Annotated in this window: 54 protein-coding genes, 2 tRNA genes, 1 other RNA gene and 1 pseudogene (1 of these 58 cut by a window edge); 30 read left to right on the top strand and 28 right to left on the bottom strand. The window is 51.4% G+C overall.

Going from position 1 to position 57,671, the window contains the following annotated elements; genetic code table 11:
• Positions 1-877, top strand: partial view of a bifunctional folylpolyglutamate synthase/dihydrofolate synthase gene (locus SIB80_RS05300; RefSeq protein WP_063419606.1) — the 3' portion only. The gene continues 365 nt to the left of window position 1, outside the view; the window shows 877 of its 1,242 coding nt (coding positions 366-1,242); its start codon lies beyond the left edge, outside the window; it ends in the stop codon at positions 875-877.
• Between the two features lie 21 nt (positions 878-898).
• Positions 899-1,438, top strand: coding sequence for a pentapeptide repeat-containing protein (locus tag SIB80_RS05295; protein WP_063419607.1), 540 nt, complete (start codon positions 899-901; stop codon positions 1,436-1,438).
• Positions 1,439-1,449: 11 nt separating this feature from the next.
• Here the strand turns inward: SIB80_RS05295 and SIB80_RS05290 are convergent, their stop codons facing one another.
• From SIB80_RS05290 to SIB80_RS05280, 3 genes are all read right to left on the bottom strand, one after another.
• Positions 1,450-2,829, bottom strand: a complete 1,380-nt coding sequence (locus SIB80_RS05290; RefSeq protein ID WP_169189824.1) for an FAD-binding oxidoreductase — start codon at positions 2,827-2,829, stop codon at positions 1,450-1,452.
• Between the two features lie 458 nt (positions 2,830-3,287).
• Positions 3,288-4,541, bottom strand: a complete 1,254-nt coding sequence (locus tag SIB80_RS05285; RefSeq protein ID WP_063419608.1) for an amidohydrolase family protein — start codon at positions 4,539-4,541, stop codon at positions 3,288-3,290.
• Positions 4,538-4,972, bottom strand: coding sequence for a DUF4359 domain-containing protein (locus tag SIB80_RS05280; RefSeq protein ID WP_063419609.1), 435 nt, complete (start codon positions 4,970-4,972; stop codon positions 4,538-4,540). The genes SIB80_RS05285 and SIB80_RS05280 overlap by 4 nt, the downstream gene beginning before the upstream one ends.
• Before the next feature lie 39 nt (positions 4,973-5,011).
• Here SIB80_RS05280 and SIB80_RS05275 point away from each other — a divergent pair.
• The 6 genes from SIB80_RS05275 to ftsZ all read left to right on the top strand — a co-directional run bounded on the left by SIB80_RS05275 (position 5,012) and on the right by ftsZ (position 10,495).
• Positions 5,012-5,084: transfer RNA gene (locus tag SIB80_RS05275), tRNA-His, on the top strand.
• A 303-nt stretch (positions 5,085-5,387) separates the two neighbouring features.
• Complete coding sequence (gene miaB, locus SIB80_RS05270) at positions 5,388-6,830, top strand: tRNA (N6-isopentenyl adenosine(37)-C2)-methylthiotransferase MiaB (protein ID WP_063419695.1); 1,443 nt, start codon at positions 5,388-5,390, stop codon at positions 6,828-6,830.
• 40 nt (positions 6,831-6,870) lie between these two features.
• Positions 6,871-7,932 carry a D-alanine--D-alanine ligase family protein gene (locus SIB80_RS05265; protein WP_063419610.1) on the top strand — a complete coding sequence of 354 codons (1,062 nt, stop codon included), beginning with the start codon at positions 6,871-6,873 and terminating at the stop codon, positions 7,930-7,932.
• 48 nt (positions 7,933-7,980) lie between these two features.
• On the top strand, positions 7,981-8,391 hold the full coding sequence (locus SIB80_RS05260; protein ID WP_063419611.1) for a hypothetical protein: 411 nt from the start codon (positions 7,981-7,983) through the stop codon (positions 8,389-8,391).
• Positions 8,388-9,197 (top strand): cell division protein FtsQ/DivIB, encoded by an 810-nt coding sequence (locus tag SIB80_RS05255; RefSeq protein WP_063419612.1) that lies wholly within the window; start codon positions 8,388-8,390, stop codon positions 9,195-9,197. Before SIB80_RS05260 ends, SIB80_RS05255 begins: the two co-directional genes overlap by 4 nt.
• 188 nt (positions 9,198-9,385) lie before the next feature.
• On the top strand, positions 9,386-10,495 hold the full coding sequence (gene ftsZ / locus SIB80_RS05250; protein WP_196757088.1) for a cell division protein FtsZ: 1,110 nt from the start codon (positions 9,386-9,388) through the stop codon (positions 10,493-10,495).
• A 14-nt stretch (positions 10,496-10,509) separates the two neighbouring features.
• Here ftsZ and ffs read toward each other — a convergent pair.
• Positions 10,510-10,606, bottom strand: an RNA gene (ffs, locus tag SIB80_RS05245) — signal recognition particle sRNA small type.
• 43 nt (positions 10,607-10,649) lie between these two features.
• Between ffs and panB the strand changes: the two genes are divergently transcribed.
• Positions 10,650-11,468, top strand: a complete 819-nt coding sequence (gene panB, locus SIB80_RS05240) for a 3-methyl-2-oxobutanoate hydroxymethyltransferase (protein ID WP_074160142.1) — start codon at positions 10,650-10,652, stop codon at positions 11,466-11,468.
• Between the two features lie 73 nt (positions 11,469-11,541).
• On the opposite strand, the pseudogene hemW reads toward panB, so the two are convergent.
• Positions 11,542-12,654, bottom strand: a pseudogene (gene hemW, locus SIB80_RS05235) (radical SAM family heme chaperone HemW); the annotation flags it as partial.
• A 49-nt stretch (positions 12,655-12,703) separates the two neighbouring features.
• Here hemW and SIB80_RS05230 point away from each other — a divergent pair.
• The 7 genes from SIB80_RS05230 to SIB80_RS05200 all read left to right on the top strand — a co-directional run bounded on the left by SIB80_RS05230 (position 12,704) and on the right by SIB80_RS05200 (position 19,006).
• Entirely contained in the window at positions 12,704-13,873 is a 1,170-nt protein-coding gene (locus SIB80_RS05230) for a PIN/TRAM domain-containing protein (protein WP_063419615.1), read from the top strand.
• Positions 13,874-13,903: 30 nt separating this feature from the next.
• A complete protein-coding gene (locus SIB80_RS05225) occupies positions 13,904-14,575 on the top strand; it encodes an ATP-dependent Clp protease proteolytic subunit (RefSeq protein WP_011129694.1) in 672 nt (223 codons plus the stop codon).
• A 92-nt stretch (positions 14,576-14,667) separates the two neighbouring features.
• Positions 14,668-15,270 carry an ATP-dependent Clp protease proteolytic subunit gene (locus tag SIB80_RS05220; protein WP_011826624.1) on the top strand — a complete coding sequence of 201 codons (603 nt, stop codon included), beginning with the start codon at positions 14,668-14,670 and terminating at the stop codon, positions 15,268-15,270.
• A 96-nt stretch (positions 15,271-15,366) separates the two neighbouring features.
• Positions 15,367-16,362, top strand: coding sequence for a ketol-acid reductoisomerase (gene ilvC, locus SIB80_RS05215; protein WP_063419616.1), 996 nt, complete (start codon positions 15,367-15,369; stop codon positions 16,360-16,362).
• A 345-nt stretch (positions 16,363-16,707) separates the two neighbouring features.
• Positions 16,708-17,796: a hypothetical protein gene (locus SIB80_RS05210; RefSeq protein ID WP_169189823.1), complete on the top strand. Its 1,089-nt coding sequence runs from the start codon at positions 16,708-16,710 to the stop codon at positions 17,794-17,796.
• On the top strand, positions 17,793-18,800 hold the full coding sequence (gene cbiB, locus SIB80_RS05205) for an adenosylcobinamide-phosphate synthase CbiB (RefSeq protein WP_063419618.1): 1,008 nt from the start codon (positions 17,793-17,795) through the stop codon (positions 18,798-18,800). Before SIB80_RS05210 ends, cbiB begins: the two co-directional genes overlap by 4 nt.
• An 8-nt stretch (positions 18,801-18,808) precedes the next feature.
• Entirely contained in the window at positions 18,809-19,006 is a 198-nt protein-coding gene (locus SIB80_RS05200) for a hypothetical protein (protein ID WP_063419619.1), read from the top strand.
• Positions 19,007-19,016: 10 nt separating this feature from the next.
• Here SIB80_RS05200 and SIB80_RS05195 read toward each other — a convergent pair whose 3' ends face one another.
• Both SIB80_RS05195 and SIB80_RS05190 read right to left on the bottom strand, forming a co-directional pair.
• Positions 19,017-19,775 carry a sugar transferase gene (locus tag SIB80_RS05195; protein ID WP_063419620.1) on the bottom strand — a complete coding sequence of 253 codons (759 nt, stop codon included), beginning with the start codon at positions 19,773-19,775 and terminating at the stop codon, positions 19,017-19,019.
• A 30-nt stretch (positions 19,776-19,805) separates the two neighbouring features.
• Positions 19,806-21,038, bottom strand: a complete 1,233-nt coding sequence (locus SIB80_RS05190) for a glycosyltransferase (RefSeq protein WP_063419621.1) — start codon at positions 21,036-21,038, stop codon at positions 19,806-19,808.
• Positions 21,039-21,128: 90 nt separating this feature from the next.
• Between SIB80_RS05190 and SIB80_RS05185 the strand changes: the two genes are divergently transcribed.
• Together SIB80_RS05185 and SIB80_RS05180 are read left to right on the top strand one after the other, a co-directional pair.
• Positions 21,129-21,371, top strand: coding sequence for a hypothetical protein (locus tag SIB80_RS05185; protein ID WP_011129688.1), 243 nt, complete (start codon positions 21,129-21,131; stop codon positions 21,369-21,371).
• A gap of 78 nt (positions 21,372-21,449) precedes the next feature.
• Positions 21,450-25,124, top strand: coding sequence for a hydantoinase B/oxoprolinase family protein (locus tag SIB80_RS05180; RefSeq protein WP_063419622.1), 3,675 nt, complete (start codon positions 21,450-21,452; stop codon positions 25,122-25,124).
• A gap of 108 nt (positions 25,125-25,232) precedes the next feature.
• Here the strand turns inward: SIB80_RS05180 and SIB80_RS05175 are convergent, their stop codons facing one another.
• The 5 genes from SIB80_RS05175 to SIB80_RS05155 all read right to left on the bottom strand — a co-directional run bounded on the left by SIB80_RS05175 (position 25,233) and on the right by SIB80_RS05155 (position 30,530).
• Complete coding sequence (locus SIB80_RS05175; protein ID WP_063419623.1) at positions 25,233-26,075, bottom strand: DUF4912 domain-containing protein; 843 nt, start codon at positions 26,073-26,075, stop codon at positions 25,233-25,235.
• Between the two features lie 330 nt (positions 26,076-26,405).
• Complete coding sequence (locus tag SIB80_RS05170) at positions 26,406-27,050, bottom strand: TVP38/TMEM64 family protein (RefSeq protein ID WP_063419625.1); 645 nt, start codon at positions 27,048-27,050, stop codon at positions 26,406-26,408.
• A 56-nt stretch (positions 27,051-27,106) separates the two neighbouring features.
• Positions 27,107-27,191 (bottom strand) — tRNA-Ser (locus tag SIB80_RS05165).
• A gap of 27 nt (positions 27,192-27,218) precedes the next feature.
• Entirely contained in the window at positions 27,219-29,354 is a 2,136-nt protein-coding gene (locus tag SIB80_RS05160) for a ComEC/Rec2 family competence protein (RefSeq protein WP_063419696.1), read from the bottom strand.
• Positions 29,355-29,501: 147 nt separating this feature from the next.
• Positions 29,502-30,530, bottom strand: a complete 1,029-nt coding sequence (locus tag SIB80_RS05155; RefSeq protein WP_063419626.1) for a Fe(3+) ABC transporter substrate-binding protein — start codon at positions 30,528-30,530, stop codon at positions 29,502-29,504.
• A gap of 1,285 nt (positions 30,531-31,815) precedes the next feature.
• Between SIB80_RS05155 and SIB80_RS05150 the strand changes: the two genes are divergently transcribed.
• The 6 genes from SIB80_RS05150 (at position 31,816) to SIB80_RS05125 (ending at position 35,117) form a co-directional block, all read left to right on the top strand.
• Complete coding sequence (locus SIB80_RS05150) at positions 31,816-32,028, top strand: hypothetical protein (RefSeq protein WP_063434948.1); 213 nt, start codon at positions 31,816-31,818, stop codon at positions 32,026-32,028.
• Between the two features lie 174 nt (positions 32,029-32,202).
• Positions 32,203-32,643 (top strand): hypothetical protein, encoded by a 441-nt coding sequence (locus SIB80_RS05145; RefSeq protein ID WP_063419697.1) that lies wholly within the window; start codon positions 32,203-32,205, stop codon positions 32,641-32,643.
• Complete coding sequence (locus SIB80_RS05140) at positions 32,643-32,915, top strand: hypothetical protein (RefSeq protein WP_063419629.1); 273 nt, start codon at positions 32,643-32,645, stop codon at positions 32,913-32,915. The genes SIB80_RS05145 and SIB80_RS05140 overlap by 1 nt, the downstream gene beginning before the upstream one ends.
• A gap of 220 nt (positions 32,916-33,135) precedes the next feature.
• Positions 33,136-33,357: a hypothetical protein gene (locus SIB80_RS05135; RefSeq protein ID WP_063419631.1), complete on the top strand. Its 222-nt coding sequence runs from the start codon at positions 33,136-33,138 to the stop codon at positions 33,355-33,357.
• Between the two features lie 749 nt (positions 33,358-34,106).
• A complete protein-coding gene (locus tag SIB80_RS05130; RefSeq protein ID WP_063419633.1) occupies positions 34,107-34,772 on the top strand; it encodes a Fe2+-dependent dioxygenase in 666 nt (221 codons plus the stop codon).
• Positions 34,773-34,868: 96 nt separating this feature from the next.
• Positions 34,869-35,117 carry a hypothetical protein gene (locus tag SIB80_RS05125; protein ID WP_063419634.1) on the top strand — a complete coding sequence of 83 codons (249 nt, stop codon included), beginning with the start codon at positions 34,869-34,871 and terminating at the stop codon, positions 35,115-35,117.
• Positions 35,118-35,467: 350 nt separating this feature from the next.
• Here the strand turns inward: SIB80_RS05125 and SIB80_RS05120 are convergent, their stop codons facing one another.
• Both SIB80_RS05120 and glyQ read right to left on the bottom strand, forming a co-directional pair.
• Positions 35,468-37,081 (bottom strand): iron uptake porin, encoded by a 1,614-nt coding sequence (locus SIB80_RS05120; RefSeq protein WP_063419635.1) that lies wholly within the window; start codon positions 37,079-37,081, stop codon positions 35,468-35,470.
• A 153-nt stretch (positions 37,082-37,234) separates the two neighbouring features.
• Positions 37,235-38,137: a glycine--tRNA ligase subunit alpha gene (gene glyQ / locus SIB80_RS05115; protein WP_063419636.1), complete on the bottom strand. Its 903-nt coding sequence runs from the start codon at positions 38,135-38,137 to the stop codon at positions 37,235-37,237.
• Between the two features lie 205 nt (positions 38,138-38,342).
• On the opposite strand from glyQ, the gene SIB80_RS05110 reads away from it, so the two are divergent.
• Entirely contained in the window at positions 38,343-39,020 is a 678-nt protein-coding gene (locus tag SIB80_RS05110; RefSeq protein ID WP_063419637.1) for a TVP38/TMEM64 family protein, read from the top strand.
• Between the two features lie 379 nt (positions 39,021-39,399).
• On the opposite strand, the gene SIB80_RS05105 is transcribed toward SIB80_RS05110, so the two are convergent.
• A complete protein-coding gene (locus SIB80_RS05105) occupies positions 39,400-39,660 on the bottom strand; it encodes a hypothetical protein (RefSeq protein WP_155724614.1) in 261 nt (86 codons plus the stop codon).
• Between the two features lie 144 nt (positions 39,661-39,804).
• Entirely contained in the window at positions 39,805-42,129 is a 2,325-nt protein-coding gene (locus tag SIB80_RS05100) for a tetratricopeptide repeat protein (protein ID WP_063419638.1), read from the bottom strand.
• 853 nt (positions 42,130-42,982) lie between these two features.
• Between SIB80_RS05100 and SIB80_RS05095 the strand changes: the two genes are divergently transcribed.
• Positions 42,983-43,423 carry a hypothetical protein gene (locus SIB80_RS05095; protein WP_063419639.1) on the top strand — a complete coding sequence of 147 codons (441 nt, stop codon included), beginning with the start codon at positions 42,983-42,985 and terminating at the stop codon, positions 43,421-43,423.
• A 970-nt stretch (positions 43,424-44,393) separates the two neighbouring features.
• Here SIB80_RS05095 and SIB80_RS05090 read toward each other — a convergent pair.
• From SIB80_RS05090 to hisF, 3 genes are all read right to left on the bottom strand, one after another.
• A complete protein-coding gene (locus SIB80_RS05090) occupies positions 44,394-44,744 on the bottom strand; it encodes a hypothetical protein (RefSeq protein WP_063403513.1) in 351 nt (116 codons plus the stop codon).
• A 78-nt stretch (positions 44,745-44,822) separates the two neighbouring features.
• Positions 44,823-45,524 (bottom strand): bifunctional demethylmenaquinone methyltransferase/2-methoxy-6-polyprenyl-1,4-benzoquinol methylase UbiE, encoded by a 702-nt coding sequence (ubiE, locus tag SIB80_RS05085; RefSeq protein ID WP_063419699.1) that lies wholly within the window; start codon positions 45,522-45,524, stop codon positions 44,823-44,825.
• 146 nt (positions 45,525-45,670) lie between these two features.
• A complete protein-coding gene (gene hisF, locus SIB80_RS05080; protein WP_063403422.1) occupies positions 45,671-46,441 on the bottom strand; it encodes an imidazole glycerol phosphate synthase subunit HisF in 771 nt (256 codons plus the stop codon).
• A gap of 56 nt (positions 46,442-46,497) precedes the next feature.
• On the opposite strand from hisF, the gene SIB80_RS05075 reads away from it, so the two are divergent.
• Genes SIB80_RS05075 through SIB80_RS05065 form a run of 3 tightly spaced genes read left to right on the top strand, consistent with a single transcriptional unit; the run spans position 46,498 to position 49,653 of the window.
• Positions 46,498-46,716: a DUF2862 domain-containing protein gene (locus tag SIB80_RS05075; protein ID WP_041374878.1), complete on the top strand. Its 219-nt coding sequence runs from the start codon at positions 46,498-46,500 to the stop codon at positions 46,714-46,716.
• 10 nt (positions 46,717-46,726) lie between these two features.
• Entirely contained in the window at positions 46,727-47,680 is a 954-nt protein-coding gene (gene chlG, locus SIB80_RS05070; RefSeq protein ID WP_063403423.1) for a chlorophyll synthase ChlG, read from the top strand.
• Positions 47,677-49,653: a transglycosylase domain-containing protein gene (locus SIB80_RS05065; protein WP_063419640.1), complete on the top strand. Its 1,977-nt coding sequence runs from the start codon at positions 47,677-47,679 to the stop codon at positions 49,651-49,653. The genes chlG and SIB80_RS05065 overlap by 4 nt, the downstream gene beginning before the upstream one ends.
• Before the next feature lie 6 nt (positions 49,654-49,659).
• On the opposite strand, the gene SIB80_RS05060 is transcribed toward SIB80_RS05065, so the two are convergent.
• Positions 49,660-51,015: a 16S rRNA (cytosine(967)-C(5))-methyltransferase gene (locus SIB80_RS05060; protein ID WP_063419641.1), complete on the bottom strand. Its 1,356-nt coding sequence runs from the start codon at positions 51,013-51,015 to the stop codon at positions 49,660-49,662.
• Positions 51,015-51,416 (bottom strand): MGMT family protein, encoded by a 402-nt coding sequence (locus SIB80_RS05055; protein WP_063419642.1) that lies wholly within the window; start codon positions 51,414-51,416, stop codon positions 51,015-51,017. The genes SIB80_RS05060 and SIB80_RS05055 overlap by 1 nt, the downstream gene beginning before the upstream one ends.
• Between SIB80_RS05055 and trmH the strand changes: the two genes are divergently transcribed.
• A complete protein-coding gene (trmH, locus tag SIB80_RS05050; RefSeq protein ID WP_063419643.1) occupies positions 51,415-52,104 on the top strand; it encodes a tRNA (guanosine(18)-2'-O)-methyltransferase TrmH in 690 nt (229 codons plus the stop codon). The genes SIB80_RS05055 and trmH overlap by 2 nt on opposite strands.
• A gap of 51 nt (positions 52,105-52,155) precedes the next feature.
• Here trmH and SIB80_RS05045 read toward each other — a convergent pair whose 3' ends face one another.
• From SIB80_RS05045 to SIB80_RS05015, 7 genes are all read right to left on the bottom strand, one after another.
• Complete coding sequence (locus SIB80_RS05045; protein ID WP_063419700.1) at positions 52,156-52,380, bottom strand: hypothetical protein; 225 nt, start codon at positions 52,378-52,380, stop codon at positions 52,156-52,158.
• 63 nt (positions 52,381-52,443) lie between these two features.
• A complete protein-coding gene (locus SIB80_RS05040; RefSeq protein ID WP_063434945.1) occupies positions 52,444-53,259 on the bottom strand; it encodes an ABC transporter permease in 816 nt (271 codons plus the stop codon).
• 43 nt (positions 53,260-53,302) lie between these two features.
• On the bottom strand, positions 53,303-54,745 hold the full coding sequence (locus SIB80_RS05035; RefSeq protein WP_236066026.1) for a sensor histidine kinase: 1,443 nt from the start codon (positions 54,743-54,745) through the stop codon (positions 53,303-53,305).
• Positions 54,746-55,318: 573 nt separating this feature from the next.
• A complete protein-coding gene (locus SIB80_RS05030; RefSeq protein WP_063419645.1) occupies positions 55,319-55,924 on the bottom strand; it encodes a type II secretion system protein J in 606 nt (201 codons plus the stop codon).
• Complete coding sequence (locus SIB80_RS05025; protein ID WP_063419646.1) at positions 55,911-56,453, bottom strand: GspH/FimT family protein; 543 nt, start codon at positions 56,451-56,453, stop codon at positions 55,911-55,913. The genes SIB80_RS05030 and SIB80_RS05025 overlap by 14 nt, the downstream gene beginning before the upstream one ends.
• Positions 56,450-56,878, bottom strand: coding sequence for a hypothetical protein (locus tag SIB80_RS05020; protein ID WP_063419647.1), 429 nt, complete (start codon positions 56,876-56,878; stop codon positions 56,450-56,452). Before SIB80_RS05020 ends, SIB80_RS05025 begins: the two co-directional genes overlap by 4 nt.
• Entirely contained in the window at positions 56,875-57,486 is a 612-nt protein-coding gene (locus tag SIB80_RS05015) for a hypothetical protein (protein WP_169246892.1), read from the bottom strand. Before SIB80_RS05015 ends, SIB80_RS05020 begins: the two co-directional genes overlap by 4 nt.
• Positions 57,487-57,671 lie beyond the last annotated feature (185 nt).

Genomic DNA, 57,671 nt, shown 5'->3' with positions numbered 1-57,671 from the left:
GTTGATGGCCACGGCTTTTGATCACTTCAGATCCCGCGAGGTAGAGCTGCTTGTGCTTGAGGTGGGCCTCGGAGGACGCCTCGATGCCACCACAGCTCATCCATACAGACCAATCATTGCCATGGCCAACATCGGCCTCGACCACTGCGAAAACCTTGGTTACAGCCTGGAAGAGATAACAGCAGAAAAAAGCGCCGTCATCAGTCCTGGGGCTGCTGTCATCAGTGCTCGCCAACAAGCTGAAGTGGCGAGCATTCTTGAAGACAAGGCAAAACATCAACAGGCCCGCTTGCAATGGGTTTCACCCCTCCCAGAAAACTGGGACTTGGGACTACCAGGAGTCTTGCAACGACAGAACGCGGCGGTAGCCAAGGGTGCTCTTGAAGCCCTGTCCCCACTTGGCTGGCGACTCAATCAAGACGTCATTCGCACAGGGCTGGCCCACGCCTACTGGCCTGCACGGCTGCAGACCGTTCACTGGCAAAGCCAACCAGTGCTCATTGATGGTGCCCATAACCCACCAGCAGCCGAACGGTTGGCCCACGAGCGGCAGCAGTGGAGCAATCAAGAGTTTGGGGTTTGCTGGGTGCTTGGTCTACAGGCCCACAAACAAGCACCAGCCATGCTTCGCCATTTACTCAAGCCAAGCGATCTGGCTTGGATCGTGCCGGTGCCGGAACACACCAGCTGGACGCAGCACCAACTCGCAGCACACTGCCCGGACCTATCAAGCCAACTCCAATCTGCTGACAATGTTGAACAGGTCTTCTCCATCCTGCTCAAACAGAATCGATGGCCAAATCCACCTCCAGTTGTAGCTGGTTCCCTCTATTTACTAGGTGATCTTCTCGCAAAGCAAACCATCAAGGCAGAGTGAAAGGAAGCTGCCGTAAAGCCGATGCCGAGTTTGTTGTCACAACGTCAAAGCCTGATGACGTTTCTGGGCTGGATGCTTTGCCTGCTGATCGCGATCCCTGCGCAGGCTCTCGACACCAGTTCAGGGGTTGGGCTACAGGATCGGGCTCTATTCCAAGAACGACTGGACTACACCCTCACCAACCAAAACGGGAAAGACTTCCACGCACAAGACCTCTCCAACTCATCCTTCGCTGGTGCCGTTGCGCGAGCTGCCGACTTCAGCAACAGCAATCTGCGTGGCGCGATCCTCACCCAAGGAACCTTTACCCAATCAAACTTCAGCGGCGCTGACCTCTCTGATGCACTAATGGACCGTGTCGACTTCGTCGATACGGATCTGCGCAATAGTGTCCTCAAAGGGGTGATTGCCTCAGGCAGCAGCTTCGCAGGAGCACAGATTGATGGTGCCGACTTCAGCAATGCGCTACTCGATCTTGATGACCAGCGCCGCCTTTGCCTTGATGCCGACGGCATCAACGAGATCACAGGCATCGCAACCTTCGAGAGCTTGAATTGCTGAACGAATGGCTGTTACAAGCAGCCCCTCAGCTTGCCTGGATTGAGCACGCCCTTGGGGTCATAACGACGCTTGGCCGCCACCTGATCGGCATCAACAACCCCAAGACCCCCATCCTCAACAGTGATCACATGCGGGTTGAACACAACAGCCCCAAGCTGCCGGCAATCATTCATCAGCTGCTCCAACAACTGCCGGCCGCGCCAGCGGACGATGGGTAACGCCGCCAGGCGTTGAACACCCTGCTGGCGCACCGCCTCCAGATGCCAAAGAAGATCATCTCCCCATTGCTGCTTGAGAACCTGCATCGCAGCCAACTCAGGCTGTGGCAAAAGCATCTGCAAGTAGGTCCAGTCGGGATCGACAGCACGCATGTGCATCGTGGTGTGGTTCCAGGTGAGCTCACGCAACCCTGTGCCACCCCGATCAGCTTCTGGCCCCCATACCTTGCAATGCGCTCCTGCCGCTGCTGCAAGACGCTTCAGGGTGCTAACACCATCGGGAGCGACGAGTAGCAGCAGGCGATGCTGACCATTAGAAGCACCACACCAGTGAGGCAGATGATCGACGATTGGGCGCTCATGCAAGCTACAGACATGCAGATCAACCGCTGCACGAGCACAGCGGAGAGCAAGGGCCACGGCCTCTGACCAATCCTCACAATCAATCATCACTTCCTGCCAGGGCACAGCCGGAGCGGTTGCCAAGCTCAAGGCCGTGATGATGCCATTGCTGCCGTAAGCATGATTGAGGGCCTCCGATCCAGTCGCATCCAACTGCAACTGTTGGGGCGAATCCTCAGCGGTCACGACCTCCAAAGCCAACAGATGGCCTGGATCCCGCAAGAAACCCCAGCGCACAGAACCAATCCCGCCCGAGCCGCCAGCCACGAATCCACCCACCGAAGCACTTCGCCAGCTAGATGGCAGCAAACGCAGCTGCCGACCATGGCGAGAAAGATGTTGATCTAGATCCCGCAGCAAACAGCCCGACTCCACCGTCACTACTCCCGTGTCGGGATCGAGATGCCGAACCTTAGAAAGTGCACCCATCAGCATGACCACCCCCGCCTGGAGAGGAACGCACTGGCCGTAGTTCCCTGTTCCTGAACCTCGCAGGGTTAAAGGGATGCCATGCCTCGTGCAAGCACCAGCCACAACAGCCACCGCCGCCACGGTATGGGGGCGGACAACAACATCGGCGCAACAGCCCTCCAGCTGCTCACGCAATACAGGAGAGAAGTCATAGGCATCCCTTGAAAAGCGCTTCAACTCAACCGGCGCATCAATGAGCTCCAAATCAGCAACGGCTGTCAGCTCGGCATAACAATCGGCAAGGAGTCTGGTGCTGGTCATCGGCCAAACCGCTAAGACAAATTGATAGCGGTAATCCATCGACAGAGCAAACGTTAATCAACCAAGCAAGCCTCCTAAGGGGCTAAATCTCTAGATCTAGCAGCTCATTCAACTTTAAAAGTATAAGCAAACTAGCCCCTGCCTAGATCTCCAAAACCACTATTAGTGGCTAGATCTAAATAATATCTCTACCCGTAGAATTATAGTCACATGCGCAAGTTCCACAATCAATACAAGTTTCTCTAACAAAGCCCATCAGCCTTAATAGGCTCACAACTTTTAGGGCAAAACCTTCTCTTTCAAAAAGGCTTAATGCTTTAAATTCCGTCATCACCACGAAGCCATGCTCCCTTCAGTGTTACAAATAAATATCTCTTAATTAACTCTTCAATCGCTCAAGCCAAGGATCAAGAAAACACTAATGTTGAATAGCAATCCAAAAGACTTCAACATTCAAAAAATAAAATACCTGCCCTTTCTTGATTGAGGAAAGACGCTTATTGGTCTAGGTCTTGCAGCCAGTTTCCATCAACAATCACCTGACGGCGGGGTGGAGCAGCTAGGGCCTCAGCCCAGCTGCCAGCCTCCAAAAGCAGCAGGTTGGCTGGCCTGCCTGGCTGTAATGTTCCGTCCCACGACAGGTCCATCACCCTGGCCGCAGCTGTGGTGAAAGGAGCAAGCCCCAAGCGATGCCAAGGTGCCAGATGAGCCAACGGCAACGAAAAAGCCATCAATGCCAAAGGGTCAAAGTTGCCAGCCGGGAACCAGGGATCTTGAACGTTGTCACCTCCCACAGCCACCGTTACACCTGCCAGCTGGAGTTGATGGATTGGTGCCAGAGGTCGCTCCACAGGAGTGCGACGAGGTTGCTTCGACAACAACCAGCCATTGGTCAGCGGCAGAGACACCACATTGAGTCGATGATGCGCCATCCGATCAGCCAAACGACGCACTGCTCCCGGTGGCAGCAACCCCATGCTGCTGGCATGACTACAAGTGATCGGCACTGTGATTGACATGCGATCAAGTACCAGCAGCAGTTGCTTTAAGCCAGCCGCAGGATCGCTTTGCGACTCATCAATGTGAAGGTCAATGCCACAGCCCAAGCGATCGGCAAGTTGCAGCATCTGCCGCAATGAATCTCGCGTCTTCCCTGGATCAAAAGGGGGCACAACCACACCACCCAGCAGACCTCCTACCGCTGCGACCCGACCCGCTAGCTGATCGCCTTCGCGGGTGCTCCAGTACTCAATCGGCACCAGAGCGACCCATTGCAACTCCATCCACTCTTGCCACTGACGCTGTAGATCCAGCAAAGCCTCCCAGCTGCTATCGGTCGCTGGACCAAGGCTGTCGACATGACTGCGCATGGCTCTCAAGCCATAGTTCAACGCAAGCTTGAGAGATCTCTCAGCACGCTGCCTCACCCCAATCAAAGTGCGGTTTTGACGCTCCTTAAAGTTCGCAACCATGGCACCGCCATAGGTGCCCTGCAGGTTGGGAAACTCAAGCCAGGTGAATGCCTTGTCGAGGTGAGCATGGGGCTCTGCCAACCTCGGCAAAAGCAGCCGCTTCGGCGTTAAAGCATCAGCATCAATCAGCTCAAAAGAGCAAAGGCGCCCGTCCTGCCAACAAATGCGCAGAGGACATAGACCCTCAGCGGTGACACGTGTTGATAAGACATCCACATCCCTTGTCAACAAACCACGCGGCACCCAAGCCTCGAGGCATCCCTTGCGCTCCTGGCTCACTCCACATTGCCCGGATCCGTCCGAGTCTGAATGGTCAGGAAACGCCCAGCGCCCGCAATGGTTGTCACGGTATAGGAGGGCAGACGCAGCTTCGGGAGCAAATTCCGACCATCCAACTTGGTCGTGTAAAGACTGCCCAAACCAAAATTGAGTCTTGTGGTGAACTCTCCTGCAACGGATGCCAGCACCGGCTGTTGCGCTGCGATCAGCTCTGGACAATTTCTAATCCAAAGCCTCAACACCATCGGCAGCCCCTTCTGCTCACATAACTCCTCAGTCGCAAGTTCCACCAACTGATCACCTGCATAATCGCTGTAATCCTCTATAGAAGGGTTGGTCCAAACCAACACCGCACCACAACCTGCAAGGACTAAAACACCAGCCAGCCATGGTCCGGATGGCCAGCAACGTTGATCAAATGGGTTCTGCAGGATGGCTTCAAGGCGAATTGGTAAATTCTTACCGACGCGGCGGGCGTCGCCAAGTGGTTAAGGCAGCGGCTTGTGGCGCCGCTATTCGGGGGTTCGAATCCCCTCGCTCGCCCTCAACTTTTCCATGGCTTCAAAGGAGTCAAAGCCTCCACAACGAGCAAGCCCCAACCGCAACGCCTAGAAGCTCTTCGAAGCCTGCTAAGCGGTGTGATCGCCGCCTTCACTGCTAGAAGAAGGCCAGCTGATCATCAAGGCCAGCCAAATTAAGTTGAATACGAGTGGCAAAAAGCATCTACCAGCAATGCTGAAGACACTCCAACGGCTGAGCAACTCAACTAAATAAATAGCGCTCACGACCTCATCTCCAAATCAACACAATCCATCAGGGCTCGACACACTGAAGGAGTTGATGAGATTGTTTCGATCGTTCGCTTCGCCTCTTGCCTTGGTCGCCACCTCCGCCCTCGCTAGTAATCCGGCAACAACCGCACAGCATCAAGGCAGTTTCTGGATTCAAACCTTCGGTTGCCAGATGAACAAGGCCGATTCAGAGCGCATGGCCGGAATTCTTGAGGCGATGGGATACCACGAGGCGCCAGCAGAACTAGAAGCAGATCTCGTGCTCTACAACACCTGCACAATTCGCGATAACGCCGAGCAGAAGGTTTACAGCTACTTAGGACGCCAGGCCCGCCGCAAACGAACACACCCCCATCTGAAGCTGGTCGTTGCCGGCTGCGTAGCACAACAGGAAGGAGAAGCGCTACTGCGACGAATCCCTGAACTGGACCTTGTGATGGGGCCCCAACACGCCAACCGCCTTGAAGCCCTACTCACCCAGGTGGACAATGGTCAGCAGGTTGTCGCCACAGATGACAACCACATTCTCGAGGACCTCACCACAGCTCGACGGGACAGCACAATCTGCGCCTGGGTCAATGTGATTTACGGCTGTAACGAGCGTTGTACCTATTGCGTGGTGCCCTCCGTTCGGGGGAAGGAGCAATCAAGATCGCCAGAGGCGATCCGACTGGAGATCGAGGGCCTAGCCGCCCGTGGATTTCGGGAGATCACATTGCTTGGCCAGAACATTGATGCTTATGGACGCGATCTGCCCGGGATCACCCCTGAAGGCCGCCGCCAAAACACACTCACCGATCTTCTCCATCACATTCATGACGTGGAAGGAATCGAGCGCATACGCTTTGCGACAAGCCATCCGCGCTACTTCACGGAACGATTGATCGAAGCTTGCTTTGATCTACCCAAAGTATGCGAACACTTCCACATCCCTTTCCAAAGCGGTGATAACGATGTCCTTAAGGCCATGGCTAGGGGTTACACAGTGGAGCGTTATCGACGCATCGTGAACCGAATCCGGGAGCTTATGCCCGATGCCGCTATCAGTACTGATGTGATCGTGGCCTTCCCAGGCGAAACCGACGCCCAGTTCCAAAACACCTTGAACCTCGTCGAGGAAGTGGGTTTCGACCAGGTAAACACCGCGGCTTACTCCCCCCGTCCAAATACGCCTGCAGCCACCTGGAGCAACCAACTCCCCGAAGCGGTGAAAGTTGAGCGACTCAAGCAACTCAATGCGCTGGTTGAACGCGTAGCCCTGCAGCGCAATAGCCGCTACTCCGGCAAGGTAGAGCAGGTGCTAGCCGAAGGGATCAATCCCAAAAAACCACAACAGCTGATGGGACGCACCCGCACCAACCGGCTCACATTCTTTGCGGCCGAAGGACCCCAAGGTTGCCGCTATAGCCCAGGCGATCTCGTCGACATTCAGATCAATAGTGTGCGTGCTTTCTCCCTGAGCGGAACCCCTTGTGAGCAAACTAGAAGTCGGCACTGATACCTTTGGTCGCTAACAACCAAGGCCTTGCAGGATCTCCATGCCTTCCTCCCGCACCTGTGTAGGCGTGGTGTTCGGCGGCGCGTCCGAGGAACATGCCGTTTCAATCCGATCAGCCATCACAGTGGTCGGTGCCCTTCGCAGCGAAGTGAACAACAATCGCTTCGAGGTCATTGCGATTTACATCGACCAACGAGGCCGCTGGTGGCCAGCATGCGTGGCTGAAGCAGTGCTGAAGCAAGGTCATCCCGCCAAACCGGAACAACTGTCGACGCCCCTTGCCCCGCAGGGCTTTACCAAACTGCCTGAGGGGAGCGAAAGCGTACATGTCTGGTATCCAGTTCTGCATGGTCCCAATGGCGAAGACGGCACCGTGCAAGGCCTGTTCACCCTGATGGGAAAACCTTTTGTGGGTTCAGGCGTACTCGGCTCTGCCCTCAGCATGGACAAGTTGGCCATGAAAGCCGCCTTCGCTGCAGCAGGGTTACCCCAGGTGCCTTACGTCGCCGTTGATGCCGCAGATCTCATCGAAACTGAATCGCGTCAAGGCGTCGCCAAACACTTGGAGGCCAAACTCAAATACCCATGTTTTGTCAAACCCGCCAACCTGGGTTCTTCAGTCGGTATCAGCAAAGCTCAAAACCGCAACGAGCTGCTTATCGGTCTCGACAAAGCTGCCAGCCTTGATCGGCGCATTGTGGTGGAGCAGGGAGTGAGCGCTAGAGAGCTTGAATGCGCTGTGCTAGGCAAACGTGAGCTGCAAACCTCTGTCGTAGGGGAGATTTGCTTTGATGCGGACTGGTACGACTACGACACCAAATACAGCGAAAATTGCAGCCATACGCTCATTCCAGCGCCTCTACCAGAGGGAGTTGAAGCACAAATCCGCTCACTGGCGTTACAAGCCTGTCGCTGCGTAGCCGCCCATGGCATGGCCAGGGTCGACTTTTTTTACAACGCTGCACGCAATGAAATTTGGCTCAATGAGATCAACACCCTGCCAGGCTTCACATCTCAGAGCATGTATCCAATGCTCTGGGAGGCTTCTGGTGTAACGCTCGAAGAGCTCGTGAGCCAACTTGTGATCACAGCGGGAGAATAAACAAGTTCCAACTTGATGGCATTCCGGAATTCCATCTTTGACCTGCCAATGATTCACGGTCTGCTCTGGTTCCCCCTGCTCCTGGTATTTGTGCTTCTCACTGCTCTCGGGTGGCTAGAGAGGCGGCGGCAAAACCTCTTCCGCGTCTGGGCTGAGGACTCTGAGCTATCCAAACTTGACGGCTCAGGAGCTGCTCGACTGAAACAAGGCATGCTCAGCTGGAGCAGCTTTGAAGCAGGCCGTTTTCAAGAGCAGGGCAACTTTGAAGTCACCAAATTGGAGATGCTGGAACTGATGGCCCTTACCTCAGGGGAAGCCCCTCTCACCCAAGAATCTCAGGGCCGTTGTCGACTTCGGCTAATCGGCAATGGCCAAGAAATGGATGTGCCCTTTGCCGATGCAGAACAGGCTCGCCGTTGGCTGGATCAGCTGATGGCCCGGGCACGCTGTGACCTGTGAGATCATCCACCCCTGATCGACGGCCTGCAAACGGCCCAGGGGTAGAGAGGCGGCGCCGGTTGCGCCAACAACGCCGCCGAGAGCAACTGATCTACCTCTGGCGAATGTTGACATTCATCTCTATTGCAGCAGGCCTGGGATGGGTACTACTCAGCCAAGGATGGAGCCTCAACAACGCGAAGCAAATCCATGTACAAGGCAGCCGCAACATCCAAACAAACACCGTGATCAAGGCCGGTGAGCTCCACTTCCCCCAGCCACTTCTTGGTTTCAATCCCAAAGAACTAGAGCAGACCCTGCTGCGCAAACTGCCGCTCAACTCGGTCGTTGTGCAAAGGCGCCTACTCCCTCCAGGAATAGATGTGGCTGTTCAAGAACGAAAACCCGTTGCTTATGCACTAAGAAAACGCGCCTATGGCCAAGAGCAGGGCATGGTCGACAGCACTGCGATGTGGATACCACTCAACGTGGCAAAACAAGGCGAGCGTCCCTCTACAAACTTGACTGTGGAAGGCTGGACGGCCAGCAAACGGCAAGCCATTTCCCAGGTACTGGAGCAACGAAATCAGCTTGGCAGCCCCCTAGAACGAATCCTCGTGGCTCCTAATGGAGAGCTCAGCCTGCAAACCAAGACCCTTGGCCTGATCCAGCTAGGCAGCAATAGCACCATGCTGAAGGAGCAACTAGAAACTGTGGCCCAATTGAGCAAAACCCTCCCGTCAAGTTTTCGCCATAAACCAGGCACAACCATCGACATGAGCGATCCCTCCAAACCGGAACTGCAAATGCCCCAACCTTCTAAGTGAGGTCAATCGTCCTGCAAGGCATGCCAAGCAAAAGAAATGCCAGATGAGCTGAAATCGCCAAATGTCCGTTGCAGAGATGGCGCAAAAAATCAACTGTGTTGAAACTTTCAGCGAAAAGCTCCAACACGGACATAATGCATCAACACCTCAATGATTCGACATCGACAATGGAGATGGCGATCAAAAACATGTCCATGTCCACCTCCATGGAGACCGCAGGGATCCTTCCCAGCCAATCAGCTCGCATTGAAGTAATTGGCGTCGGCGGAGGCGGCAGCAATGCCGTCAACCGCATGATTCTCAGTGACCTCGATGGTGTGAACTATCGGGTCATGAATACGGACGCTCAGGCCCTGCTTCAGTCTGCAGCCAGTAACCGCGTGCAGCTGGGTCAGACCCTTACGAGAGGGTTAGGCGCTGGAGGTAATCCCAGCATCGGTCAGAAGGCGGCGGAGGAATCTCGAGCAGAACTGCAACAAGCTCTGCAAGGAGTCGATCTCGTCTTCATCGCCGTTGGCATGGGTGGCGGGACCGGCACTGGGGCCGCTCCAGTGGTTGCCGAAGTTGCCAAGGAAAGCGGCGCGCTCACTGTGGGCATCGTCACCAAACCCTTTAGCTTTGAGGGACGTCGTCGCATGCGACAGGCCGCTGAAGGCATTAGCCGCCTGGCCGATCATGTGGACACCTTGATTGTGATCCCCAACGACCGCATTAAAGACGTCATCTCCGAAGCTCCGCTTCAAGAAGCCTTCCGAAGTGCAGATGACATCCTGCGTATGGGTGTTAAAGGCATCAGTGACATCATCACCTGCCCTGGCCTTGTCAATGTGGACTTCGCCGACGTGCGTTCGGTGATGACCGAAGCCGGCACGGCCCTGCTGGGGATTGGTGAAGGTTCAGGACGTTCCAGGGCGATAGAAGCAGCCCAGGCTGCCATCAGTAGTCCGCTACTGGAAGCGGCCCGCATCGACGGAGCCAAAGGTTGCGTCATCAACATCAGCGGCGGTCGCGACATGACCCTTGAGGACATGACCTCCGCATCGGAAGTGATCTACGACGTGGTCGATCCAGAAGCCAACATCATTGTTGGGGCTGTGGTGGACGAAAAACTCGAAGGTGAAGTTCACGTCACCGTTATCGCCACAGGCTTTGAAGGCAACCAGCCTTACCGGAGCGAACGCTCAATCAACAAGATTGCCTCTCAATCGATCTATAGCCAGCCTGAAGCCAACGAATCAGGCGCACGAATTCCCGAATTCCTGCGTAAGCGTCAACCTCGAAACGATAACGAGATCTAACCTTCGTCTATGAGGGTGACCCGGAGTCCACGCCTGTCACGAGCATCCCGTGTGGCTGCTCCCTTCCGGTCCTGACCAGATTTAGGCGTCGCGGCCGCATGGGTCCGAGTCAACACGATGCTAGCAATGGACCCTCGAGGGCCTGGAGAAGCAGATGCGCCCCAGCGAATTAACTCAACTCAAGCAGGATGGGCGAGCAATCAGCATCCTCACAGCCTGGGATGGCATAAGCGCGGCCTTGGTTGAGGCCGCTGGAGCCGATGTGGTTCTCGTAGGAGACTCGCTAGCGATGGTGGCACTGTGCCATGCAACCACCCTGCCTGTGACAGTGGAGCAGATGCTCCACCACACCCAAGCTGTGGGTAGAGGTTTCACTCGCCCTCTGCAACAACAGCCCCTCGTCGTCTGCGACCTCCCATTCCTGAGCTACCAATGCGGAGAAGACAAGGCTGTAGCGGCCGCTGGAAGCCTGCTCAAGCACTCCTGTGCAGCCGCAGTGAAGCTAGAAGGAGCAGAGCCAGAGGTCCTCGCAGTCATTGAGCGTCTGGTGCGGATGGGGATCCCAGTCATGGGGCATTTGGGCCTTACTCCACAAGCAGTACATCAGCTCGGCTACCGCCGTCAGGCGGAGGACCCTCGCAGCCAAGCGCAAATGCTGCAACAAGCAAAACAACTTGAGCAAGCGGGCTGTTTCGCCCTGGTGGTCGAACATGTGCCGAGTTCCATCGCTCGATGCCTGAGTCAACAACTCACCATCCCCGTAATCGGTATCGGCGCTGGCGAAGATTGCGATGGACAGGTAAGGGTCACCGCTGACCTGCTGGGACTGACTCCCAGCCAACCCCCCTTCAGTCCGCCATTGATCCAAGGTCGCCAGCTTTGCGTAGAAGCCCTTCAAGGTTGGGTGAAGCAACTGCATCAGCAGGCAGAGACTGCCACCACAACAACATCTCCACCAGAACCTGATTGCTGAGGGCCATCCCCTCGGGGTCACTGAGCTGCCAACGTCGTCCATGCAGCTCTAACCAGCCCCGATCCAACGCCGCCTGCCAGCGCAGCTGCAACGAAGGCAATAGAGCGTTGCACTGCTCATGAGTCCAGCCCCAAGCCCTACTGAGGGCCTCAAGATCAACTCCCTCACGGCAACGCAAACCCACCAACAACTGTTCATCCAGAGGTAATGGTCTTGCCTGAGCCGCAACTAGAGAGGAATCCAGCCCTTCTGCCTCCTGAACCTCAATCCAGTTGTAGTAACCATCCCTTGTACGCGGACGAGCCAACCTCTCGCCCCAGGGCGCACTGGTCGCACCCTGACCAAACCCCCACCACCCTGCCCCACTCCAATACACGCGGTTGTGGCGTGAGGCGTGACCTGGTAAGGCGTAATTGGAGATTTCATAGCGGCCAAATCCTGCTTGACGAAGCAAGATACTGGTGGTCTGCATCTGCTCAGCTGCTAAATCATCATCGGGCAAATCCAACTCCCCCCGCCGCTGACGCCAAGCAAATACCGTGCCTGGTTCAACAGATAACTCGTAGATCGAAAGATGAGGTGAACCAGTATCAATGGCCTCAACAAGCTGTTGCTTCCATGCCACCAACTCCTGTCCTGGCAGGTTCTGGATGAGATCCAAACTCCAACTTCTCAGCTCTCCGAACTGATGAGCCTGATGCAACCATCCGCAAGCCTCCAGTAAATGGTGGCGACGATGACGGCGTCCAAGCGTCTCGAGCAAGGCATCATCGAAACTCTGCCCCCCCAAGCTCACCCTGTTGACACCAGCCGCTAGCACGGCCTCTAGGTAAGCCTGATCGAAACTAGCTGGATCCATTTCCAGTGTGATTTCTGCACCAAGCTGAACGCCAAATCGTTGCCGTAGCTGATCCAACAGGGCACCAATCTGTGCTGAGCTGAGCAGAGATGGTGTTCCGCCGCCGATGTAAACCGTGGCCAGCGTTGGTCCAGGCTTAACAAGCGCAATCTCCCGTTGCAATAGCTGCAGATAAGACTGAATCGAGGCGCTGCCAGAGCCCTTAGCCCCATTGGCATGATCGCCAAGAGGCACGACAGCGAAATCGCAATAAAAGCAACGCCGATGGCAGAAAGGAATGTGCAGATAGGCACTACGAGGTGGCAACACAGCAAGACCGTCTCTCATCAATCAATCCGCAAAGGTGCGGACATCTGCCCGGGCCAAGCTCCAGAGGATGGTGCATGCTGCCTTCATCTGGAGCGAGCAGACACGATCTGACCCCATGGTTGACCTGCTCATCCTGGTGCTGTTTCTGATCTCTGGCGCGGCCACTGGCTGGCTAGGAGTTGAGCTGTTGCCCGAACGGCTGCTGGAGCAAACGATCAACATCGATCGACTGAGGTTGGTCCTGAGTGGGTTGAGCGCCGGCTTTGGACTTTTGGCTGGATTCTTCTTCCAGCGACTGCGGCAAAGGCTGATGCAGCAGGTGCGCACCATGCCCACCGACCTCTTGGTCAGTCGAGCTGTAGGCCTCATTCTTGGCCTACTGGTTGCCAATTTGCTGCTGGCACCAATCCTGCTTTTGCCCCTCCCATTTGAGGTGGTGTTGGTGAAGCCTCTGGCCGCAGTACTGAGCAATGTCTTCTTTGGCGTCCTTGGATACAACCTGGCGGAGGTCCACGGCCGCACCCTGCTACGCCTGTTCAATCCCAACAGCACCGAGGCGTTACTGGTCGCCGATGGGGTTCTAACACCTGCCACTGCAAAGATTCTCGACACCAGCGTGATCATCGATGGCCGCATTCGTGGACTAATGGCATGCGGACTAGTGGAAGGTCAGGCAATCGTGGCCCAAACCGTGATTGATGAACTGCAACAGCTGGCCGATTCAAGCAATGCCGAAAAACGAGCCAAAGGTCGACGCGGTTTGAAGTTGCTCACTGAATTACGCGAAAGCTATGGCAGACGGCTGGTTTTAAACAGCACCCGATACGAGGGATCTGGCACTGACGAGCGACTTCTCAAACTCACCGCCGATACAGGCGGAATCTTGATCACTGCCGATTACAACCTCGCCCAAGTCGCCAAGGTCAAAGACCTCAAAGCAATCAACCTCAGCGAAATCGTGATCGCCCTGCGACCTGAAGTACAACCCGGCGACGAACTGAAGCTCAAGATCGTCAAACAGGGCAAGGAAGACAACCAGGGGGTGGGCTATCTAGAAGACGGGACGATGGTAGTGGTGGAGGGCGGCAGAGAGGCGATTGGACAGCGGCTACCCGTTGTGATCACTGGAGCGCTGCAAACCCCTACCGGCAGGATGGTCTTTGGTCGGTTCGAGAAAAATCAGCCAACCCGCAAATCAAGTAAGACCAGCGAGCGCCCACCGGCTAACCCTCGCTAGTCTCCAAACTCCGCCAAAGATGTGCTGCAGATGACGGTGTCCGCTCCCTACTACGGCGAATCAACCGTGATGCGTACACCGCCTCCGGATTTGCCATCGCTACTTCTCAAGGAACGCATTGTCTACCTAGGACTGCCCCTGTTCTCCGACGACGATGCCAAGCGGCAGCTAGGCATGGATGTGACCGAACTGATCATTGCCCAACTTCTCTATCTGGAGTTCGACAACCCAGAAAAGCCCATCTACTTCTATATCAACTCCACTGGTACCAGCTGGTATACGGGTGATGCCGTCGGCTTTGAAACCGAAGCTTTTGCGATCTGTGACACCCTGCGTTACGTCAAACCCCCTGTCCACACCATCTGCATCGGCCAAGCAATGGGCACGGCAGCGGTGATTCTCTCGGCAGGCACCAAAGGCCACAGGGCGGCCCTTCCCCACGCCTCAATCGTGCTGCATCAACCTCGCAGTGGTGCCCAAGGTCAAGCCACCGACATTCAGATCCGTGCCAAGGAAGTGCTGCATAACAAACAAGCCATGCTCAAAATTCTTGCCAGCAATACAGGCCGCAGCATTGAGCAGTTATCAAAGGATTCTGATCGGATGAGTTATCTCACCCCTGGAGACGCTGTCGAATACGGCATCATCGATCGGATTCTCAGCAGCCGTAAAGAGCTACCCAGTTCAGAGTCACTGAACTGAACGATCCCACTGCAACCCTGGACTCAACCCTTCCAGGCTCTATCTCAGATCATTCCTAATCCAGTTCTGATTTCCTCCTTTCTTTTTTCACCATGCCGATCGGTACCCCAAGCGTTCCCTACCGTCTTCCCGGCAGCCAGATGGAGCGCTGGGTCGACATCTATACCCGCCTTGGGGTGGAAAGGATCCTGTTCCTTGGCCAGGAAGTCAGTGATGGTGTTGCCAACAGCTTGGTAGCCCAGATGCTCTACCTCGATTCTGAAGACAGCACAAAACCGATCTATCTGTACATCAACTCCCCAGGTGGATCAGTCACTGCTGGCCTGGCGATCTACGACACGATGAAATACGTCAAAAGTGATGTCGTAACAATCTGCGTTGGCTTGGCAGCTTCGATGGGCGCCTTCCTTCTCACTGCAGGAACCAAAGGGAAAAGACTCGCCCTGCCCCACAGCCGAATCATGATCCACCAACCGCTGGGTGGAACCAACCAACGACAAGCCAGCGATATCGAAATCGAAGCGCGTGAAATCCTGCGCATCAAAGACATGCTCAACCACTCCATGGCAGAGCTGACAGGTCAGACCTTTGAAAAAATCGAAAAAGACACGGACCGCGACTACTTCTTAAGTGCAGCCGAGGCCAAAGACTATGGCCTCATCGATCGTGTGATTGCCCATCCGAACGAAGCCTGAAAGTCCTGCCAACCGAGAAGGACTATTGGACCTTCAGCCAAAACCATGGGGCCCTTGCGTAAGCTCTGACCTTGCCCTGAACGCAATCCAGCCAGGATGGCCCAGCTCTTCTACGACTCCGATGCCGATCTCGGCCTACTCAATGGCAAGACCGTCGCCATCATTGGCTATGGCTCCCAGGGCCATGCCCATGCCCTCAACCTCAAGGACAGCGGCGTAGATGTGGTAGTGGGCCTATATGAAGGCAGCCGCTCCGCCGAGAAAGCCCGCACCGATGGACTGGAAGTGCTCAGCGTCGCTGAAGCCGCCGCCAAAGCGGACTGGATCATGGTGCTACTACCGGATGAATTCCAAAAAGATGTTTATGCAAAAGAGATCGCCCCTCATCTGAGTTCAGGCAAAGTGTTGAGCTTCGCTCACGGCTTCAACATCCGCTTCGGGTTAATTCAGCCGCCAGCTGATGTCGACGTGGTGATGATTGCTCCTAAGGGGCCTGGCCATACCGTGCGCTGGGAATACCAAAACGGGCAAGGAGTACCAGCCCTATTCGCCATTGAGCAAGACGCTTCTGGAAGCGCCCGTTCCCTGGCGATGGCCTACGCCAAGGGGATCGGCGGCACCCGAGCGGGCATCCTCGAAACCAACTTCAAGGAAGAAACCGAAACCGACTTGTTCGGCGAACAAGCCGTGCTCTGTGGCGGGCTCTCAGAGCTCGTCAAAGCAGGCTTTGAAACCCTTGTAGAAGCTGGCTACCAGCCTGAGCTGGCCTACTTCGAGTGCCTTCACGAGGTGAAGTTAATCGTAGATCTAATGGTGAAGGGCGGCCTCACTGCCATGCGTGATTCAATCTCCAACACGGCCGAATACGGCGACTACGTGAGTGGGCCAAGACTGATCAACGCTGATACCAAAGCTGAGATGAAGCGCATCCTCGCTGACATCCAAGACGGCACCTTCGCTAAAAACTTTGTCGCCGAATGCGAATCAGGCAAACCTGAGATGAAGAAGATTCGCGATCGCGATGCCGCCCATCCAATTGAGCAGGTCGGCAAAGGTCTCCGCGCCATGTTCAGCTGGCTGAAAACAGCATGAAGCACAGATACTGCTTCCTGCTGCGTCACCGCTCCGCAGACTATTGCTTCAAGATAAGTATTTTGTGATGATTGTTCTGCTCTGCGATGCTTCAAAGGCCCCTATCGGCATAGCAAAACAATCGAGCTTCACCACCATGCTTGTAAAAACCATGATCATAAGAAACGTGACAGGTTCTTAACTAGTAGCACTTGCAAATTCTCCACCTAACCCTTAAAGAATTGGGCTTCTACAAGCTGCGGATCAAGACACAAATGACAGCAAGGTTCTCATAGGAAACTCAGCCAAAGCTCTTCTGTTAGGCCTAGCAAGGACGATCCAAGAACACAGCACCAACCTTTCATCGTGAACGACTTAAGAAACGGTTTGATGCCTGCCGAAAAGCGTTTAGTGAGCTGGAGTTGTTGTTTTGCATCCATGAGTCTGATGGGAGTCGCCAGCGCCTGGCTACTTGCTGAACTGACTCCATCACCATTAGTGAATAGCCTTCTGGTGGCTGCTCGCAATATTCCTGCATTTCTGCCTTTGAAGCGGCATATCAAAGGTTTTCCGCTGATGTTCAGTGCGGTCCTAATGCTCGAGCTAGTGGGCGTCGCCCTGAGCTGGCAATGGCTCAATCCACCTCTCCTAATCGGCATCACGCTGACAGGGGTATTCGTCCTCTCAATTGGCATCACTATCGCCTTACCGCCACTCGTTCAGAGGGTGCTGGAGGGGACCAATTTGCGCAAAGAGCAATTGCAATATGGCCAGGATTTAGGCGGCCTGAGCGGCACCATCCTTGCTGGTCTTTTTTATCCAGCCTTCATACAGTTTCCGCCCGCGCTGCTTCTGATACTTCCAGTCATTCCCTTAAGCCGATCAATACCTCATAAAACGGCTGAAACCGACATTTCTCAGACGCAGCCCACCATGAGCGCCCCTCCACTCAAACCCTGGAGTGTGCTCCATGGCTTTCTAAATGGCGCTTTGTTTGCCCTTTTACCCCTATGGGCACTCACAATCGATCAGAACAACTTTGTTGATTACTCAATGATCATGGGGGCTTTCATGATCGGGCGACTGCTTCGAGGTCTACTGCCCTGGCTCAGTGGAGCGATGCTTTACGGGCTATGTGGGCTGATTCTGCTGAGCGCATTTGTTCTCAACACACCTCTATGGCTTGATGTGCTGCTATTTATTCCCTTAGGTGGTCTATTTGTCTCAATTGATCTTGCCCTTATCGAACATCTTAAAGGCCAAGGTGATCTATCCCGGTGCATGGACATACACCATCGTTCCGACAAGGTTGCATCGGTGGCAGGTGGTCTTGTGATGGGAGCCAGCGCGCAGATCTTTGGGCTGATCACAGCCATGCCAGTGCTTGTAGTTCTTTTCCTATTAGCCGCTGCCATCACATGGCGCTGGCGTCCGCCTAGTGGCTTACAGACATGAGCGAAGAGCTGCTGCCTTGGTCTCTCTTGGCAGCTGCAGCAGGTCTCGACCTGCTGATCGGTGATCCACGCTGGTGTCCACATCCCGTTGAGTTGATGGGAGCTGTGATCAAACAGCTGCGCCATGTTGCTGAAGCGATCGCCGGGAATCGCCCCGTGCTGCTGCGTGTTGGCGGCGTTCTGATCACCGCTGTGCTGATCAGCGGCAGCGGTGCACTGGGTTGGGCAATCGAACGCCTCGCCCTGCAGGAGAGCATCGCCCCAGCCTGGCTCGGGATCCCCCTGCTGGTGATCGCCCTGGCCAGTGCCCTCGCCGCCGGCAGCCTCCGCCACAGCATCTTGAAGGTGTTGAAGGCGCTACCCACAGATGCGGGAGGAGACCTGTCTATCGCCCGTTTGCAGCTGAGCTGGATCGTGGGACGCGATGTATCCCAGTTGAATAAGCAGGAGATTCTGCGGGCTACCGCTGAAAGCGCAGCCGAAAACGCCGTGGATGGAGTGTTTGCACCGCTGTTCTGGATGCTGATCGGTGCTGGCCTCTGGCATGTCTCCAATGCATGGCCAGGCCCTCTAGCTCTGGCCTGGAGCTTCAAGGCCTCCAGCACCCTTGATTCGATGCTGGGCTATCGGCAGGGAAAACTGCAATGGCTGGGCACTGCCGGAGCACGACTCGATGATCTACTCACCTGGCTCCCCTGCCGCCTGGTGATGCTCACCCTTCCTCTAATCAGCAAGCCTTGGCGCCAGCTGCCGGCTCTGGTGATGGCAGCGGAACAGGACGGAGCCTTGGATCACTCCCCCAACGCCGGACGGTCCGAAGCGATCTATGCCCACTGTGCAGGGGTGCGAATGGGTGGACGCAACCGATACGGCAACCGATGGGTGGACAAACCCTTGCTGGCAATCGATCAACCGCCAGCAGACCAAAATGCTCTGCAGCGCATCCTGGCACTCACCAGTTGGCTTGAACTGGTCTGGATCATGATTGCGCTGGTTCTGCTCTAACCAAGCCAATGCGAATGATCACCATCACAGCCACGGCTCTGCTGCTGCTGTCGGTGCAGATCCCTGCTCAGGCAAAAACCACCAGAACCTTCAGCGGTTCCAATCCCGCCGAAGTGGAGAAGAACGCTCGTAAGACTGGTTACAGCTATCCGGAAAGCGAGATGAAGTGTTCAGCTCGTTGCAACCAGCGCTGGGCACGAGACTGACCCCTTCGCCTCAGTAGGCACCGCGATCCATAGGCAGCAACAGCACACCAAAGGTGCGCAGAATGATCGCCAAGTCCAACATGAATGAACGCCCCCGGGCATAAGCAAGGTCAAGGCGAACCCGCTTGGCATAGCTGAGATTATTGCGACCACTAACCTGCCACAGACCAGTCAGCCCAGGGCGTACAGATGCAACTTCATGCATAAACTCCCCATAGCGTTCAAGTTCTTTATCAACGATTGGTCTGGGACCAACCAAACTCATTTCACCCCGCAGCACATTCAAAAACTGAGGCAGTTCATCAAGACTGGAACGCCGCAAAAATCGACCAATAGGTGTGATCCGAGGATCCTTACGAAGCTTAAAATCACGCTCAAACTCAGCCCTCATCGAAGCAGATTTAACAAGCAAATTTGCAAGGATGTCGTCGGCATCTGCTCTCATCGTGCGGAACTTGATACAGCCAAAGTGTCGATAATCACGACCTACCCGTCGCTGCACATAAAAAACAGGCCCAGGTGAGCTGAGTTTGACCAGCAACGCCAAAAGGAGAAAGACAGGAGAGCCGAGGCTGATCACAGCAAGGGAAAACACCACATCTCCAGATCGTTTAATCGATCTCCCCAAGCGACTTTGCTGACCAATCAAGGCATTCGCAGGCAACGTTGAGGCTGGAGCTGAAAGCACCTCAAGATGACGACGAGAAGCCCCTCGGCCCAGGGCTCTACTACCCCCATGAAACACAAAGCGCCTGGAGGCCAATCTCATGATCTCTCCAAACGGCTCGCCTACTCAAGATCAGGATCGAAACTCTAAAAGCTCCACAGGGTCACTCGCAGCAACGGCACAGGCCTGCTGATGTTGTTGCCAGGCCTGACGCAGTGCAGTCTCAAAACGCGACGCAAAAGCTTCCGGACGGAATTGTTCTGCGCAAAGACGTACGACTTCAGGGGTCAATTGCTGCCAAAGCTGACGTTCCTCAAACCAGGCAACCGCCTGCGCGACTGATGTGACTGTCTGTTCAGGGAACAAGACCCCTGTTGGGTAAGGCCTTCCCGCCGCCGCACAACGCACGGTATCGAGTAAGCCACCCCTCCCCAAGCCAATCACTGGGGCACCCGCTGCCATGGCTTCCACTGGTGCAATTCCAAAGTCCTCCAAAGCGGCATAAACGAAGGCGCGGCAACTTGCCATCAAGGCCTCAACCTGCGCCTGGGTTTGACGACCTAGCAACTGCACTGTGGGACCTGCCAACTCTTCTAGGAATGTCCGCTCCGGTCCATCGCCAACCACCAACAATGGCAAGCGCAATCGATTGAAGGCCTCAATCACAAGATCCACTCGCTTGTAAGGGACAAGGCGACAAACACAGAGGTACACATCATTGCGAGGCTGATCCCAGCGGAAGCGATCCACCTTCACCGGTGGATGCACCACCTCTGCTTCACGCCCCCAAAAGCAAGCAATCCGCCGCGCTGTAAAGCGGGAATTGGCCAAAAGATGATTCACGCGCGCACCACTGAGCTGATCCCACTGCCTGAGAACATGCAATTGCCAACGGATCAAGGGCCCTAAACCGCTTTGTGCCAAGGCCGAGCGACGCAAATAGGCATGCATCTGATCCCATGCATAACGAACGGGAGTGTGCACGTAGCTCACATGGAGCTGCTCAGGAGAGGTGAGTACCCCCTTGGCCACAAGATGGCTGCTGCTGATGACCAAGGGGTAATCACCCACATCTAACTGCTCAATCGCAAGGGGCAATAAGGGCAGGTATTGCTGCACATGGCTCACCCCCCAGGGGAGATGTTGAATCGGACTGGTCTGAATGGCGCGACCTTCCAGCCAGCTTCCTGGCCTAAGGCTTTCTCCATCAACCAGAGCTGCCAAGTCTGGTTGACAGCCCAATCTGAGCAACAGAGCATCGATAGATTGCACGACCTGCTCAGCACCCCCCACGGCACGGGGCGTGAACCACTCATGCACCAAAGCAATCCGTTTGGGCAAGTCTTCTGGGGCCTTGCCAGCCATAGCGGATTGATCCTCAGTTCATCACGAAGTCTCTCAGCCGATTGCAGCAAGAGTGCTGCGTTCCGAAGCTGGGTTAAGCCCACTTAAAGCATGCCGATCAATTCCCTCCTTGAAGATGCCCTCAATCAACCTGCGATTGGTGAAACTGGGCGCTTTCGCTGGCATGCCACTCCCGTGGGCATAGCAGCTTTATGTAGACAACAAAATGCCCCACTCACCCCCCCCTTTGAAGATGCACTACAAGAAGCTCTTCAAGTCGGTTTGGACCTAAGTCGCGAAGAGAGAGAATTCCACCAAGTCAGCCAAGGCCTTGTGCTTCTGTTTCACTCCTGAACGCCAGGCCTAGTCAGCAACTCCCTCAAGGCTCGATAATGAAGGAACGATGCTCTGCCAAGCCACTGGCTCAATTGCATGCCTTGGCAGTTCTGGATCGATCGCGGCGGAACCTTCACAGATCTTGTCGGAATCAACCCCGCTGGAGAATGCATTGTCCGCAAGGTACTCTCGGAACAGCCAGACCAACCTGGTGATCCAGCCGTCCGAGCGATCCGGGAGGTGTTGGAGCTCAAAGCAGGACAACCAATTCCCATCGGCTTGATTGAAGAAGTGCGCCTCGGCACCACCGTGGCCACCAATGCTTTGCTTGAAAATGCAGGAGAAGCGGTTCTTCTCTTCTGCAATCGTGGTTTCAGAGATCTGCTCCGCATCGGCGATCAGCATCGGCCTGAATTATTTGCTCTACAGATCCGCCGCACGCCCTTCCTGGCACGAGCCGTGATCGAGGTGCCAGGCCGCCTCGATGCCAAGGGGCAAGAAATCGAACCGATCAGCTTCAATGCAGCCCTAGAAGATGAAGTGCGGCGGCATGCCAAAGCAGGCTTGAAAAGCTGCGCCATTGCTCTCCTACATGCCTACCGCAACCCCAAACACGAACTGCACTTGCAGGACTGGTTAAATCAGCTGGGATTTAACTCCGTGGTTTGCTCCCATCAGGTTTGCCCCCTGCCACGCCTGGTACCCAGAGGACAAACCACCCTGGTGGAAGCAACTGTTTCACCAGTACTTTTCAAGTATCTAAACCAAGTCCGCAAGGAGCTCGGGCCGTCAACACGTCTCCGCATGATGGGCTCAAGCGGTGCATTGCTGACACCTAAATGGTTACTCGCTAAAGACACAATTCTCTCCGGACCGGCAGGGGGGATGGTTGGTGCTGTCGCCGCAGCACGAGCATCAGGCCTCGCCCAACAACCTCTACTGGGCTTCGACATGGGCGGAACCTCCACCGATGTGTTCCATGTTCCTGCCGGGCAACAGGAGGAAGACTGGCAGCGCAGCCCTGAAACAGAGGTGGCGGGCCAGCGCTTAATGGCGCAGAGGTTACCAATCCACACCGTGGCAGCAGGGGGTGGATCAATCATCAGCAGTGAGGGCGAACGGCTACAGGTTGGGCCTCGCTCAGCGGGTGCTGACCCCGGACCAGCCTGTTACCGCCGTGGCGGTCCACTAACGATCACGGACGCCAATCTCTTGCTGGGTCGCCTACAGGTGAACGAATTTCCAGCGCTATTCGGCCCATCGGCGAACCAGCCCCCAGACTTATCAGTTGTGCAAAAGCGCTTTAGACAACTAGCGGAGACGATCGGCAGCACACCAGAAGACAGCGCAGAAGGTGCCTTAGCAATCGCGATCGAACGCATGGCTGATGCAATCCGACAGGTCTCGTTACTACGCGGTCATGACATTCGTGGAGGCGTGCTTGTGGCCTTCGGAGGAGCCAGTGGGCAACATGCCTGCCGGCTAGCAGCTCAGCTAGGACTGAAGAGAGTGCTGTTTCACCCCTTAGCGGGCGTGCTCTCAGCCCATGGAATGGGCCATGCCCGTCAACGTCAATTACGCGAAAGGTCTGTGCGTGAACCCCTTAACGAAGACTTATTGGACAAACTTCAGCAGCTCATCAAGCTGGAACAGACGCAAGCAGAACAACTCCTACAGGAATCAGGAGACCTTGCAAGTGCTGTTGATTCAGCTCCACCAAAGCGTTGGGCCCGCATCGAACTGCGCTATGCATCCAGCGAACAAGGCTTGATGCTCTCCCTGAAGCCAACAACTTGCATCACGGATATACAAAAAGCATTCGCGGTCGCCCACCAACAGCGCTTTAGCTATATCCCTCCTCACAACCAGCCTTTAGTGGTGGAAAGGCTCGAAGTCGCAGTAGTAGCCCCTGCATCCCCAAGCGATCAAGGCCGATCAAGACTAGGTGACGTCCAACTGCATACGCCTCCACCACGGGGCGAACATCAACATGCTGAGGTGCATTGGCCAGATCTTGGCTGGCAGCAGGTGCCCCTCCATCATCGCGATCGTCTGATCGCAGGGTCTGTACTAGAAGGGCCAGCGCTGGTCTTAGACACTACAGGTTGCATCGTGCTAGAGCCTGGTTGGCGAGCAAGCGTGGATCAACAAGGAGCTCTTGTACTCGATGCCATCGCTGCAGATTCAGTGATTACAAGGCAACCGGTAGCACTGGCCAAGCAAACGCCCGATCCAGTGTTGCTGGAGTTATTCCATCATCGCTTCATGGCCATCGCCGAACAGATGGGGGAACGACTACGTCAAACCAGTCGTTCAGTGAACATCCGCGAACGGCTGGATTTCTCTTGCGCCTTATTCGATCATCAGGGTGCACTCGTCGCCAATGCCCCTCACATTCCGGTTCACCTTGGCTCGATGGGTGAATCAGTCGCCGATCTTCTGGCACAGATTAACGCTGGCGAACGCGGACCACTGCGCCCAGGCGAGACAGTACTCAGCAACGATCCCTTCCACGGCGGCACCCATCTGCCAGATATCACAGCAATCACACCTGTGTTCACCACAAGCGACAAACCAAGCTATTTCGTCGCCTGTCGTGCGCATCATGCCGATGTGGGTGGACTCACGCCCGGCTCGATGCCGCCCTTTAGTCGCAACATCAAAGACGAAGGACTCCTCCTCCGTAACGTGTCTTTTGTGAGCGATACTCACCACGACCGCAAGAGCTGGGAGCAAAGGCTTCACAGCGGCAACATGCCGCCACGAAACCCAGCCGAATTGCTCGCCGATCTACAAGCGCAAGTCGCCGCCAACCAGTTAGGCGTTCAAGAGCTGACGGCTCTTGTTGCCAGCACAGGTGATCGACAAGTCAACAGATACATGGCCTTTGTACAGGCCAATGCGGCCGAAGCGGTGCGCAAGGTGATCCAAACATTGAACAATCGCGCCTTCTCAGTAGAGCTCGACAATGGCGCAAAGCTTTGCCTGAAGATCTCAATTGATAAGCATCAGCGCACAGCAAAGGTTGATTTCACTGGCACCTCAGCCCAGGGCTCTGACAATTTCCAAGCTCCGCTGGCCGTAACAAAAGCAGCGGTGCTTTATGTCTTCCGCTGTTTAGTGAGGGAGACGATCCCACTCAACGCCGGTTGCTTTGAACCACTTGAACTGATCGTTCCCAATGGCTGCTTGCTCAACCCACACCCACCTGCAGCAGTCGTAGCAGGAAATGTGGAGACATCCCAAGCACTCTGCAATCTATTGTTCGCGGCCCTAGGGGTTATGGCAGCAAGCCAGGGCACGATGAATAATCTCAGCTTCGGCGACAGCGAACATCAGTATTACGAGACGGTTGGCGGCGGCAGCGGTGCTGGCAAAGGGTTTGATGGTGCTGATGGCATACAGACGCATATGACCAATTCCCGCCTCACCGATCCAGAGATCCTTGAGCAGCGCTATCCAGTACTGCTGGAGCTCTTTGCGTTAAGGCATGGTAGTGGCGGCCTTGGGCGATGGCGTGGTGGTGATGGGCTGTTGCGACAATTTCGCTTCTTAGCGCCAATGACAGCGTCGATTCTCTCTGGATCGAGACGGATTGCACCATTCGGGCTATCAGGCGGCCTGCCGGGGGCGTTAGGAGCAAACCAACTTGAACACGTCAATGGGAAAAGAGATCCGCTGAAAGGATGCGCAACGATCAACATCGAAGCCGGAGAGGCGTTGCTGATCTGCACCCCAGGCGGTGGAGGCTTCGGCTCACCGCGTGACTAACCCTTATTAGCGATTCATCAACTCATCCACCTGTCGCTGGTATGTATGAACCAACGATTGAACCAATACAGATCAGAAGCAACAGTGAGCGAAGAGATCACCAACCGGTCAGAACCAATCAGAATCAGAGGCATTGTCGGGATCATTCTGCTGAGATTCACGGCGGCGGCGTAAAAACTGTCCACGACCACTATCCAACCATCCAGAGCCAGAATCATTCCTCAACCGCCTGGAGCGATCGGAACGACCATCCCCCTGAAGAGTCTCCGAGCCAATCCCAAAGCTGGGGTTATTTGAAATTGCACGCTGATACATCTGCTCGTGCATTCCGTCATCACCAAAATCAGCAACTTCAGCAACAGACGAAGTCGGAGAAAAAGGTTGGGAGGCGACGTCTTGCTCCTGGTGGAAAGAGCTATATGAGCGATCAGAACTCTGCTCTGAAGGATCGCTTTGCGGAACGTATACCGGTTCTGAGAAAGCTAGCGACAGCCAACCTCCCTTAGGAAGCTGATAGCCGAGCTCAAGAAGATATTCACGGCCACCCATCGGCACAGGAAGGAACCACTCATGAGCCTTGCTATCGACAAGAATTTCTTTGATGGCGTGCCTACTGATCAAGGCATCGGCGTGGCTGTAGAGATCGACCAGCCGCAGACATAGGGCTTTTGCTTTTGTTTTTTTTGCCCGTTGCTGATCGGCTTTGCTGATGCTCCAGCTGCAGCGTGCCCACTTTGAGTCTTTGGACTGCAGTGAAACATAGCTTGAATCCTGGACCCTATCCTCGGTCCTGCTGGGCTGCTTAGCAGAAGCCTGTGGCGTGGCCTTAGACGACCCCCTTGGTTTAGTGACAAAGGCTTGAAAGCGTTGCTGGATTCCCTGAACCAGGCTTGAGACCCCTTTATTAGTGGACTTTTCTTGGCCTGTCACAGGGAGGTCAGCAGAAATCAAGTCAAATCATTTAGGCCATTTTTGCCTTGACAAAAGCTTTTGCCAGTATCTCCTGACATATGCAGAACAAAGCTCGGCCCGAACAAAAGCGTAAGAGCCCAGCAGCAATCAAAACCTTTTGTTCATGCCAATCTCTAGCAAACACTGCTGAACGGCCAAAAAACGGAGAGAGCGCCCTCGCAGTTAGGGAGACGAGAGAACAAAGTGGCATCCATGGTAAGAATTGGCTCAAAGTGGTTCAAAAATCCATGCACATTGAACCATCTCTACTAAGATTGTCTCTAAAGACTAATGTCAGAAAAAATAGTGGAAACAAGGCTATTTTGAATCCTATTGATTAGTACTAGAGACCTTCTTCTTAGTAAGACCAGCGACACTAGCAAGTACAAACATCCCAAGCAGAGCAGCTCCAAGCATCAAACCAGCCCCCTGACTTACTCCAGCACCGACAGCGACAATGATGGAATCACTAATCAAGAGACTTACAATTAATGCTGGAGTAAAAAGACGCCAACGCGTTCCACCTATCCCAATGGCGTAGCTCAGGAAATCAAAAAGTCCAGTCATTAAGAGACCGGTCATCAGGAAAAAGTTTCCCTCCAGTTGATTTTGATTGAAGCCTTCGATTCTCTTCATTGCTTTCACTCCAACCAAGCGGCGAACAGGCTCTCTTCCATAGTTTCTAGCGATAAAGAATGCTGCTTGACAAAAGATAAGATCAGCCAAAACAATTGTCACATATCCTGTTTTAAACCCCAATAGAGAACCTGCCAAAAGTGAATATGCAGAGCTGGGTAAGGCAGGTAAAATGATACTAATCCCTCGAAGTAGCATTATCCCCAAAGGAGCCCAGATGCCCATACTTTCCACCGCATTACGTAGCGGCTCAATGCCATATGTCTGTATGAGGTAAACCAGAACAACAAATGCTCCAACCCAAAATGTAATCAGAAAAAACTTACGCAATTTATTCATTTTGAAATACCTCGAGCAATTTTCATATTTTGCACCAGAGACGAAGAATCAAGCAACGGAGAGGGTGGGATTCGAACCCACGGACGGTTGCCCGTCAAACGATTTCGAGTCGTTCGCTTTCGACCACTCAGCCACCTCTCCAGACGCCCGTAAAGACGCAAGGCAACTTTAAAACGCTGAGGCCACCATGCTCAGGGAGCCGCTGGCTCTACCACTGACCCAAAGCCGCCCTGCAGTGTGTTGTAGCAACCATCGCCGCTCAAGAGAGGTTGGCACAAAGCCAAGCCATACCCCTGTCAAACCCTCTGATTTGACTATAGGTTGACGCTCCATTCCATCCAAACCCTGACGATCACGCCAACTCCAATAGGCCTGACGCGTTGGCAGCAGATGCCAACGCAAACGACCAGCTCGCAACTGCAAACTCTGCTCTGCTGCAGCGATTGGTCTCACCTCCAGGCCAGGACTGACTAACCGCTGTCCAACCTGCAAAGGCATCACACCCTGATGCTCAGCCAGCACGGTATGGGCCAGATTTCGCCAACAGGACGCCGCCTCACTGGCAACCGGATCCAAGACCATCGCCCAATCAAGACGGACATGACCAAACGCTTCACTCAGCCGACGAGCCTGCCAACAGCTACGACCATCTCCATGCGTACTAACCAAAACAGCCCGCCCACGATGCCTAGCTAGTAACCATTGACGACTGCGCTGATGCACCACCACGAATCCATCGCCCATCTGTACAACAGCCTGCGATAACGAACAAACCAACAACGCAACCACTCCCCAGTGACGCCAATGACGCAATCCCGTTACCAACCAAGGCAGCAATCCCAACACCAACAACAGCACCAACCAAGGCTGGGGATGACCGGTGAACAACTGCGCCATTGGCCAAGTGCAGATCCAACGCACCAGAGCAATCAATAACCCAGCCAACTGCTGGATCGGCCAACTGATCCAGTTCAGCAATGGAGTCAGCAAGCCAGCAGGCAAGAGCAAACACAACCAAGCCAACGCCATCGCTGAGAGGGTGAGCAGCACCAACAAAGGAGCAGCCAGCAGATTCGCCAATAGGGCATAGACAGGAGTGGAGCCAAAATGAACAATCTGTAGTGGCAGCGTCCAGACGATTGCGGCCAAAGGAACAGCCAGCGCCGGTGCCAACCCTCGAAGCCATGTAGGTAAACGCTTGGAGAAAGCCTGCTCTAGGGGCCCTGCTGTGACGACCAATCCGGCAGTTGCTGCCGCACTCAATTGAAAACCAATCGAACGCGCCCAGGCGGGATTCACCAACAGCATCAGCACCAACGTCGCTAGCAACACCCCTAGAGGACGACTGCGGCCTCCGCCCTCATTAATCAACAACACCGTGCTACCCATCAACACAGCTCTCACAACCGACGGTTGTGGTCCGGCCAGCATCAAAAAGCTAATCAGTGCCGTTGCAGCAAACGTCAAACGGAAGGGCCTTGGCAGCAACCGCGCAATCCCCAGCGACGCTCCCAACAGCACAGAAAGATGAAAGCCCGAGGCCGCCAAGGCATGGGAAAGGCCAGCAACGCGGAACGACTTAACCAAATCAAGCGGCAGATCAACTTGGGCACGACCCAACACCAAAGCCGCCAGCAATCCTCCCGAACGCGGACCTGCCAGTTGCTGTAAGCGCAAGGCGACCTGACGGCGAGCATCAGCGATCGGCGTCCAGGGACGTTGCAACACCTCAACCTGATCACCCCAGAATTGGCTCCAACTTCCCTGCTGCTGAAGCCGCTCCGCTGGCCCAGGCAGTAGCGAATGAGGCCCGAGAGCCGGAGCGCGCAACTGACCATGCACACGGATTCGCCAACCCTGCTGCAAAAGCTGAGGGCAAGGTCTTAGCTGAACTTCACTACGGCCATGCCTCGGCAGGCCATTGATCCGGTTCACCGCCAACAATGCACGGCAACTATCAGCCACAAAGCTGCTATCACGAAGCAATCGGCTATCACTCAGCAGCCGCCCTTCGAGGCTGCTTCGAAGCGGAAGGCGCGAGGAACGATCAAAAGAACCGGCACTCGCCAACAAACGCACAGGGTCCAAAGGTCCAGGCCTCGGCTGCCCCAACCAGCAAGCCCATGCCAACAACAATGGCAACATCAACGCCAATGCTGTAGCCCTGCTTTGGGTAATGCCGAGACGAATCAAGCAGAAACGAGCCGTGATCAGCAACACCACAGCAACGACAACCATTGCTTGAGAAGGAAAGGGCTGGGCACCAAGCACTAGTGCTGTCAGGGCCAAGCCTGCAACAAGCAAAGGCGAAGAAAACCCTCGCAAACAAACTCAAACGACTATCTCGAGAATTCCCCTCTCTGCGCTTCGCAGTCTGCAGGGTTCGAGGAAGAGCCTGGCAAAAGATCTCCCTAAGAAGATCTCTAGCCCTGAACCCACAAGCCTAAAACCCTATTTCCAACCGGATTGAGCCATCAACTGAATCGCCTTGGCATTATTCGCTCCGAGCTGGCTAATCGTGACCCGATCGGGGCGGAAAGTGCCGAACTTTTTGAGTTCTAACGACGTGCCATAGCCATTCAACGGATGTTCATAGGTGGGGCCAGCCATGCCTTGACTGCCATCAGGTGAAGCAAGAAATTCAAGCAGCTGAATCGCCTCCTTCTTATTCTTTGCATACCTAGCCAACCCACCAGCACTGACATTGACGTGGGCAGGATCAGGTGTGATAACCGTGAGCTTATTAGCAAGAGCCTTGTCTTTCGATCCGCTCACACCAGCACGCATCCGCGCAACATAGTAGTGATTAACGATGCCAACGCCACAGATGCCTTGTGACACAGCACGAGCAAGGGAGACATCTCCTCCAAAGTAAGGCTGGGAAACATTAGAGATCATTCCCTGCAACCAACTCTTGGTTGCCGCCTCACCGCGCAACACAAGCTGATCAGCGACTAAAGATTGGTTGTAGACGTTGTTGCGCTTGCGTAGACACACCTTCCCTTTAAGTGAGGGGCTAGCCAGATCGGCATAAGTGAGAATACTGCCAACGTTCACCTTCGATGGATTGGCAACAATCACCCGCACGCGACGGGTCAGGCCATACCAACGACCTTGCGGATCGCGATAGGCACTAGGTACTTCGCTATCCAATTTTGCTGAGCGCGAAGGTTGCAAAAGGCCCTCTTTTGCTGCATTACTAATCCGTGCCGCATCAACAAGGATGATCACATCTGCCTGAGAGTTTGCCCCCTCTCGTTTAAGACGCTCTAACAATGAAATACCAGAAGATTCGATCAGCCGAACCTTGATCCCTGTTTGCTCAGAGAATTTCTTATAAATTTGACGATCAGTGTTGTAGTGCCGACCTGAATAAACACGTACTTCTCGAGCCTTCGCAACACCGTTTTGGCTGAATCCAGTGCCAAGGGCGAGAACGGCCGCCAAGCCTGAATACGTAAGACGCGCCTTCAAACCCATTGCCAACAAACCATTAACGTTGCAAGCCTCACCCTATTGAGAGCACTCAAGGCCTCCTTGCGCATTCCATACCAGCCGCTGTAACAAATGATGCGCTGACGGCCCGGCAGGACCAACGCGCTGATGAGGGGACTTCCTCAGCAATTCTTATCATCTGCAATAGAACTAAGGAAAATGGTTATTTATAGGGCTAGAACAGAGTTGGAATAGTGGCACATCAGAACCACTCAGGGAGGAATTGAGACCTGGCCTCAGTTGGTGAAGGATAGAAGGAATATCTATGCGGCGGATCGCGACGGATCGAAGCGAGAAAAGTAGTATTAATGCCTATAAGATCATGACAAAAACGTCCCCAGCCAGGGAGTACCTGTCGGAAATATACAGACAACTACTAACAAACCAGTATTCGGAAGGAAAGTGAGGGTGTAGTTAGAAAAATTACTTAATAGGGTCAGAACAATCAAGTGGAAAGAAGGTATATGTACCGTTTTTTAAAGTATATCCAACATTCGAAGGTGGTACTACGGGGTAAAAATGGTCAGGCTACATACGATAAGAACCTTCAGAGATTTATTTTATTTTTCCTGGTAGAGACCTCTAAAAATGATTAAACTACCTTGAGAGTATTTACAACTATGAGTGAAATCAACGAACAGATCGACGTGGAACTATCCACTGATGATTTAAAGAGCGTTAGTGGTGGTGGTTTGTTTATAAACACTTTTAAAGGAACCAACCCACAAGGTTCTGGTTCTGATGAGACACTAAAAGATTGGAAGAAGAGGAATAGTTGGGAGTCCCCCCCAATCAATGGACCAGTTACAGACTCGTCAACCGAGACATAAATTTGGTGAACTCAATAACTAACAACTACCATCCATAGTTGATGGCAATGGTTATCCCTTCTATAAACCAAACATCAATCAAAACCCTAATCAACTAATGAAATCATCACTGTCTAAAAGAGATGGGATTTACATCGGTCTATTCCTTGTTTTGATTATTACTCAAATCCCACAGTCAGCAAGGAACCACAAGATAAATGTTTATAGAGATAACATAGAGAACTATTTTGATTACCAACGCGAGAGAAAGACGAAACAGTGGGATAAGAAGATGAAGGATTTGTTTGATGAGACAAGAAATTGTAGACACTATCTAAACAATGAAGGTGTTCGCAATAGCGCTGGACCATTCTTCCGTCACTAACCTTCTTTTCGTTCGACTTTATCTTCTGGTAGAAACCTCTAATAACGGTTAGACTATATTGAGAGTATTTATACCTATGACTGACCCTAAAGAGACAAACGAAGAACTCTCAACTGATGACTTGAAAAGTGTTCGTGGTGGGATTGTCATTCGTGGTAACGACTGTATGTTGAAAGGGAATGGTCCAGAAGGTTCTGGTTCTGGTAAGACACTCAAAGAATGGGAGAAGGGAAATAAGACCGAGGTTGTTGTTGACAATCCAAGTTTCGATTCAACAATTTCACGATAATTGATGATGTTGATTGAGGTGGAGATGGTGTTGGTCCCTACTTCCGTCACTAACCTTCTTTTCGTTTGAAATTTTTTTCTTGTAAAAACTCTAAGAATGAATAGACTATGTTGAGAGTATTTACACCTAATGGCTAACCCTGAGGAAGAACAGTAAAAGATTGGGATGAGAGAAATGAATCATAGAGAGGATTGGGTAAATGAAAAACGAGATAGGATTATTGAAAGTAGTAAAGGGATGGAATTCGATGAGGAATCAGTCTCTGTTGGCGTAAGGAGTCTCATTGGTAATCTTCGTTTCTTGTTTCGTGTTCTTGATGAGTGTAGTTACATCAACATCAAGATAAGAGATAAACTAATGACAGTTACTATCACTAATTCTGATTACAATATTGTCATCAATCCCTATCTCGAAACTGATGAATGTCTAAACCAATCACAGGAAGACGAAGATTGGATTACTTATGAATGGTTGAAGGAATTTGGATTGGTTGAGTTGATGGATAAGGAATGGAGGAGGACTAATGAGGAGAAGGGAAAGATAGAGGAAGAAAGACAAAGACTTATTCAGACGGTAGATTGGACTAATAAACAACAATCATCAGGAGATGACTAATGACAGAACCACCTCTTCATCTTTTTCCTCATCAACAAAAGAAGAAGTTGATAGAGTTAGAGTTTGAACTTAGGATTTATAACTTTATGAAGTGGTTCATCTTACTCCTTGTTTTATTCTTCGTTGGTTATAGTTGGGATGAGTTAGGAATTGCTAGACTTGTCTTCTTTCTTTTTGGTTGTAGTTACAGTTGGTTCGTTCAAAGAGGTAAAGAGAAGCACAAAGAAGTTTTGAGGTGGAGGGTGATGGTCAATCCAAGTGTGGGAAAGTAGGACAAAATATGGTACTGATAAACAACCACCTTATATGACTTACCACTTGTTGTATTACATAGATGATCTTCCTACGAAACTAAAAACCGAGTTGTCTTTAGAGAAGGGAGAGGAGATGTTTCACTTCTATGTTGATGACGATAACTTCAATGATGAGGTTATAGAGTTAGTTGAGGATGGAACCAACAAAGTCATTCGTCATTATGACCCCAACTAACTTATGAGTTACTTACTCAATATCTACGATACTCCTGGACACCCTCCTACAAACCACGAGAAGATTGAAAATCTGGAGGAAGGTATCCGTGTGTTTAATAAATACGTTGATGATGACGATTATAAAGATTTCGATATGGAGTTGATAACAGAAGAATATGATGAAGTCCGATACTATGATTCAACTGAAGGAGAGGTTGAAACCTTTGATAAAAAAAAGACATGAGTGATCTATGTTTACTATTCTCTCGGGCAATACAACTGTTGGAACTGTGATACTTGCAGGATCGATATTTTTATGGTTCTACCTGTACAACAACAGCAAGATTGACGAAGACTTATAGGATTAATAAATCTGAACTCCTTCTAACCACTCCTTTATTTCCTTCACCTCTTTCTTTAGATCCTTCTTTGACTTCTTAGGAGTCAGCGTAGAAGTAGGTCTAGACAATGGTAGTGTATCCTGCCTATGTTTAGACGATAGATTACTCGTGGATTTTGATTTAACTACTTGCTTGAGCATCTATACCTGTTGGTGTCTAAGTAGAGCCTAAGGTGTTAGTTGAAGAACAGGTGTTATTGATAGTTGTTTACTCTCCTTCCATCTGTTCACTTCCTCCATAGAAGTTTTTTTGTAAGGGGGGGTGAGATAGTTTCTTATTTGATTGACCTTGAGTTGTTGACCTTGACCCTTGACTTGAGATTGGTAACTCATAAGGTTTATTATAGTTTGCTTGGGTGATGGAATAGTGGGATAGCGGTATCGATCTAGTAAGACAACAAAGACCACCTTTCTTATTAACTGCTCGAGACTCCCACCGTTCATTCACTAAGGGATTTGGATAAATTTTGTCTCGTATAGAAGAATTGGAAGTAGACCTAAGATTAGGAAGTTTACAGTTTTATTTATACGAGTCCTCCAGAGTTTTATAACGTCGAAGTATTGGTTATTGTGGGATTTACCCGGCAATCTCTATGGAGCCTCTGACCCATCCATTGCTTGACGAGGCAACTGTGAGCCAACTGCGTGCAACTCTCTTGGCTGACGAAACCTCATGGCAGGACGGACGTAAAACAGCGGGATATCAAGCAGCCGAAGTCAAAAACAACCTCCAGCTGGATCGCAACTCAAAAACCGCCAAAGAAAACAGCCAACTAGTGATTAAGCAGCTTGAATCGGATCCGCTTGTGAAGAGCTTTGCCTTGCCAAGGCACATCCACGGGGTGATGTTCAGTCGATCCGGTATTGGCCAGGGCTATGGAATGCATGTCGACAATGCGTACATGAGCTCAGGGCGTAGCGACCTCTCCTTCACGCTATTTCTCAGCGAACCCGAAAGTTACGACGGAGGAGCTCTCTGCCTTCAAACCTTGCAAGACAGCAAGCAAGTGAAGCTGCCGGCAGGCCAGTTGATCATTTATCCCAGCACAAGCCTGCATGCAGTGGAAACAGTCACTGCTGGTGAGCGGCTGGTTTGTGTTGGCTGGATCCAGAGCTATATCAGGAGCAATGAAGACCGCACCATTCTGTTTGGCCTCAATGCTGGTGCCCGCGCCCTTCTTGCCGAACATGGCCGTTCACCAGAACTGGACTTGATCTTTCAGGCGTACACCAACATGCTCAGGCGCCTCGGCAACTGAAGCCTGAATCATTTGATACTAGACGAAGTATCGAATCGCCAAACAATGGTTGCGTTGGGGAGCCAAAATATATGTAGATTCGCTTATCTGCAAAGCATGAGTAAAAAGTCTCCTGTAGCAATATTTCTTGCAGCTTCTGCTCTGCTGGCCGCAAACGCACTACAGCCAAATCTTAGTCACGCTGGTGAAGGCGGTGAAGGCGATATGGGAGGACTGAAGGAGTGGAGCACTGATCAAGACATCGATGCTGAAAGCAAACCTGATGAAGACGCCAAAAAAGCTGCCAAAAAGGCAAAGAAATCAAATATTTGCGTCCCGATCGGCGAAGGAGAAAACTGCTGGTAAACCTATTCTGAAATAGTTATCACGAAAACCACTTTAAACGAAGATAAACAAGCTCAATCCAAGGCTTCTTCTTACAAGGGAAAAGCCTTTTTTATTAAGGCTAGTAAAACTAATCTACTCAGAAAAGAGGCAATATAATCCCCGAAAAAGAAGGAAGAAGTAGTTTCAGTTTCCTATTACTTTGACCGTAGATTTATTCAGAAAAGAACCAATGCATATTTCCTTGTTGAAGTTTTCTGCATTGCTCTCTTCAGCTTTGAATAACTTGCAAAGACAAAAAAAGGCGCCCGCTCTAGGGGCGCCTTGATGGTCTGAAGAACCAGGGCAGAAAATCTCCTGCCTCGCTGCGATCAGAACTTGAATGTGGTTAGAACTAGGCCACCGAATGCCCCGAAAGTATCAGCTCCTTTGCCACCGTACTTAGAAGATGTACCTGTTTTCTCTCCAAACGGACGGCTCAGATAGAAAACAGCTGGTGTCACAGAGATGTTGTCTGTGACCTGGAACTTGTACCACAGCTCGAAGGCCATGTTGCCGTCATCAGGGGTGTCATCGCCCTTCTGTTGGGTCACCCACTGAAGCTCAGAGACTGCTGCGCCAAGGGCATTGCCCTCAATGAAGGCATCCTTCCACACCATGCCTGCGAACCAAGCCATACTTTGGTCGCGTGTGCCATCTTTAGCCTCATCTGGCAGGTTGTAAGAAGTGAAGTCGTAACCAACACTGAATGAAGGAACAATGCCTGGCTCATCAGGCTGCCAAAAAGCTCTAAAAGCGACTCCATTGGAATCAGCACCGCAAGAACTTGTACCCATGCACTTGCTGTAGACACTGGCACCACCATTGGTTGTGCCAAAGCCTTGAGTCATACCTTGCTGGGTGTAGGCATAAGCAGCAGAGACTTGCCACTGAGGATTGCCGTAATCAATCTTGGTAAGAAACTTACCTTTGGAATTGCCGTTGCCAACTCCACCGTCTGAAGGATCACCTTTGTAGCCATTTTTGGCAACATAATTGGCGCTAATGCCAAACCTGGCATCCATCGGATCGTCGACTGGCGACTTCCATGCCAAACCTAAGCCTTGACCTGTACTGGCACCGTAGACACCATAATTACCACCCAACTTGAAGGCTTTCAAGATCTGCTGGTAAACCGATGGAGCACTACCAAGCATGTAGTAGTTCTCAATCTTGGCGCCAATCCAAGCAGTGAAGTCTTCACCAATGGGGAAGGTATACCAGAGCTTATCAACTTTAACGACGTCCTGGTTGTTATTGGCAACACTCAAATAAGCCTGCGGAACGTAACCCTTGCCACCAAATGCACTCTCTTTGAAGTTGCCAGTTTTCAGGCGAGCATAGAGAAGATCTTTACCCGTGAAACTGGTATTTAGATCAAGCTGAAGGGTGTAGTTGAAACTAAGTGCATCAGTTCCAAGGTAATCACCATCAGAATCCTTAAGCTCATCGGTCTCATCGCCGGTGTAGCTGGTTCCGCCAAGAACCATATGAGCCTTACCTTTCAGCTTGGTGGTGGTGGAGAACTGAGTGGCTTCGAGTTCACCAACGCGGGCTTCAAGGCCATCAACACGGCCCTTAAGGATGGCGAGCTCCTGCTCGAATTCGTTGAGCAGACGACGCAGTTCGTCGGTGACTTCAGTGATGCGATCGAGGCAGGCATTCAATAGAGCAGCCGCTTCAAAGCGGGTCATTGCTCTGTTGCCCAAGTAGCTACCGCTTGGATAGCCAGCTACACAGCCGTAGCGCTCGATCAGGTTGCTCAGAGCCTGATAAGCCCAATCGGTTGGGTAAACATCTTGGAATTGGGAGATGCTGGTGACCTGCTCGCTGGAGGCCGAATAATCGGACACACCTTTGATGTCTAGGTCTGCGGCATTAGCAGCCATAGGGGCCATCAGGCCCAAGGCAGCAGGTGCCACCAGCAATTGCTGGAAGAGTTTCATTTGGTTCCTCACACAAAGAGCCCAAAACATGGGCCAGCACACGATAGTGAAAAGATCTGTGTTAACAACGGACACAATTAACAGTACTAAGTATCAATTGATACACGCAAAGCCAGGTGCGTGAAATCAGGCCCTTGAATTTTATTGAGCCATTTAAGATTGCAATGGCTGGTCTAAAGCAAGTGCCTTGTTATTAAGCAATGGGAATCCCATTGCCTCTCTTTCTGTTAACCAAGCCTCTGCTACCCCGCGAGCCAAACTGCGAATTCTGCCAATCGTGGCTGTTCGCTCCGTGACAGAAATCACGCCACGAGCCTCCAGTAGGTTGAAAGTGTGGCTACATTTAAGAACGAAATCAAGTGCGGGTGCTGGGAGCTGCTTTGCGATCAGGTCAGACGCCTCCGCTTCATAAAGATCGAACAACTGTTTAAGACGACTTGGATCCGATGATTCAAAATTAAAGTCGCACTGACCCTTTTCTAGAGAAAGCCAGATATCGCCATAGCTTCGTTTGTTATTCCAGCTGAGATCCCAAATATTCTCAACATTCTGTAAATACATGGCCAGTCTCTCAATGCCATAGGTGATCTCGATCGGCACAGGGCTGCAATCAAGACCACCACATTGCTGAAAATAAGTGAACTGTGTAACCTCCATACCATCAAGCCACACTTCCCAACCAACCCCCCAGGCTCCAAGAGTGGGTGATTCCCAGTTGTCTTCTACAAAGCGAATGTCATGTTCCGCCGTACAAACTCCTAAAGCTTCAAGCGATGCAAGATACGTCTCCTGAATACCAACTGGAGAGGGCTTGATCAATACCTGATATTGAAAATAGTGTTGAGCGCGATTGGGGTTGTCGCCGTAGCGACCATCGGTGGGCCGACGACAGGGCTCTGGATAAGCCACAGCCCAGGGCTCTGGTCCAATAGCGCGCAGAACGGTATGGGGACTCATCGTGCCGGCACCCTTTTCCGTGTCATAAGGCTGCAACAGCACACAGCCCTGATCAGCCCAAAAGGAATTCAGGGTCGTGATGATGTACTGGAAGTGCACTAGCGTTGTACTGAGGAGCTTTGATCGTAATTGTATTGTATTCCTACTTATCCATTACCTAAGCAAAAGCTTGTTTAATTCGAATAGGCTCGAAAACATGTAAATGCTATAGTCAGTTAGTTAAATCCACTAGAAAGTGATCAGACTACAGCTCAATCGGACGAAATACTCTTATTTAATAATCAGCATACTCATAGTAGCTCTAATGATTTATATTGCTCAATTTCTAGATGTGTCAACGATAGGAAGTTGGCTAAAAGCTATCGATGGCGGAGTTGAATCGATAGGGCTATGGGCAATTGGGATTATTTTTGCCCTACGGGCAATAAGTATCATCATTCCAATACTTCCTGGCACATACTGCTCTGTTCTCTCTGGTTATTTCTTTGGATTCCAACAAGGCTTGTTGGTTATTTTCTTAGCAGATCTGGTCGCTTGTTGTTCATGCTTCACCCTTTCCAGGAAATTTGGCAGAGCCGTAATTGAGAAACTCGTAGGCAAGAGTCTGATGAATCGTGTTGAGAATTTTAGCAAAAAACATTTAGAGCAAAACTTTTTCTTGATGACAAGTCTTTTAATGTCGAATTTATTTGATTTTGTTTGTTATGGCTTAGGGCTTACAAAAGTTACATGGAAAAAGTTTCTGCCTGCATTATTCTTTAGCATCATAATATCAGACGCACCATTTGTTGCAAGTGGATATGCACTAAAACGCCTTGGAGGTATTGAGATCCAAGAAATTATTAATGGGAATATAAAGGCACTCCAGGGACAACCTCTAACAATATTCATTATCTCTATCACGATAATATTTTCTCTTGCAATAATCAATATAGTCCTACAAAGAAGACAAGGTAATATCAAAAGAACAGCCAGTCAATGATTATCTCTTAAAGAGAGAATCATTAAAATTGCTTCATTCAGTATCTCATTTCGAGATCATCAAATTAGAACTAGGCTAAGGCTCCTTTATAGCCTTTTGATGTCATAGTCCGATTATCTTAGAAGAATGCGAATCGCAGAAAGTCATTATTCTATTCTCCAAAGTATATCTGCTTGCAGTAACTCAATCAAAGGATGGTAAACACCTTAAAAATTAGAGCTATAAACCTATAGTTTTCAAGATATAAAGCAGTAAAAAATTCAAGGAAGTTATAGTGAGCAGTATTTACACTACCTGATTCAAGCAGTCTTGGTGAATACATCAACAACGAGTGGACAAACAATACGCTTTTAAAGCAAACAGCTAGATTAAGACAAGACTATTTATTTAACATGTATGTAAAGTATCCAATAATTGCAATATTAACACCAATTAATCCAAAGAAGATCAACAACGGGTTCTGCATTCCCGCTGGTGCCGATAATTGTAGGCCTAAAACATTAAGCACCTCTTTTTTAGGCATGTCTTTTTCTTCTTTATCAGTTGCGAGCAAATATGGTATTCCAAATCTATTTTTTGGCGGCTCGAAGGCTTCCGTTTGGTCGTTACTCGAACTTGCATTGCTCTCAGAATCTTCCATGATCATTGTATTGATTATGAGCCAACATTATACCATTGGACTGGTTGCCAGGCAATCCACTCATATAAGCATGGTGTTCAACACCAAAATGATGAATATTTATGCAGAATTGAATATTTATGCAGAATATTTAGGCATAAGCCATTATCTTTGATTCGTCCAAAATTGGTACATTTGTCGAAAGGTGTTGGGATTGGCTTGTTCATACTGTTGCCAATAGCCGAGGTCAGTCTGCATTGAATCAGATGGGTAAGCTCTGCCATAATCTTTTTTAACAATACTGGGTAACACAAAACCTAAGAATCTAAGTTCAAATTGGTCAAGCAGCGATGCTATCATCTCTAGTGAATAACGATGTTCCATAATATGAAAACAAAGATCTCTACACATAGAAGTTGTGTAAAAGTCTGGCCAGTTTGAGATTGAACTAATGTTCGGATATTCACCATTAATTAGTTTATCCCTAAATAGACGAATGCCTTCATTACTAGCCTCAAAAGATTCAGATTTAATAATTTTCCTAGCCTCGACAATATCTTGACGTGCTAGCTCACTATAAAATCCTAATTTGAGCATTCCATCGGCTGCGAGTATTTTAAGTAGAGATTGCAGACCTTCAGATGGATCCTTCATATGATGGAGAACACCCGTACATTCTATAAGATCAAACTCTTCATTTAGTTTTGGAAGATCAAGAATGTCCATCTCTATAAATCTTATATGCTCAATTCCATATTCATGAGCCTTACGCTTTGCATAAGCGATACTAGAAGAGCTGAGATCGATAGCAGTTAACTCAGAGTTAGCATAAGAGAGGGCATCGAATATTTGCTGTCCGGTTCCACAGCCAGCTATTAAAACTCGAGACCTCTTCTTGGGCAAATTGATTGAGAGCCGATTAGGGTTTATTTCGTTGTTAATCGCTGAAGATATAGTTTGAATATTTTCTCGTGAATAAGAAGCATATCTCCAACGCGGATAAGGATGCTCTTCATACTGCTTTTTAACCTGAATAGAAGTACCATCATCTATAGATCCATATTTAGGAATAGATGCTGCAAGCTCATGTTCGCATTCTGGTTCAACGAGTTGCATTATTTTTAAATTATTTAATTTCTCATTTGCATCGATGAATCCTCTTAATGAAGGGAACTGTTCACAAAGATGAGTAATGGGTATATAACAAGCTAAGATGGAAAGAGTTTTCAGATCAAAGTCACTTCTCAAGCAAGAAAGTTTAAACTTTTCGATTGCATCCAATTCTTGCTTGGTACATGTAAAAATATATTCATTAAGGAAACACTGCTCCGCAAGAGCAATGGTTAAGTTAATAATCCTTTTATTAAAAACATTATTTTGGGATGAAATACATATTATCTTGCGTATATTAGTCAACGCCTTCTCCCAGGCAATTGTGGTGAATAACATCAAGCCAAGAGCACTGATTATCTCATCATCAGCAAGAATTTGTTGAAAAGAGGGGTCATCAAATAAATCTTGATGAATGCCTGAAATGTTGTCTAGTGTTTGTTCTGAGATCAAGAGATTAATTGCTGAAAATAGATTTTTATGTGCAATATCATTTCTCTTTAATAGGCCACGAAGCAAAACTCTAGACTTTCGTTCAGGCAAGAATGAAAGATCAGATTCCTCAAGCAGAGAGTTAAGAAGCAAATATGATGATTGCTTTTGTGGGTAAAGCTCAATTTCTCTTGTTACATGAAATACAGCCTCCTCAATTCTACCAAGGTCCTTTAGAATTATAGAAAGGTTTAAATTGACATCAGGCAGATCGGCCTGTAGGTGCATTGCCTTTCTTGTATTCGCTTCTGCATCAGTTAAATCACCTTGGTCTTGCAGGATCCCACCTAGATTCAGATAAATACTTGCTGAATCATCTTGCAATTCAATTGCCTTGCGTGTTGTATGTTCTGCTTCATCTAGTTTGCCTTGATTCTGTAGGATCTGACCAAGATTAACGTATGCATCAGCCAAGTCTGGCTGAAGTTCAATGGCCTTTCGGGTTATATCTTCTGCGTCAGTTAGTCTTCCTTTTTCTCGTAAGACTAAACCCAAGTATGAATAAGCATTGGCAAGGTTAGGCTGTATAACAATCGCCTGGCGGATCGCCACTTCAGCATCATCTAACATTCCTATCTGAAAGAAAAGATATCCCAAGTTTGCATATGAAAAAGCATGGCCAGGGAATAGTTTGACGCTTTTCTTATAGATGTTTATTGCCTTATCAATCTCTCCTTGGGATTGACAGATTAGCGCGAAGTTAGAGAATACATCTGGATCACTTAAACCACTATTAATAAATTCCTCATAGGCTTTTTGTGCCTCATTTATATTGCCTTGTTGGTGATATTTAAAAGCGATAGCCTTGAGTTGATCAGGCGGGATTCGGGCAAACTTCTTGGAGGGTTGTTTATTTTTTATTTTTTTCTTTTCTCCAAATCCTTTCATGTTCGCAACTAGATATTCTTTTTTAATCTAATCGCCAAAGAAATTTTTGAACCTTGAAGGTAATAGCATGAAACGATGGACTTTTTTGATAGGCAAGAGCTCGTCAAAAGAGGGGCAAGAATCCTTGTAGCTTAGAAAAACCGAGTATGTCATGATGAGGTTGCTTCAAGGAGATCATCGACAAGTAAAATCTACCAATTCATTGACATGAATGCTTCAATGGCATGACATAATTGCCAAAAGCAACAGGCAAGGCAGTGAAGCAAGTTTTCCCCTTACTCCCCTTAATGATATCGACAATACTTGTCCCATCCAAGGCAAATGAGTTCAAGTGCCCAGGAGACAACAACTATGAGCTTAGCTATTGCGCCTCCCAAGCCCTTAAACGATCAAACAGCCGTTTAGAGTCTCAACTCAAAGATTCGACCTTTGAGGCCTGGAAGAGTGCGATCGGGGAGGTTTGCGCCGAAGCATATGCTCCATATAGCCAAGGTACGATCTATCCGTTAATGCTCATGAGATGTAATGAGAACTTAAACCAAACTCTTCTTGAAGAAATGAAGGGACTCGGAGAACGTCAATAGAGAAAAGAAAAGCATAAGATTTTGCAAGGTATCTATTACCCGCTTTGATGTAGGCTATAAAGCTCTATTAAAGAGTATTAGGGAGGGAGGAGGAAAACTATGAGCGGCCTAAATCCGTGAGCTAGCTTCTAACATAAATGATAAGTTCAAAAACCATTTGATATTTGTATTGACAAGGACTTGATAGGGTTGCAATGATTTATCTACTCATCACACCAGTTTTTGGTGATCAGCTCTAGTGCTACGAGTAGGATGATTGATGGAATTTGATGATCCTCATGCCAAAACCAATAGAGTTCAAAGAATTCTACGAGCTTCTCAAGGCAGCAAAGAATGGTAACAAAAAGGAGAGAGAGAAGTTAGAGTGGATCTTGGCAGAATATGAACATGCAGAAGGCTCTGAAAGTGCTTACGATGAATTAGGGCAGGTTTTTTGCCATATAGGGGTGATGGGTCTATATGACTACGCTGGTAGTGATGATATTCAATTTATTAGTCGCTTAGAAAAATCTGTATGGGATTACCTAGAAATCAGAGTGGGAATGAGCTTAACTCAACATATGGTAGAAACAATGATAGAACATGCTAAACAACATGAATTATCAACAAAAATGTGTGAGAAATGGGATATATCTAGAGAAGAGCTGGCGGAGAACATCGAGGATTTAGCAGTTTATGTTGCCGAGGGCATCATAGAAGTTATCGATTAGGGCATGTTATTGATATCATTGAAATCCTTTCTCTTTATGATTCAATCAGCTCATAAGTGCAACATAGCCCTTTGTTCTGGACAAGAGTTAATATGCAAACAACTAAAGAACTCTTCTCAGCGTTGACCATACTTTGGGATGGTTGATCCTTTATTTATCACTCAGAATTCCCAAAAGTCATCGCATCTTTTGCCAATTAAATGATGATGACAATAATCTTAGGGCCATGGAGATTAATTTAACCTATGCCGCCAACACATTCAAGCTCAGAGCATAACTTAAACACCTTTCTGACAAGGTGTTCTGCTTCAAGAATGAGCTAAGGCTATTTTTAGCACAATTTATTCACTGCAATAAGGTTTTTTATTTCTAACGAAAAAGCCAATAAAATATGTTTTTTGCTATTCACAAGCATTCTGTTCACACCAACACCAATTGACGCGAATCAAGATGAATGACGCAGCAAGGTCGCTCCAGGAGATTGTTTTGCCATCACATGCACCAATTAATTTGGCCTACTAAATGGCCAAATCCTGCAAGCAGAAGTGATTGCTATCTTTCATGATGGTTATTTTTAGTGATTTCAAATGATCTTATAGATATCACAGGCGTGGAAATGGAAGTCTTGTTATCTTTACTGCAATCAGCCTATTCATGCCAGATTAAAGTTTGCTTCTGCTCCTCGAAACAGGAAGATTTTACTAATTTAGTTTGGACGCTTACTTTGGGGAAGCGGCAATTTTAAGTTGCGAAGATATTCCGATCTTTTAACCTGGCAGAGGTTTTCTTCGCCTGTCTTCGCCTGATTTAAGAATGTAAAATACCTGAGGGTGAAAGCTGATTTGAAACGAGGCAAAAAGCCTCATCTCTCTGCCTACAAGTCAACTACTAGTTAAGCCAAATAGCAGACATGCTCATGCTCAAAAGAGGCACTTCCCTCATCAAGGCCTTCCTTGATGGCGTGAATAACTCAACTGCTAAGAGCAAAACAGCGATCGAGGTGTGCAACAGCACCATCACGGTTCGAGTGACTGCCGTTCAGACCCATCATTCCCAGCCAAAACCTGTCATCACCCTGAAACACCAGCACAGGCTTAGCTCCCCCACCATCATGGTCATCAAGGAGTGCCATGCACAACCGTTCAACCACAATCTGACCATTGGGGCGTGCCCGCACCATGCGCAACAAAGAATCCACCTGCGAAAAGGGCACAAAGGTGGCCTGCTGAGAATCAGTCACCAAGATCAAGCCATCAAGCCACTGCACCTCCAAAAGCAAGTCCTTAATTGAGGAGAGAAGAGAAGGGAGAGGGAAGGCCACAGCGAACTGCGTCTTAATATTTTCTTCATAAGTCATCGGTCCGTCTTTTCGCAAGAGTCTTTTTGCTCGATCAGCGCCTCAAGCGGTAAGCAGCAAGGCACCCATCTGTCCCGCAGCCAGAGGTCGATGGCTCGCTGCGGCAAATCCCGCGTCCCGAGCCAGTCGCTCCTGAGCCTCTCCCTTTGGGAACTGCTGCAAACTGGCCTCCAAATAGGCGTAATGCTCGCGCAGACCCACCTGGGCAGCCACCGGCACCACCAACCTTCGCAGATAAAACCGCTGAAAACGTGCTGCCAAGGACCCCTCGCCCATGCGATTGAAATCAAGGACGCCTGCCCGAGCACCAGGCCGCAAAAGGCGTCGAAGCTCTATTAACCCAGCGCCTGGATCCGCCAAATTGCGCAGGCCATAAGCCATCACAGCACCGTCAAAACGATGGGAAGGCAAGCCAGTATCCAGAGCATCTCCCTGCAACCAGGAGAGGGGCAACCAGGGCTCAACCGCGGCGCGGCGCCTTGCCACGGCTAGAGGCGCCGCAGCCGCATCTAGCCCCAACACAGACCCTCCAGGTCGCAACCTGCGGGCCAATTCCAGTGCCAGATCACCAGTACCGCAGCAAAGGTCAAGCCAATGTTCACCAGGAAGCGGAGACAACCATGCCAACAACTGGCGTTTCCAGATGCGGTGCAAGCCAAGACTCAACAAGTCGTTAAGCCGGTCGTAATTAGGAGCGACCGCATCAAACAACTGCTCCACCGCCTGTGGGTCACCAGGCCTCATCAGAAGATCCCATCCAGTGGCCTGAACACTGCTTGGAGCAACTGCTGCGCCCAAGGGTGATCGATCAGCAACACATCCAAAAGCACTCTTGCCAACAGAACTTCTGCCAAATTTAGAAGTGTGTTGCTGAATACAAAGACAAAGCCTCAGGCCTCAAGAGGCCGAATCGACAAACCTCGCATCAGCAGATCAGTCTTAATTTGCTCCACACTCAGCACGCCATCGTGAAGCAGAGAGGCCAACAATGCAGCTGAGGCCTGGCCAACCGTGAAGGCTTCTGCGATGTGATCCAGGCAACCTGCACCTCCCGAAGCGATCACAGGCACCGGCACCGCTTCCACGACTGCTCGCGTGAGCTCCAAGTCATAACCAGCCTGAGTTCCATCTCCATCCATTGAGGTCAACAGGATTTCACCAGCACCAAGTTCCGCTGCCTGCCGAGCCCAGCTCACAACATCCAAACCGGTGTTTTGGCGGCCACCCTTGACAAAAACATCCCAGCCCGAGCCCTCAGGACGACGTCGAGCATCGATAGCCACCACAATGCACTGACAGCCAAAACGGTCGGCTCCCTGCGCTACGAGATCTGGATCCCGCACCGCAGAGGAATTAAGACTCACCTTGTCGGCTCCGGCCCGAAGCAACTCTGTGATGCCATCCAAAGAGCTGATGCCCCCTCCAACTGTGAATGGAATGGTCACGGCCTCAGCAGTACGTCGAACTAACGCCACCAGCGTGGCCCGACCTTCATGGCTGGCGGCGATATCAAGAAACACCAACTCATCAGCTCCAGCCTGGCTATAGCGGCAGGCAAGCTCAACGGGATCACCAGCATCACGAAGGCCCACAAAGTTCACTCCCTTCACAACGCGACCATCAGCCACGTCAAGGCAAGGAATCAAACGAAGCGCGACCATTGGGATAAAGCAGTGACGACTGTTAAGGTTGCGCCACCTTCTAAGCCTTGCAGGCCATGTCCCAGGCTGCCACTTCCTACAGAATCGGCTCCAAGGTCCGAGTCTCTCGCGTTCGTGATCGCATTCCAGCCAAACTGGTAGAACTGCTCAAGAAATCTGACGTTGGCAGGGTCACCGGCTACAAAATGACTGACGGCATGGGCATTGGCTTGGTCGTAGAACTTAGCGATGGCACTGTCAGCTGGTTCTTTGACGACGAAGTTACCTCCGCCTGAGACGCCTGCCGTGAGCGACGCTCGCCAACTCCTTGGCATCAAAGGTGCCACTGGCACAACCAACATCTGGAAGCTGCGTCTGCAGCTCATGAAGCCTGTCACATGGATCCCACTGCTCTGGGGTGTGATTTGTGGAGCCGCTGCCAGTGGTCAATACCAATGGCGCCTACCAGATGTGCTTGCAGCCGCGGCCTGCATGGTCATGAGTGGCCCGCTTCTAACCGGTTACACCCAAACCATCAACGACTACTACGATCGCGAGATCGACGCAATCAATGAGCCCTATAGGCCGATTCCCTCCGGGGCCATCCCGCTGACACAAGTCAAGCTTCAGATCTGGATGCTGCTTCTCGGTGGTCTTGCAGTTGCCTATGGCTTAGATCGTTGGGCTGAACACACCACTCCCGTTGTGCTGTTTCTTGCCCTAGGCGGCTCATTTGTGAGCTTCATTTATTCAGCACCACCTCTCAAGCTGAAACAGAACGGTTGGATAGGAAACTACGCGCTTGGAGCAAGCTACATCGCCCTGCCATGGTGGGCTGGTCAGGCGCTGTTCGGACAACTGACTTGGACTACAGCACTACTGACACTTGCCTATAGCTTGGCTGGTCTTGGTATTGCCGTCATCAACGATTTCAAGAGTGTAGAGGGAGATCGAGCCCTCGGTCTTCAATCCCTGCCAGTTGTCTTTGGAATCAAAAAGGCCAGCTGGATCAGTGCAGGAATGATCGACATCTTCCAACTCGCGATGGTTGTTGTTCTGATCGCCATTGGCCAGCATTTTGCCTCAGTCGTTTTGATCTTATTGATCATTCCCCAGATCACATTCCAAGACATCTGGTTACTGCGTGATCCCCTGGCCTTTGATGTGAGATATCAGACCAGTGCTCAACCGTTTCTAATCCTTGGCATGCTGGTTACTGCTCTAGCCATAGGCCATAGCCCATTAACACAGGGGATGTGACTCGCAAGCGCCGTCACTGGATTGTTATTTCAGTTAGTGCTGTCGCCATCGGGTGTGTCGCAGCCTTGGCTGAAAGGACTCTCACTCATGCCTTGGATTCGGTTCTTCCCGATGCCCGGCGAATTGCCAACTTCAACCGGCCAGGCACCATCACGCTGCTCTCCACTGATGGGCAGGTGATCCAAAAGCTTGGTCCCGCGACCCGCGAGAAGGTTGAGCAAGACAAGATGCCTCTGCTTGTGGAGCAAGCCTTCGTAGCGGCAGAAGACCGCCGCTTTTACTCCCACAATGGCTTGGATATCTGGGGTATCAGCCGAGCCCTGGTGACAAACCTCCGCCAGGGTTCCGTGAGGGAAGGTGCCAGCACCATCACTCAGCAACTTGCTCGAACCGTATTCCTGAGTCAGGAACGAACCCTGCCGCGCAAACTCAAAGAAGCTGCTCTGGCCTACAAGCTGGAGCGACAGCTCAGCAAACAGCAAATCCTTGAGCAGTATCTGAATTACGTCTACTTGGGCTCAGGTGCTTACGGCGTAGCCGATGCAGCCTGGGTGTACTTCTCTAAATCCCCCAATCAACTCACGCTGCCGGAAGCCGCTCTAATCGCTGGCATGCCCCCTGCTCCCTCAGTGTATTCACCACTGGTCAACCAGAAAATCGCCCTAGAACGCCGCGCAATTGTCCTTAAACGAATGCAGCAGGCCGGATTTATCTCTGCCAGAGAAGCCGATGCAGCTCGCAACAGCCCCCTCAATCTCAAGCCAGCGATCCCGAAGTACTTCAACAGCAGCGCACCATTTTTCACCAGCTGGGTAGCCCAGCAACTCCCCACTCTGCTCACCCCAGAGCAACTAGAAGTGGGTGGACTCAAGATTCACACCAGCCTCAATCTGGCTTGGCAAAAGCAAGCCCAAGAGGTGATCCGCAAATACGCCCCCGGGAACACAGAGGGTTCCATGGTGTCTATCGAACCAAGCACCGGTGAAGTGCGGGTGATGGTAGGAGGCAAAAACTTCAATACCAGCCAATTCAATCGAGCAACACAGGCTCTGCGTTCACCTGGCTCCACCTTCAAGCTTTTTCCCTATGCAGCAGCCATCAACGCCGGCATTAAGCCAGAGGACAAGGTGGTGGACGCGAAACGCTGCTGGAGAGGATATTGCCCAAAGAACTTCGGCAACAAATACCTGGGATCAGTGGCACTCGCTGATGCCCTGAGATACTCCCTAAACACTGTTGCAGTCCAACTACTAGACAAGGTGGGCTTTGATGCCGTGATCAGCATGGCCAATAATCTTGGCATCGGCACCACTCGCCCATTGGGCAAGTACTATCCGCTCGCTATTGGGGCCTACGAGCAAACAGTGCTCGACATGACGGCAGCCTATGCCGCAGTAGCCAACCGGGGCATTTACATGAAGCCCACGCCATTTGAAGAGATCCGAGGCCCAGACGACGAGGTGATCTGGAACCACAAGTTCGAAGGCTACAAAGGTCGTCGAGCCCTCGATAGCGACGTAGCAGACACCATGAACTGGATGCTCCAGCGCGTTGTTAGCGGTGGCACTGGAGCTGCGGCATCCCTCGGTGACCGGCCGGTGGCGGGCAAAACCGGCACATCGGAAGGTGCCCGTGACCTCTGGTTCATTGGCTCAATACCACAACTAACAACCGCCGTATGGTTTGGCTACGACAACAACCGAAAGACATCTGGCGGCAGTGGTGATGCTGCATGGGCCTGGAAGCAGTTCATGACCAAGATCCAAGACAATTTTGAGGTACAACCCTTCCCACCAAAACCAGTAATGAACCGCACCTTTAGGCCACCAGGCAAAACGAGGAGCAAACCAAAGAACGGCACCGAGGATGCTGCCAAAGACCAAGATCAAACCCAGGGCCCTCCGCCAAGATACATCGCACCGCCAGGGGGACCACCGCTCAATGAAAACTTCGAGCCAATGCCTTTTCCCTGATCAGACTCAACTGAGATCCAACACGGCTGAATAAAAACCATCACCACCATGCTCAGGATCAGGCCATAGTTGCTGTTCCTGAGACAAGCTCAATTCAGGATGCCGACCAAGGAAGGCCTCGATCTGATCAAAGTTCTCGGCCGGATGGATGGTGCAAGTGGCATAAACCAACCGGCCTCCAGAGCTAAGCAGAGGCAGAAGGCCTTCCAGCAGCTTGGACTGCAAGATCACCAGCCCCTCAATCTGCAACGGAGTGACTCGCCAACGTGCGTCCGCATGACGGGCCAAGGTACCTAAACCAGAACATGGCGCATCCACAAGAATGCTCTGGAAAGAGCCTCGCCAGCTTGGCTTCACCGCCAACAGATTCGTAGCATCTGCGACTAGAGCATGGAGGCAGTCACCCCCCAAGCGAGCAGCATTATCCGCCAAGCGCTTGAGTCGGCCAGCGGAACGATCCACAGCCCAGACCTCTCCCGAACCACCCATCAGCTCAACAAGATGAGTGGCCTTACCCCCTGGTGCTGCGCAGGCATCAAGAATCCGATCCCCAGGCTGCGGCTTCAATAGCGGTGCGACCAACTGTGCAGAGCGATCCTGCACACACCAATGTCCTTGCTGATAGCCAGGCCACTGGCTTAGGTCACCAGCACTACCAGTCACCATCAAACCATCAGGGCATCTCTCGATCGGAGTGCTCTCCACTCCAATAGCCTCAAGCGCCAGCCTTACGTTCTCACGGCTTGTACGACGTCGATTGATGCGCAGATCAAGTGTTGGTACCTGGTTGCTGGCACGAGCAAACAGCTCAGTTCCCACCTCGCCTCGCCAAACAAGTAACTGCTCCACCAACCACAACGGTAGAGATTCCGCCTGCGCCAACCGAGCGGCAGAGTCCTCCGGCTCGAGGAGCACCATGCCGGCATCGCGTGCACGCAATGCCGCCCGCAAAATGCCATTCACCACCGGAGCCAATCGGGCAAGATTGCCGGTCTTAGCAAGTTCAACGCTGGTGTTCACTGCCGCTGCCGCTGGAATCCGCTGCATACGCAGAATCTGATAGAGCCCCAAATGCAGCAACCAGCGCAGCACTGGTGGCTGTTTGCAAGCAGGCACCTTGCCAAGAAGATCCAACCAAGCATCGAGCCATTGCCGCTGACGGATTGCGCCATAAGCCAATTCCATCACCAGGCCACGGTCGGCACCGCTCATGGGGTTCTGACGCAGAGCTCGTTCGAGAGCGACATCTGCATAGGCCCCTGCCGCCACTGCCTGTAACAGCTCCCATGCCACCCGCCGCGGCAGCAGTCCCGGTACAGGTACAGATCCATCAGCGGCAGCAAAGGAAGAAGAAGACAACATCAATGGTTGTCCTGGGCTGAGATGAACCTTCCAGAGCTAACGCCTTCCTGAGCCATTCCCAACAAAAGGCCCTGATCACTCAACTGCGGCCGCCAAAGATACCGTCGTAAGGGCAAATGACCCTCGGCATCCACAAGGATTCCTTCAGCGATCAACATCTGCCGCTGCATCCAGTCAGATCCTTCGCGGCTCAAACTCATCGAAATCATCCCTTTCGCATTCACCACTCGATGCCAAGGAACCTTGGATGGCAAAGGTAATCGACGCATAGCCCAACCCACCTGACGGGCACATCCATAGGCACCGATCATCTCGGCAATCTGACCATAGATCGCTAACTGGCCGAAAGGGATGAGGGACACGGCATCCCATACCCTCAAGTCAAAAGACGCTTGGCCCATGCCTCTGCTGCCTCGCCGATTTGATCGTCTCAAGGCTGTTCTGGATTGCCGAATGGCAGATCTGACGGTTCTACTTGAGCACGTAGAAAAGCCCCACAACCTCTCAGCCATTCTGCGCAGCTGCGATGCGGTGGGTGTCCTGGAAGCCCATGCAGTGAACTATTCAGGACGCCTGCCCACCTTCAACAGTACCGCTCAGGGAAGCCAAAAGTGGATACCGCTCAAGGAACACAGCAGCATCGAAGTTGCCGTCAAGGCCATCAAGGACAGTGGCTTTCGCCTTTATGGAACCCATCTTGGTGGAAACGCACGCGACTACCGAGACTGCGACTTCTGCGAACCTACAGCCTTCGTCCTGGGAGCTGAGAAATGGGGCCTTAGTGAGCTGGCGACGCCATTGATGGATGAAGGGATCTTCATCCCAATGTGCGGCATGGTGCAGTCGTTGAATGTTTCGGTAGCAGCAGCAACCTTGCTATTTGAGGCCCTACGTCAACGACGGCTGGCTGGTATCGCACCTCAAGCCGGTGAAGGCCTAGAACCAGCGCTTTATCAACAGCGCCTATTTGAGTGGGCCTATCCAGAAGTTGCAGCATGGTGCCAGCAGGAAGGCAGGTCATATCCTGCCCTTAACGATCAAGGCGAAATCCAAGGAAGCCTCCCCCGCAACCTGAGATTGCGCTGTTAAGCAACCAGCTAACACTCAAAATGGCATCTGAACATCTTTGCTTGCCTGCGATCAATTGATCCCAAGTTGGTTTTGACGTGCCGCGGGAAGACGCAAGCCAATCAGCAAGACAATGCTTTCCAGCAAAATGTTTTGGCCTATAAACAGCACAACCATGGCCAAGCCGATCGCTAGCATCTTCTGAAGCAGACCGATCACATCATCAGGATTTCGGCGCCCGGAGACCCAAAGGAAGATCATCAGCGCCAGCAAGATCAATGTGATCCACCAGGGCATGGCTTGAAGCAAAGACTTCCCTCAGTGTGGCCCTCCAAAGGATGCAATGGGAGTGATCTGAAATCAGGCAGTCGACTCATCGAGACCACTCACCCATGCCTCCAGCCCCTCACCAAGGAATGAGAGTCCCAGCACCAATACGAACATGGCCAAGCCTGGATAGAGAGCAGTCCACCAAATCCCAGTTGGCACTGCTGCCAGAGCCATATTCAGATCACTCCCCCATTCAGGCACAGTTTCCGGCAATCCAAGGCCGAGAAAACCAAGGCCACCAAGTACCAAAACAGCATCAGCAGCATTCATGGTCAGCAGGACTGGCACGGATGTGATCACATTGCGAAGCAGGTATTTGCGCAAGATCCAAATGGGGCCAGCACCGAGGGAACGGGCAGCCTCCACAAACAGTTCTGCTTTCACCTGGGCTGTTTGGTTACGAACCACGCGGAAGTACTGGGGCACATAAACAACACAAAGGGCTGCGGCCGCATTGGGAATACCCCGTCCAAGCAAAAAAGCCAAGACCACAGAAAGCAAGAGCACCGGCAAGGTGTAGAGGGTGTCCATCACCAACACCAACATGCGATCAATTGCACCTCCGAGGTAGCCACTCATCATCCCTAGTGGCACCCCCACCAACACAGCCAAGGTCACCGCAAGAAGAACCACCTGCAAAGCCACGCCGCTGCCCTCCATGGTGCGAACACATACGTCCCGTCCGAGACGATCAGTTCCGCACCAATGTCCCCATGAAGGAGGCGCATAAATGGGATTATCAAGACCAGCGTTGGCCTCAGGCAAAACACCCACCATCACCAACAAGGGGGTGATTAAGGCCACCAACAGATAGATGGCAACAATCACCATCCCCCAGCGCGCCATGCGAGTCGACAAGGTCACTCGTGACAGACGCAAAGACGAAAGGTCAAAGCTCACTGCTGAGGAAGGAGACAGAACAGTCTCTGCATTGTTGCTGGGGCGGCTGACAACGTTGCAACTCAATCACAAAGATCGCTCCGCCATCAGCAGCATTCTCAACCCAAACGTGGCCTCTCATCCGCTTCATCAACGAGCGCACGAGGGCCAGACCAACGCCACTGCCAGGTTGTTCTGCCGTGTTACTACCGCGCTGAAACTGCTCAAAAATCAGCTCCTGATCAGCCTCTAGCACCCCTGGGCCATGATCTCGAACTTGCAATCTCACATGCTCATGAGTGCTACTGCAACTCAATTCAACGCACTTATCTTCTGAACTGTACTTAAAAGCATTCTCAATCAAATTGCCAAGACACTGCACGACCCTATCGTGATCACCAAAAGCCCAGGTCTGATCCATACCGTGTGAACTCGATTCCATTTTCAAACGAGTCTCATGATCACCTCGATTCAGCAAAAACACCTGCTCTAAAGTCTCAAGTACGGAAAAAGGCTCTGACGTAACTACCAGAGCTCCAGTCTTCTCACGTGCAATATCTAATAAATCAGTGATTAACCTTCCGAGACGACGTGTCTCATCATCAATGATCGTCAATTGATGCCGCTGATCTTGGTTCAGATTGCCCGATTGACTTAACACCCTGGAGCTGTAACCAGTAATCAAAGTAATCGGTGTGCGCAGCTCATGGCTGAGGGCATTAGCAAACTTGCGCTGACGATTCCAAGACTCGGCCAAACGATCCAAGAGGGAATTAAATGAACTAGCAAGAGGCTTAAGTTCAAGAGGTTCATGCTCTAGCTCGCAACGATGATCATCCAGCGATCCTGATGACACTGATTCTATTACGCAGCCAAATCGTTGCAGAGGCTCCAGACCTCGTCGAATGCCTGTGCGAGCGAGGAATAAGGTCACCATCGAAGCAATCGAACCAGCAAGAATAATAATCAAGATTAGAATTTTTTGCTGGTAAATCTGCCGGCTAACATCTTCGAGTAGATATATATTCCATGTGTTTCCATGCAACTTAATTTCATCTTTAGCGATTGAATAGTGACCCGAATCAACATCGATAAGGATGGGTCCATATTGTGAGTTACCCTGATTATTCTGCAAATAGCGAAGCCCCAGAACCCTTCCAAGGCTCACATTGCTTATCACATCAGGCTTCACCAAGCCAGCTTCAAATCCCTTGGGATGCATCCAAAGCACAAGGCGAAAAGATGAGAAATCACTGAGCAATCGCTTCAGCAATACTGGGTCAATACTTGCTCCAGAGGCTGATGCGGGGTCGGAGCGAAGGATCGAATCCTTCGACTTTCCAAGCAAATCCTTGGCATATTCAAGAGCTTCTAGCTGACTCTGCCGACGCTGTTCAGCAGGGAGCTGAACGTTAAATAACAGCAATAGCCCATACCCTAATAACACAGCCATCAGGCTCGTGCGCTCTAGAACGCTGCGGATCGAATAAGGCGGACTCCTAAGGCTGCCCCATTCCCTTCTTATCCTTAATGATTTACCAAGATTACAAAGGTCCAAACAACAACTCATTACTGGACACTAGATAATTTCGCTGTTCTCAACGACTACAGCAGTGACCGAGATCATTCATCCCTGTGATTCAACTCACACTCCCATACAGGGAAAGGATATATGCGCAAAAAGCTTGCCAAATTATTTTTCCTAATACATTGATCATTCAACCCTAAATCCGGGCCTTCCTTGATGCGACCCTGCAAATAAAGGGTATTGATGGCATCTACTGTTCTGCTGTCAAAACAATCAGGATTGGAACTTAATCGCAAAAATAAATACTTACTGGCACCCTAGATTCCGCACAAAGAGTATCACCGCAAAGCCATCTTGTGAGGCACTTAAACATCATTAGTGCCGAGCACTTGCGGCTAAATAGCTTCTACCTGACCCGAATATAACATCGATAGAAGTAAACTTGATTGAGCCTGACATGCGTTTTCATACGCCAATCAATCGTCAAAGTGCTGGGCATCAAGCAGAGGCAGCTGAACGGATGCGCTGCATCTTCCCGTTAGGGAGCTGAAACTGCTGCTCCAGCTCAAGGCGCAACACCGGCAGGCGAGGGTCCGGACGGGCGACAAAACCAAGCTCGCCATGACTGAGCGAGGCAGGCAAGCCATCGATCAGCACACGGTTCTGGAAGTTGCCTACGAGATTAGGCTCACCATTGATCTCAAACGCCGGGCCACAGCGCATCAACACCTGGCTTCGCCAGATCGGCGATGGAGCAGAGCCAACCGAGTAGATGATGGCCCTTCGACGTGCTTCGGGATCATCTTGTGCTGTAGCGATTGCCAACACAGGCTGTCGACCGGCCAAGGAACAAGGCCAAAGGTTGGAGATTGGCGGATCAGCCAGCCAGCCATAGCCGCGCGCCAAGTCAGCCTTGATCAACATCAAGGTGCGTTGTTGAAGACCCCGTTCACGCAGGCGCTGGGCCATTGCCTGACCAAGGGAAAGATCTTGAGTGATCACGCCAAGGGCCATCGCAACAAACAACATCCCCACACTGATCACCAACATCAGCTCCACCAAGGTGAAGCCATCCACACCGCCTTTGCCTTTAGAGCGCTTCATCAGGTAAACAACGTGAACTGCTAAGACCAATTTCTGGATCGAGGGGGTCGCCGTCGTAACGGCCAACACGGCTCACGCCCAAGGGCAAGCTGATCACCAAACAGCGTCGATAAGAGCTGTGAAGACTGCCCAAAACAACGGTTCCACCATCCAACGTCAATCCATTCGCCGCAAAACGCATCAGCTGAGGCAAGTTGCTCTGCCAAGTCAATGGCACTGCAGCGAATGGTTCCTGCAGGCTCAATCGAGAGGACACACAAGCTGGTAACTCACGAACAAGCGGCTTCTGCCAACCCTCAGCAGAAACACGCAACCCGCAAGGCTGCCGCTGATTTAAAGCAAACAGTCGAGCGCGCTCCAAGCCAAGCTGCAGTCGTCGAGCAGCAACATCCACCTGCAATCGATGGCGGTACTCACCAGCATTCACCAAGCTGAAGCCAGCCAGAACTGCCAGGATCGAGAGAATCAGCAACAGCTCCAACAAGCTGAATCCCTGCTCAGGAGGGGCTGCATAGGGCAAACGGCTCATGACTGCGCCGTTAACCTGGGCCTGCACCAACCAGTCCCCGCGGGCGTAAGCAACTGACGACGTCGCAACGGTTCAACAGGCGCCCCCTTAGTCGGATGAGCCTCAATCTCAAGCCAAAGTCCAGCCCCATAAGCTTGCCAATGCCGCTGAAGCCCCTCCGGCAAAGGCAAAGCCATATCTGCTGAACGAGACACGGCGGCAAGATCAAAACGGCAACTGCCGTTACCAGTAAGCAGCTCAAAACCATGGCCAACAGCTGACAACCAGCGCTGGGAGGCCAACAACTGCAACTCAACAGACTCAAGCTGTTCCTCTTTGTACCAGCCAACATGAGCAACCAGGCTGGCCTGCCCCCAAATGTGCAGTCCGCTCGTTGCCGTGCCAGCTAACAACATTGCAGCCACCATCAGTTCGGTCAAACTCATGGCCTTTCCCGCTCAAGGGTGACCAGAGGCCGTATCGCACCAACCTCACGCACAATTGGGCCATCAGGATCTACTGCGAGCAGAAAGGCAGCTCGAGCACCAGCGGCAAGACGCAGCCTCAAGCGACCGGTTTCTCCATTGGGGATCCAATCAATCAACGACCAAACGTCCTCGCCGATCAAGCCTTGTTGCAGACGGCCGGGATCAGCATCAGCGCATTGAGAGCCCAAATCATTCCAGCTACTGGAAGGCCAAGTGAGAAGGCAGGCGTGGGAATCTGTAGCCAGCTGTGCGAAGTGCTGCGCTGCGGAGCGAAGCTGATCGGCGCGCATCTGCTCAGCCATGCTGATGCGCATGCGACTACGGCTCAGGAGCGCAAGTGAAAATAACGAAGTGCTGCCAAGCAAAACCACAAACGCAGCCGCAAGCGCCAGGGGCAACACCAAGCCAGCGGTGGCGCTTTGACAACAGCCCCGCTGGCGATAGGAAGTCATCTCAAAACAACAACTACGACGAGGATTCCCCGCCGGCGTAGGCAAGCAGCAATCGCAGACGATGATGACCTTGATCAGTAGGAGAGCAGCAGACCAATCCGGCAAAAGGCTCATCAACAAGACATTGAAATCAATCAATAGCAATGGACAGCGGCCAACAAGCTTCGGATTGCTATAAGCCTTAGATGCCAAAAGTCAAGAGCAGATCAACCCAAGGAGAAAAGGATGAAAAGGTATAGCACTAACAATTAACAAGCCTCTAAGCGGGCTCAAAGAGAACTCTCAGCGAAGCCTTAGAT

Origin of the sequence: Prochlorococcus sp. MIT 1327 (genome assembly GCF_047304785.1) — a bacterium.
In the GTDB taxonomy this organism is placed as follows: domain Bacteria; phylum Cyanobacteriota; class Cyanobacteriia; order PCC-6307; family Cyanobiaceae; genus Prochlorococcus; species Prochlorococcus marinus_D.
The sequence above is the reverse complement of the archived record's forward strand: the minus strand, read 5'-3'. Positions and strand labels throughout refer to the sequence as shown.

Coding starts and splice junctions, on each gene's coding strand:
- SIB80_RS05295 (WP_063419607.1), top strand. CDS start 899: ATGCCGAGTTTGTTGTCACAACGTCAAAGCCTGATGACGTTTCTGGGC.
- SIB80_RS05290 (WP_169189824.1), bottom strand. CDS start 2,829: ATGGATTACCGCTATCAATTTGTCTTAGCGGTTTGGCCGATGACCAGC.
- SIB80_RS05265 (WP_063419610.1), top strand. CDS start 6,871: ATGCCTTCCTCCCGCACCTGTGTAGGCGTGGTGTTCGGCGGCGCGTCC.
- SIB80_RS05260 (WP_063419611.1), top strand. CDS start 7,981: ATGATTCACGGTCTGCTCTGGTTCCCCCTGCTCCTGGTATTTGTGCTT.
- ftsZ (WP_196757088.1), top strand. CDS start 9,386: ATGTCCATGTCCACCTCCATGGAGACCGCAGGGATCCTTCCCAGCCAA.
- panB (WP_074160142.1), top strand. CDS start 10,650: ATGCGCCCCAGCGAATTAACTCAACTCAAGCAGGATGGGCGAGCAATC.
- SIB80_RS05230 (WP_063419615.1), top strand. CDS start 12,704: ATGGTGCATGCTGCCTTCATCTGGAGCGAGCAGACACGATCTGACCCC.
- SIB80_RS05225 (WP_011129694.1), top strand. CDS start 13,904: ATGACGGTGTCCGCTCCCTACTACGGCGAATCAACCGTGATGCGTACA.
- SIB80_RS05220 (WP_011826624.1), top strand. CDS start 14,668: ATGCCGATCGGTACCCCAAGCGTTCCCTACCGTCTTCCCGGCAGCCAG.
- ilvC (WP_063419616.1), top strand. CDS start 15,367: ATGGCCCAGCTCTTCTACGACTCCGATGCCGATCTCGGCCTACTCAAT.
- cbiB (WP_063419618.1), top strand. CDS start 17,793: ATGAGCGAAGAGCTGCTGCCTTGGTCTCTCTTGGCAGCTGCAGCAGGT.
- SIB80_RS05200 (WP_063419619.1), top strand. CDS start 18,809: ATGCGAATGATCACCATCACAGCCACGGCTCTGCTGCTGCTGTCGGTG.
- SIB80_RS05195 (WP_063419620.1), bottom strand. CDS start 19,775: ATGAGATTGGCCTCCAGGCGCTTTGTGTTTCATGGGGGTAGTAGAGCC.
- SIB80_RS05190 (WP_063419621.1), bottom strand. CDS start 21,038: ATGGCTGGCAAGGCCCCAGAAGACTTGCCCAAACGGATTGCTTTGGTG.
- SIB80_RS05185 (WP_011129688.1), top strand. CDS start 21,129: ATGCCGATCAATTCCCTCCTTGAAGATGCCCTCAATCAACCTGCGATT.
- SIB80_RS05180 (WP_063419622.1), top strand. CDS start 21,450: ATGCCTTGGCAGTTCTGGATCGATCGCGGCGGAACCTTCACAGATCTT.
- SIB80_RS05170 (WP_063419625.1), bottom strand. CDS start 27,050: ATGAATAAATTGCGTAAGTTTTTTCTGATTACATTTTGGGTTGGAGCA.
- SIB80_RS05155 (WP_063419626.1), bottom strand. CDS start 30,530: ATGGGTTTGAAGGCGCGTCTTACGTATTCAGGCTTGGCGGCCGTTCTC.
- SIB80_RS05150 (WP_063434948.1), top strand. CDS start 31,816: ATGACTGACCCTAAAGAGACAAACGAAGAACTCTCAACTGATGACTTG.
- SIB80_RS05145 (WP_063419697.1), top strand. CDS start 32,203: ATGAATCATAGAGAGGATTGGGTAAATGAAAAACGAGATAGGATTATT.
- SIB80_RS05140 (WP_063419629.1), top strand. CDS start 32,643: ATGACAGAACCACCTCTTCATCTTTTTCCTCATCAACAAAAGAAGAAG.
- SIB80_RS05135 (WP_063419631.1), top strand. CDS start 33,136: ATGAGTTACTTACTCAATATCTACGATACTCCTGGACACCCTCCTACA.
- SIB80_RS05130 (WP_063419633.1), top strand. CDS start 34,107: ATGGAGCCTCTGACCCATCCATTGCTTGACGAGGCAACTGTGAGCCAA.
- SIB80_RS05125 (WP_063419634.1), top strand. CDS start 34,869: ATGAGTAAAAAGTCTCCTGTAGCAATATTTCTTGCAGCTTCTGCTCTG.
- SIB80_RS05120 (WP_063419635.1), bottom strand. CDS start 37,081: ATGAAACTCTTCCAGCAATTGCTGGTGGCACCTGCTGCCTTGGGCCTG.
- SIB80_RS05110 (WP_063419637.1), top strand. CDS start 38,343: ATGATTTATATTGCTCAATTTCTAGATGTGTCAACGATAGGAAGTTGG.
- SIB80_RS05105 (WP_155724614.1), bottom strand. CDS start 39,660: ATGGAAGATTCTGAGAGCAATGCAAGTTCGAGTAACGACCAAACGGAA.
- SIB80_RS05100 (WP_063419638.1), bottom strand. CDS start 42,129: ATGAAAGGATTTGGAGAAAAGAAAAAAATAAAAAATAAACAACCCTCC.
- SIB80_RS05095 (WP_063419639.1), top strand. CDS start 42,983: ATGATCCTCATGCCAAAACCAATAGAGTTCAAAGAATTCTACGAGCTT.
- ubiE (WP_063419699.1), bottom strand. CDS start 45,524: ATGAGGCCTGGTGACCCACAGGCGGTGGAGCAGTTGTTTGATGCGGTC.
- hisF (WP_063403422.1), bottom strand. CDS start 46,441: ATGGTCGCGCTTCGTTTGATTCCTTGCCTTGACGTGGCTGATGGTCGC.
- SIB80_RS05075 (WP_041374878.1), top strand. CDS start 46,498: ATGTCCCAGGCTGCCACTTCCTACAGAATCGGCTCCAAGGTCCGAGTC.
- SIB80_RS05060 (WP_063419641.1), bottom strand. CDS start 51,015: ATGTTGTCTTCTTCTTCCTTTGCTGCCGCTGATGGATCTGTACCTGTA.
- trmH (WP_063419643.1), top strand. CDS start 51,415: ATGCCTCTGCTGCCTCGCCGATTTGATCGTCTCAAGGCTGTTCTGGAT.
- SIB80_RS05055 (WP_063419642.1), bottom strand. CDS start 51,416: ATGGGCCAAGCGTCTTTTGACTTGAGGGTATGGGATGCCGTGTCCCTC.
- SIB80_RS05045 (WP_063419700.1), bottom strand. CDS start 52,380: ATGCCCTGGTGGATCACATTGATCTTGCTGGCGCTGATGATCTTCCTT.
- SIB80_RS05040 (WP_063434945.1), bottom strand. CDS start 53,259: ATGGCGCGCTGGGGGATGGTGATTGTTGCCATCTATCTGTTGGTGGCC.
- SIB80_RS05035 (WP_236066026.1), bottom strand. CDS start 54,745: ATGGCTGTGTTATTAGGGTATGGGCTATTGCTGTTATTTAACGTTCAG.
- SIB80_RS05030 (WP_063419645.1), bottom strand. CDS start 55,924: ATGAAGCGCTCTAAAGGCAAAGGCGGTGTGGATGGCTTCACCTTGGTG.
- SIB80_RS05025 (WP_063419646.1), bottom strand. CDS start 56,453: ATGAGCCGTTTGCCCTATGCAGCCCCTCCTGAGCAGGGATTCAGCTTG.
- SIB80_RS05020 (WP_063419647.1), bottom strand. CDS start 56,878: ATGAGTTTGACCGAACTGATGGTGGCTGCAATGTTGTTAGCTGGCACG.
- SIB80_RS05015 (WP_169246892.1), bottom strand. CDS start 57,486: ATGAGCCTTTTGCCGGATTGGTCTGCTGCTCTCCTACTGATCAAGGTC.